The organism is Brevibacillus sp. NRS-1366, assembly GCF_050467985.1.
The window spans coordinates 1-46,570 of sequence record NZ_JBITPN010000027.1; the positions used below are offsets into that span (position 1 = coordinate 1).

Below are 46,570 nucleotides of genomic sequence, written 5' to 3' on the forward strand. Positions count from 1 at the left end.
ACCCGAAAGGGAGCATATCAGTTCTGGAGGTTTTCTTATGTTCATTTTTACGATAGACGGTATCCCAACTGAACGGACATTTCGCGGACAGTATCCAGTGTTTCTTGCAAAATCTCTTCTTTCTTCGGGAAGACGCGATCGGTTGGTCCGATGACACTAATCGATGCCGTCACGTGCCCCGTTGAATCAAAAATAGGGGCTGCGATTCCGGTTACTCCGTTATTGCGGCGATTCGAGCTGATTTCATAGCCTCGCTCTTTGATGGCAATGAGGTCCTTTTTTATTTCCTCGACGGAAGTGTACGAATGCGGTGTATAGCTTTTCAGCGGTTCTTCCAAAATCTCGTCTTGAAACGACTCTGGCTGATAGGCAAGCAGCACTCGTGCCGCTGTCGTCGAGTAAAGCGGAAAACGCCGGAACGACTCGACGGTAAAACGAATCGGATGAAGGGAATCTTCTTTGGCTACATAAATGGCGTCCTTGGAGTCTTGCACGCACAGTACAGCCAATTCATTGGTCCGGGAGACAAGCTCACTTAAGAATGGCTTGGAGAAATCGACAATATCGTGGTTTGTCAGTACTTTGGTGCCAAGCTCCAGCAGCGTATAGCCAAGCGTATATTGCTTGTTTTTTTCATTTTGACGAATAAAGCCTTCTGATTCCAGGGTGGAAAGCAGCTTGTGAACGGCTCCTTTTGACAATTGCAGCCGTTTACTTAGTTCGGTTACTCCGAGTTCTTTGGGAGAATCCAGAAATATTTTTAACAGCCGACAACTATTTCGAACAGAAGACAACACTTGATCCATGAAAACGTCTCCTTTTACACGCATTAAGGTTTTGCCTCGATAGAGGTTATTCTATCATAAGCTTGTCCCTTTAATTGAGGAAATGATGCTTTTAATATGACTACCTTGAATAGTCAGTTTCTTTATGATAGTATAACTCTATCGTTCTCGAATAGCAAACAGCGTTCTCTATTCGTGAACAAATTAGATAAATCGGGGGTCGAGTTTACGTGAAGAAAAAGGCATTAGCTGTACTGTCCATTTTTGCTTTAACTGGTTCCTTGTTAGCTGGTTGCGGCTCTTCCACACCGCAAGCTGCACCTGCTCCTACTGCTGACAATACAAGCAGCGGGGCACCACAGGTACAACTCGAAGACACTTTGGTTGTCGCAGGTAACGGCGCTACTGTTGAAAAGCTGATGAAGGATGAGGTCTTCAAAAAGTTTAACGAGAAGTACCCCAACGTGAAGCTGACGTATGTGTCCGGCGTATCAACAGAAATCGTAGCCAAAGTGAAAGCGCAGAAAAATTCTCCGCAAATCGACCTGACCATCGTAGAGGGTGGCGAGCAGGAAAAGGGACGTCAAGAAGGCTTGTGGGAAACGGTTTCCGCGGCAGACATCCCCAATATGAAGAATGTTCCAGACGACTTGCGTGTGAGCGAGGATAGCGGTGTCGTGGTGAACTTTACGCCGATGGGAATCTCTTACAACAGCGAGCTGGTGAAGGAAAAAGGATTGCCTGTCCCTGTGTCCTGGAATGACCTGACCAAGCCAGAGGTGAAAGGCAATATCACGATGACCGATGTGGCGAGCAACTTTGGCCGTTCCGCGATGATCATGCTTGCTTATTCGAACGGCGGTTCGGAGAGAGTGATTGAGCCGGGCTTTGAGAAAATGGCAACGATTGCAGGATACATGCCTACTTTTGCAAAGAGTGCCGCGCAGTTGCAGCAAAACCTGCAAAGTAAAAGCGCTGCCTATACGACATGGACGATGGCTCGCAGCCTGACACAAAAAGAAGCAGGTCTGCCATTGGAATTCGTTTTCCCGGCAGAGGGCGGTAATATTGTACCGAACGTAGCTACTTTGGTAAAAGGGGCAAAGCATCCGCAGGCAGCAAAAGCATTTGTCGACTTCTTGTTGACAGACGAAGTTCAGACCATGTATGCGACCAAGCTGTATTACAACCCGGCAACCGCTGTGAAATTGCCCGATGATGTAGCCAAAACACTGGAGTTTGACCGCAGCAAAGTCGTGAATTTTGACTATGACGTAATCAGTAGAGAAACATCGGCATGGCTGGATCGCTTCAATAAAGAAATTGCACCTAAAACAGGAAAGTAGGTATGCACGTGACCAAGGTGATTGACGTCGAACTACGCGGCATCATGAAAAAATTTCAAAGCAATGTCGTGGTTCAAGACTTCAACCTGCAGGTGGAGCAAGGGGAGTTCATCGCATTCCTAGGTCCATCTGGTTGCGGGAAGACCACGACACTGAATATGATCGCTGGATTTCTGGACCCGGATGGCGGTGATTTGCTGATCAAGGGGCAGCGGATGAACAGAGTGCCTCCTTATAAGCGGGAGCTGGGGATGGTGTTTCAGACGTACTCGCTGTTCCCACACATGACTGTTGCCGAAAACATCGCCTACGGCTTGAAGCTGCGAAAGGTAGGCAAAAAGGAGATGCAAGAGCGGGTAAAGCGTGTCCTGGACCTGGTCAAGCTGCCTAATGTCGCAGACCGTTATCCGAAGCAGCTCTCCGGTGGACAACGTCAACGAATTGCGATTGCACGTGCGCTGGTGATCGAGCCCTCGCTCTTGCTGCTGGATGAGCCGCTCAGTAACTTGGACGCGAAATTGCGCGATGAGCTGCGCGATGAGCTGAAACGGTTGCATCAGGAAATCGGGGTAACGACGATCTTCGTGACCCACGACCAAGAGGAAGCGCTGGCGCTCTCTGATCGCATCGTCGTTTTGAATCACGGATTTGTAGAGCAGATCGGCACGCCACTGGAAATCTACAATCAGCCTGCTTCTGAATTCGTACATACCTTTATCGGCAAAACGAATCGGATGGAGGGGGAAGTGATCGGAATGGACGACAATCAGATCACCGTACGGACCACAGGCGGTCTGCTCGTTCAGGCTGCCAAGCAACAACGGACGTTCTCTCCCCAGCAAAAAGTGATTGTCTTCGTGAGGCCGGAGAAGATTACGCTATCGGATACAGTAGCAGATACGGGCGCTAATCGGGTAGAAGGACATTTGCAGCTTGCCTCCTTCCTGGGCTCGTACACAGAATGCGAAGTTAGGGTGGGAGAGCATACGCTTTCTGTCAAAGTCCAAATGACCGATAAATCAGCAGAACGAGAAGCGGGAGAAGCAGTTTACTGTCAGTGGAATGCAGAAGACGTGCTGATCATGCCTGCAGAGAGGGGATGACGGATGAACAAACGTCTCTCGATCACACTTTTGACTGCACCTGCGATGATTGTGCTATTAGGTGTCTTTATCCTGCCGATGCTGCTCATGCTCATGCTCATGCTCAGCTTTCAGGATGACAATCAGGCATTTACTTTGAAAAACTATGCGCTTTTTGTCCAAGACTCGTTTTACCTGGAGATTCTCTGGCGGACGATCCGCGTCAGTCTCTGGACTGTGCTGGCTACATTGTTGCTCGGATTCCCGGTGGCGATGTACATGGCGCAGGCGACAGGAAAAATGCGCGGAATTGTTACGATGTTTATCCTTGCACCCCATCTGATCAGTGTCGTGATTCGCAACTTTGGCTGGGTGGTTGTGCTGGGAGAGAAGGGCTGGATCAATGAGACTTTGATCAAGCTCGGTCTCATTGATCAGCCACTTAGACTGTTGTACAACGAGCTCGGCGTAGTCATTGGTCTCACCGACTCGTTCGTTGCCTACATGGTTCTTGCCGTTGCCACTAGCTTATATGCGATTGATCCTTCGCTTTCCAAAGCAGCTTCTATTTTGGGAGCGTCGAGGGCGAGGACTTTTTTCACCGTGACCTTGCCTCTGAGCTTGCCGGGGATTATCGCGGGTACCACACTAGTCTTCAGCTTGTCGATGAGTGCATTTGTCACGCCAGCCCTCATGGGGGGAACGTCGGTGAAAGTAATGCCGGTCATCGCATATGAGCAAATCATGGCTACACTGAACTGGCCGCTGGGTGCCGCACTTGCCTTCCTGTTGCTCGGCAGCACCATTTTGCTAGTGACCCTCTATACGAGGCTGATTGAAACGAAGAGGTATAAAGAGGTGTTTGCGTCATGAAAAAGATCAACGTGCTCGGGCTCATCACATTCTTTGTGCTCATTCTCGTCAATCTGCCATTTCTGGTCATTATTCCGAGCTCGTTTACTGCGGCTGGCTATCTCGCCTTTCCACCGGAAGGCTTTTCCTTGCAGTGGTATTCGATGATTTTGGAGCGGCCGGAGTTTATCGAGTCACTTTGGACGAGTCTCAAATTGGCAACCGTTACTGCCATTTTGGCTACACTGCTAGGAACGCTGGCCGCCTTTGCGCTATCGAAGTACAAGTTTCGCGGGAGCGGAGTCATCAATGCGTTGATGCTCTCCCCGCTCACGGTTCCATCGCTGATTATCGGGATTTCGGCGCTGCTGTTTTTTACCCGAATCGGTATCGCGGGAACCTTTACCGGACTGCTTTTGGCCCATATCCTGATCTCCATCCCGTATGTCGTGCGGTTGGTCTTGACTGGTCTCAGCACATTCGACTACACACTGGAAAAAGCGGGTTACATGCTGGGCGCCCATCCGTTTCGGGTGTTCTGGGACATTACGCTGCCACTGTTGCGTCCTGCGATTGTGTCGGGAATGATTTTCTCATTTTTGACATCGTTTGATAATGTGACGGTTTCTCTCTTTTTGGTGGCACCGGACACAACGACACTGCCACTCGCGATCTTTACTTACATGCAGGAGACATTGGATCCGTTGGTTGCTTCCATCTCAGCGGTTGTCATCCTGTTGAGCCTGGTGTTTATCGTGCTCCTCGAAAAAGTGTACGGACTAGAGCGCCTGTTCGGACTCAATTCACAATCTCATTAAGGAAGAGGCACTATGTCAATTCACACTTATTTGCAAGACAACATGACTCACTATCTTCAGTTGCTCGAAGAGGCGGTCAACATGGACTCGCCTTCGCGTGACAAATCTTTAGGCGACCGGATGGCGGGTTGGTTCGCCCTTCAATTTCAACGACTGACTGGTGGAAAGGCAGAGCTGATCCCGAATGCTACTTATGGGGACCAGGTGCGTTGTACGCTTGGTGATGGAGACAAGCAGATCCTGATTATCGGTCATTATGATACGGTATGGCTGGAGGGAGAGGCGGCGCGCAGGCCATTTGCTATCCGTAATGAAAAAGCATACGGTCCTGGCGTTTACGACATGAAAGCGGGCGTACTGCAAGCGATGTTTGCTATGCGGGCTTTGGTCAAGCTGGATCGCTTGCCTGCGAACAAAAAAATTGTATTGCTATTGAACAGTGACGAGGAGATAGGCAGTCCCACCTCGAGGCAATTGGTGGAGGAGGAAGCGCCACGCTCCATTGCCAGCTTCGTACTGGAGCCTCCGACAGAGCCGATTGGCGCCTTGAAAACATGGCGTAAGGGCAGTGCTCATTTTACCATCACCGTACAAGGGGTCTCTGCTCATGCTGGAGTGGATCACCAAAAGGGTGTTTCTGCGATTGAAGAGCTCGCCCGGCAAGTTCAGTTTCTGCATTCCTTGACCGACTACACGAAGGGAACCACTGTGAATGTCGGAGTGATCAAGGGCGGAATAGGCTCCAACGTGGTGGCGGATTACGCAGAAGCGGGAGTCGATGTGCGAATTGTCTCTATGGAAGAAGCAGAACGGATCGAAAAGGTGATTAAGGGGCTCACACCTACGCTCACGGGAACAACGATCAGCGTAACTGGAGGGATTCGCCGTCCACCAATGGAGAGGACGGAGGAGACAGGGGCATTATTCTCGTTGGCGCAATCGATCAGCAGTAGCGAGCTAGGTTTGGAGCTGGAGGAGTCAGGTACAGGAGGAGTAAGCGACGGGAACTTCGCCGCTGCTTGCGGTATTCCAACGCTTGACGGACTCGGGACAAAGGGTGGCTACGCGCACTCGCCGGAAGAATGGATCGAACTGGGGGAAATACCGGTCCGCGCTGCGTTATTGGCGCGATTGATCGAAGAAGTATAAAGAGAAAAAGCACCTGTCAGATGCGTTTCATACTGCATCTGTGCAGGTGCTTTTGTTTGTGTTTTAGTTCACCTCAGATAAATGACGTCGTCCCATAGACAGAGCCAAGATGCTGATCAGGACGACGAATGCTCCGACATAAAAGGGAACGGTTGAGCCGTACCATTCCGACAGCTTTCCGGCTAGCCAAGGCGCGATAGCTCCGCCTACAAAGCGGACAAAGCTGTAAGCAGAGGAAGCAACCGCCCGTTCTACAGGCGCCACGTCCATCACGACGGTGGTCAAAATGGTATTGATCACGCCCAAAATGGCACCCGCAACAGCAATCGCGATGACGAGACTTGTTTGGGATGACACCGCAAAGCCCATATAAGCCAGATCGATGGCGAGCAAGAGCAGCATGACATAAAGGGTAGGAACGGACCCAAACCGATCTGTAAGTTTAGGCGCGACAATCACGGATGTAATCGCCAGGAGAACACCCCAGAAGAAGAAGACAAGGCCCAGACTGTGCTCATCCATATGCAAAACAAATGGGGAATAAGCAAGCAAAGTAAAGAAACCGAAATTATAAAGAAGAGCCGTAACGGCCATCGTAAAAAGTCCGGGAAATCGCAGTGCACGGAACGGGTCGAGAAGAGAAGTGCGCTTCTTTGGTTTGGGTATGTCGTTCAGTAAGACAAAAACAGCCAGAAAGGCAATGGCCATCAGCACGGAAACCCCGAAGAAAGGACCACGCCAGCTAATTCCGCCGAGCAAACCGCCCAAAAGCGGGCCAACAGACATCCCCAGTCCAATCGCGGCTTCGTACAAGACAATGGCAGAGGCTGTGCCGCCGCTCGCCACACTCACGATTACTGCAAGAGCAGTTGAAATAAAGAAGGCATTCCCAATCCCCCAGCCTGCGCGGAACCAAACGATTCCACTGACGGAATTAGCCATGCCGCCTAAAAAGGCAAAGAGAATGATGGCGAGCAAGCCGAACAGCATGGTCCGTTTTGGGCCGATGCGGCTGGACAGCCAACCGGTAATGAGCATGGTGACCCCGGTCATCAGCATGTAGCTGGTGAACAGAAGGGATACTTGACTCGGTGTTGCATTTAGTTTGGCAGCAATGGCTGGTAATATCGGGTCTACCAGACCAATCCCCATGAAGGCCACGACACAGGCAAAAGCCACAGCATAGGCCGACTTGGGTTGTTTTAGAATGGTGCGTAATGAATGTGAATCCGCAGACATTTAGTTGTTCCCTCCCTGGTGTTTTGATTCCAATTCATGTTTCTTGCCTACGATACGCTCTAATTTTTCATCGTAGCTTTTCAGAAGTTCCTCCATTCGCGCCATTTTCGTTTGGAGAAAAGTGCGCTGGGTTGTCAGCGTATCTTCCAATGTTTGCAGCATGTCGATGCGCCTCAGCAATTCCGGTCCCTCAAGCTCCCGGTCTTTGTAGTGCAGATTATAGTAATCACGTTGTTCCTCGTAAAAGCGGCCAAGCTCCACCATGTCCTTGATCTCCGCCAGCGAAGCACCTAGCAAATCACGGATGTCTTTTACGTGTAAAATTTGTTCGACGTCACTATCCGTATACATCCGGTATCCGCTGTCGGTCCTACCAGAAGGGGAAACCAAGCCCAGCTCTTCGTAATAGCGTAGGGCTCTTTTGGTCAATTTGGTTTTCTGTGCCACTTCCTCAATTCGATACATCACGTCTCTCCTTTCATTTTGTAAGTTCATCATCACGAATCGTTTATTCACAACTATAACCTTAACGTAAACGTTATTGTTTTGCAATCAGAAATATTTTCTTATAGGATGCCCCAAGCTAGTATCCCAAGAACCTGGAGCATTTTCTCCTTTTTCCTTTCCCTCACTACAGTTTGATTACTAATGAGGGTGCCAAACGCCACTATTTTGCGAGATAATGGAAAGGTCTGTATACGCCATTTCTCATAGAAAAGAGGTCGAATACGTATGAAGTACTATCGTTTAGGAAGTAGCGGGTTAAAAGTCTCGGCTTTGGGCTTGGGCACCAACTCATTTGGCGGGCGTGCCGACGAACAAACATCTACCGCGATTATTCACACGGCGATTGAGAACGGAATCACGTTTATTGATACGGCAAACATTTACACCAATACGGAATCGGAGCGGATCATTGGACAAGTATTGGAAGGGAAGCGGCACGAAGTTGTGCTCGCAACGAAGGCTGGCTTGGTGAAGGGAGAAGGACCGAATCAAAAGGGTTCGTCCCGCTACCATTTGATGCAGGAGCTGGAGAACAGCCTGAAACGACTGCGTACAGACTATGTAGATCTGTACCAAATTCACACCTTTGATCCGGAAACGCCTTTGGATGAGACACTGCGGACGTTGGATGACATGGTCCGATCCGGAAAAGTGCGCTATATCGGGGCATCCAACTACGCGGCTTGGGAATTGATGAAAGCGCTTGGTATTAGCGCACGCGAGGGGCTAAATCGCTATGTGTCCACGCAAGTCAGCTATTCCTTGGCAGACCGGACGCCAGAGCGTGAACTGGTACCGCTTTGTCTCGATCAGGGTGTGGGAATCATTCCGTACTTTCCGCTGGCAGGAGGTATTCTGACAGGCAAATATACATCTGTCGAGCAGGCACCAGAAGGCTCCAGAGCGGATAAGGAGCCTCGATTCGTCAAAATGCTGAGTCCCGAGAAGCTGGAGCTTGGGCAACAAGTCAGCAATTTGGCGGCTGAGCTGGGCGTATCCGCTAGTGTGCTCTCATTGAGTTGGCTGATGCACAAACCAGCCGTTTCCTCCGTCATTGTAGGGGCAACCAGCGCTAAGCAACTGACAGACAATCTGCAAAGCGCTTCGCTGAATCTGGACGAAGCGAGTTTCGCAGAGCTGGAACGCCTCAGTGATGCGTACCGTCATGTAGAGCCGTTCGCGGTTTATCGGTTATCGTAACTGACTGAAATAGGCGAAGCAAAAAGGACATGAAAAAACCAGCCTACACGAGGTAGACTGGTTTTTTTTTGCTTATTCTGCAGCCATGCTGCTTTCTTTCAATATTACATCGTGTGCGCCGCCTTCGACCAGGCTGGTAGCGGAAACGACAGTGATACGTGCTTTTTGCTGCAGCTCTGCAATAGAGAGCGAGCCAATATTGCACATGGTCGATTTGATTTTGCTGAGGGTACGATCCATATTTTCGCGCAGGCTTCCTGCGTATGGTACATAGGAGTCGACGCCTTCCTCAAATACGAGGCCGCTTTTTCCGCCGGTGTCGTAACGTTGCCAGTTGCGTGCACGATTGGAGCCTTCACCCCAGTATTCTTTTACGAAGTTGTTCCCGATTTTCACCTTTTTGGTTGGGCTTTCGTCGAAACGAGCGAAGTAGCGGCCCAGCATGACGAAATCTGCGCCCATGGCCAGAGCCAAAGTCACGTGGTAGTCATGCACGATGCCGCCATCCGAGCAGAGCGGAATGTAAATGCCGGTTTCTTTGAAATATTCGTCGCGCGCTTCGGCAACTTCGATCAGAGCCGATGCTTGTCCGCGTCCAATCCCTTTTTGCTCGCGGGTGATGCAGATGGAACCGCCGCCGATTCCTACTTTAATGAAGTCTGCTCCCGACTCAACCAGATAACGGAAGCCTTCCTTGTCGACTACGTTTCCGGCACCGATGTGTACATCGAAGTTTTCTTTTACATACTGGACTGTTTCGCGCTGCCATTCGCTAAATCCGTCAGAGGAGTCAATCACCAGGATATCAACGCCTGCTTCCACCAATGCAGGTACCCGTTCCTTGTAATCCTTGGTATTGATACCAGCCCCAACAATGTAGCTTTTCTTTGCATCCAAGAGGGACAGCGGGTTGTTTTTGCGAGAGTCATAGTCCTTGCGGAAAACGAGGAAGTCCAGGTTTTGATTTTCGTCCACGAGCGGGAGGCAATTCAGCTTATGCTCCCAGATCAGATCGTTTGCTTCGGAGAGAGTAATACCGGATTTTCCATAGATCAGGGAGGAGAAAGGTGTCATGATGTCGCTGACAGGCTTGTCCAACGAGTCGCGACTGATCCGGTAGTCGCGGCCAGTAACGATTCCGAGCAGCTTGCCCTTGGCGGAGCCATCTTCTGTAATCGCTACAGTGGAGTGGCCGGTCTGTTCTTTTAGCTCCAGGATGTCTTTGAGGGTATGGCCAGGTGTCAGATTGGAACGGCTGACTACGAAGCCGGCTTTGTATCCTTTTGCTTTGCGAACCATTGTTGCCTGACTTTCAATGGATTGGGAGCCGAAAATAAAGGAAATACCGCCACATCGAGCCAAAGCTACCGCCATATGATGGTCGGATACTGCTTGCATGACTGCGGATGAGAACGGTATGTTTAGAGAGATGGCAGGCTTTTCACCTTTTTTAAACTTGGTAATCGGGGTGGACAAGTCCACATTATTCGGCGTGCATTCTTTTGTGGTCAGGTTCGGAAGCAACAAAAACTCGTTAAACGTCCGGGATGGTTCTGTGTAATAGAAAGCCACAATTTTCTCCTCCTGTGTGATTTTTATTAGAGAAATTTTTATCATGTTAACCGCCATGAGAAGGAACGTCAATAGGGAATTGAAAGATGAGGTGTTTTTCTATGCTGAGTTTGCGAACAGGTGATGAACATATGAGATGGAAAGAACGGATTTCATTGGAGGAAGCGTTGCAATTTGTTACGAACTGATAGATGCAGGCAGAGCAGCTCGGAATGATTGCTTAAAAGGAGTGCCTCACTCCTAATCGTTTAGTAGAAAGAGGCACTCATTGATAAAATCGCCATCGTATTGTGGAGGTGTCTAGAGACTCTGCACGAGCTTTGGACAGCCTATCCTTTGAACTCAATCGGAATGGTCATGGTAAAGCAAGGGCCGTCGGGATCATTGCGCGCCACGATCGTTCCTTTATGCGCTTCGAACACCGCCCGGGCAATCGCAAGTCCCAGCCCGTGCTTGCCAGATTTCCCTTTGCGGAATCGCTGGAACAGGTGGGGGAGGAGTGCTTCTTCGATCGGAGGTCCGTCGTTGGCGATACTCACTACCACATTTCTTCCAATCTGTCTTCCTGTAATGGAGAGACGGCTTTTGGCGTAGCGCAGTTGATTTTCCATAATATTGACGAACGCGGTGCTGAGCTGCTCGCCGTCTCCTTCTAAAATCAGGGTGGGCGGTACATTCAGCTCCCATTCGATTTGGGGATTCAGCACAGAAAGCCTCTGTTTTAAGAGCTGCATCATTTCGGACAGGTCGACCCGTCCCATCTGCATCATTTGGGAGACGGATTCGATTTTGGTCAAATAGAGAAGCTGTCCGACTACCTTTTCGAGTCGCTTGCTCTCTTCCATGATAATGGTCAGACCCTTTTCTGCCTGTGGTCCCTGAAAGACCCCTTCGATCAGTCCTTGCGTATAGCCCTGGATCGCCATGATCGGTGTTTTCAGCTCATGGGAGATGTTTTGGACAAAGTGGCGCTGAGATTCATCGTATTCCTTCAACTGATTTTTCATCGTATCGAAAGACCGTGCCAACTGACCGATTTCGTCTCCTCTGTCCATAGTGAGCGGGATATCGAACTGGCGACGCGCAATCTTTTTGCACAGCTCGTCCAGACTGCGCAGCGGCTTGCTCAAATATCCGCTAAACCAGATTGCCAGCAGCCAGCTTGCCAAAAGAAGCAGGCTGAAGATGTACAAGAATTGTCTGGTCAAAATCGAATTGATCTGATTGAGCTCCTGCTCCTTGGAGAACAGAACCATATAGTAAGGAAAGCCATGATAGTCCATTTTTTTGCTGACAAACAAATAATTTTCATTGCCCCGATCCAATGTGCCGTGCTGTAGCTGCGAGGTTGGATGGGAGGCAGCTTTTACATATAAGTCCCGAATGTCTTCTAGCGGAATGCGTTCACTGCTTCGGCTGCCCAGCTCCCGCCCATTGTCCGCGTACACGATCATGTCAAACGAGTACTCGTAGCGAGACAGCAGCAGCTGTAAAAAGTAGGGGGCAGCTGCAGGAACAGGAAGGAGCTCGTTATGTTCATTAAATGAAATATGCTCTGACAAGGTGTAGAATTCATCTTCTAAAAGCGAGTAGGTGTTGGAAACCAGGTACTGCTTCACAGCCAGCGGATAGCCAATCCCGAGTCCGATGCCCAGAACCATGGTCAAAATCATGAACAAAATGAGAATTTGCCGGGAGAGTGGCAAGTTTTTCAAACGGAACTTGCTCATATGCGAGTCATCCGGTAGCCAAATCCATAGACAGTTTCCAGCGGGAATTTTGGCATTTTCTTGCGGATTCGCTTCACCAGGTCATCCACAGCCCGGTCCGAGCCGATGTAGTCTTCTCCCCAGATGGAGGTCAGAATTTGCTCGCGATTGAGGGCTAGCCCTTGGTTGTGGAGCAGGTACACGATCAGCTCGAATTCCTTTGTGGTCAGATCAATCAGCTCGTCTCCTTCTTTTACTTGCCGCCCTTTTTCTGAGATCATATAAGGACCCACATTTACCCAGTCCTGAAACGTTTGCGCGGGTGTGGCTGCTACACCTGGCTTTTCATAGGTGCGTTGCAGCAATTTTTTCGCACGGATGACCAACTCTCGCGGAAGGAAAGGCTTGGCCAGATAGTCGTCACTGCCCAATTCCAGGCCGATAATTTTATCGACGTCCTGATCACGAGCGGAGATGAAGATGATCGGCACATTGGATTTTTCGCGAATCAGTCTTAACAGCTCGTAGCCATCTATATCAGGCATCATGATGTCGAGGATCCACAGATGAGGCTGGTTTTGTTCATCGAGAAGCGACAGTACATCAATGCCGCTGGAAAATGCTTTTACTTGTAGCCCTGCGCTCTGCAGGTAGGATTGCAGCAGCTCTAAAAGGTTGGTTTCATCGTCCACCAGATAGACAAGGTAGGGAGTGTTCATAGGTGTTCGCCCTCGCTTTGCATCTGTTTTTCTACATTGTAGCACAGGAAAAAAAGGGATGTGTGGCAGGGGCGTAAGAGAATCGTGGAAAACATGTGAAAGCAGGAATCCTTTTTATCCTCTCGAAAAAGAAGTAAGGAAATACCAACGAGAAAAACATAGAAAGGAGCGATTCTATGCAACGACTCGTAAAATCGTCTCTCATCTTACTATCGGTGCTGCTGCTCGTCTCAGCGTGCAGCCCTAAGCCGGTTGATACCCAGCCAACCCCGGCACCGGAGCCAACCGCTCCGATTGTAGAAACGCCACCTGATACGAACCAACCCGTCCAGTATCCGTATCAGGCTCCTTTGACTGGTCTTGGCAGCCAGGAACGTCTGGATAGCAAGCGCCCGATCATGGTGATGATCAACAATGCACCGCAAGCACGTCCACAGACCGGTCTGAACAAGGCGGACATGATCTATGAAGTGATGGCAGAGGGGGAAATGACCCGTTTCCTTACCATTTTCCAAAGTCAAAAGCCGGAGGTAATCGGACCTGTACGCAGCATCCGACCTTATTTTATCCAGTTGGGTATCGGTTTTGATGCCGTGCTCGTCCATGCGGGGGGCAGTCAGGATGCGCTGGAGACCCTGGCACGTTCCGATTACAGCCATTTAGACGAAATCCCTAATGGTCGTTATTTTTGGCGCGAGAGCTTCCGCAAAAAGCCGCACAACCTGTATACAAAGCCAGAGCTTTTAGATCAGGCGATGAAGGATAAAGGGATGCGCAGCACAGCCCAGGTCCCTCATTTTGCTTTCTTGCCTGCAGATGCTGTCACTCAGGAAGGGGAGCCTGCTACTCAGGTAGATATTACCTTTCATTCCTTGAACAAAGCGGCGTTTACCTACGACGCTGAGCAAAAAAAGTACATGCGGTTCACGGCGGGTAAACCACACGTGGATTTGAGCGATAACAAACAGCTGGCTGCGACAAATTTGTTGGTCATATCCACCAAGCACCGTGTGCTCGACAAAGAAGGCAGGCTTCAAGTCGATGTCGTCGGTCCTGGTGACGGCTACTTGTTCCAGCAAGGCAAAGTACGCAAAATCAAATGGAAGCGCAGCAATGGCGTCATCCGCGCTTATGAGGATGCTACCTTGACCCAGGAAGCAGGGCTCCTGCCAGGAAATACATGGGTAGAAATACTGCCGAGCACCCCCGGATTGTCTCAATCCCTGAAGTTCCATTAGGGAATAGGGCTTGCGGATGAAGACGGTTTCTTCTAAGATAATTAGTAGGGCTTTAACGCTTAAAAATTTCACAGTGGGAAACCGGAGACGGATCATATAACGGGGTGACGGATATGCAATTGGAAAAATTGAAGGGTAAAGGGATTGAACAACTGTTTGAAGCAGTTCTCTCCTTGGAAACAATTGAAGAGTGCTATCAATTTTTTGACGATCTTTGCACAGTAAATGAAATGCAGTCGCTTGCTCAGCGTCTGGAAGTGGCGCGGATGCTCCGCAAGGGGTTCACCTACAACCAGATCGAGGCAGAAACAGGAGCCAGCACAGCGACGATTTCCCGTGTAAAACGCTGCCTGAATTACGGTAACGACGGGTACCAGATGGCGCTGGAGCGGATCGGTAAATAGGTAGGAGGCAGGCAACGTTGATTGACTATCGTGGCTGGCGCCATGTGTTTAAACTAGACCCGGACAAAGCCATTGATGATGACGCGCTGGAAGCGATTTGCGAATCGGGCACAGACGGGATCATCGTTGGCGGTACATATGGCGTGACGTACGACAACACATTGGACCTGATGTCCCGCATAAGGCGTTACGCTGTTCCAGCCGTACTGGAGATTTCGTCGCTCGATGCGGTGGTGCCGGGATTTGATTCTTATTTGATCCCGCTTGTTCTCAATGCGGGTGATCCGGATTGGATGTTTACCCCACATGTGTCGGGACTCAAAGCGTATGGAGCCTACATTCATTGGGACGACATTATTACGGAAGGCTATTTGATTGCCAACCCTGATGCGGGTGTAGCGGAGCTGACACGGGCACGTCCGATTACTGATGCGGCGGATGCCAAAGCGTACGCACAAGTGGCGACCCGGATTTGCCGATTGCCTATCGTCTATCTGGAGTATAGCGGGACATACGGCGATCCGGATGTCGTTCGTGCTTGCAAGGCGGGAGCGGATGAGGCGCACCTCTTTTACGGAGGCGGCATTCGAACACCGCAGCAGGCAAAAGAGATGGCAGCTATCGCGGATACCGTGGTGGTGGGCAATGTGGTTTATGATGACCTCGCGGCGGCATTGGCGACAGTTGCGGCCGTAAAGGGATAAACGAATAGAGCAGAGTAGAGGTCTGATTAAGGATGAGTAATGCAGAGGGGATACCCCCTCTATGTGTTACTCATTTTTTCGTTTTTTTCAGCCAAATGAATGTGGACTTGTGCTTGGGGAACTGCTGTCTATTACATAGGCATAAACTGCTGTGTGTGCCGATCAGATTGAATAAAGTCATGCAGCAGACGACAAAGCGTGGTAACGGATTGTTCGAGCAGATGAATATCCAGATAGGAAAAACAGATGCGGAAATGGTGGTATTGCTGTTGGGCAGGAAAACAAACATGGCCAGGTAAAAAGGAGATCCCCTCTTTTAGGGCGCATGCATGCAAGTCTTCTGCATTCAGAACATGTGGCAATGTCAGCCAAATATTTAACCCTCCATCAGGCTTGGTCCAATGAACGCCCTTTGGTGCTTGGCGATTCAAAATTTGCAGGACTAAGTTCCTCCGTTCTTTTAGTTTTTCCCGCAGTACAGGCAAGTGTTTCTTTAGTTGGTTTGATGAAAAGAAGGGTAAAATGGCCTTTTGCGTGATCAGCGGCGTTCCCAAGTCGCTAATTCCTTTGGAACCGACGAGGCGAGCGATGAATGTGCCGTCTGCAATCAAAAAACCAATGCGACAACCGGGTGAAATAAATTTACTGATGCCTTTGAGATAGATGACATGCCCGTGTGTATCCATACTTTTGATTGAGGGCGGGGGCTCTGTTCCAAAGTAAATATCGCTGGTCGCATCATCCTCGAGAATAATGGAATTGTAGCTTTGGGCGAGCTCCAGCAGCTGTGCTCTGCGCCTCGCGCTCATAACCGTGCCTGTAGGGTTCTGAAAGGTCGGATTGGTGTAGATCAGCTTGGGGGGACGAGAATCGCACAGCGTCGCCAAGCGGTCGACCTGCATTCCCTCCTCGTCAATCGGGACGGTATAAATGGTGGCCCCACGCTTTCTGAAAACATCGATCGTGCAGGGATAGACAGGTTCCTCGAGCACAACGCAATCACCAGGACCAATGAAGGTAGAGGCCACTAGATCGATGCCTTGCTGAGAGCCATTCAGAATCATGATCTCATTTGGACTCGTAATCATGTTTTTTTTCCGAAAGTAAGGGAGAACCGCCTCGCGTAGCTTGCTGTCTCCTTGGACAGGCCCATATTCGGTCAAGAGCGTGTTATCAGCCTGAGCAGATTGAAAAAATTGCTTGGAGATCCATTCGGTGGGGATAAGGGATGTGTGTAGTGCGGCCATTGATAATTTGGCGACATCCAAAAGAGGCGTCTGCATCATCCTCCAATATTGGGCACGGGGAAGGTAGTCGGCTACGGTGTTTTGCCAGTCCAGTGATGGTTTCTCCGATCGGTTTTGTGTCTGCTGAGCTTTGAATCGGATTGATTTTCCTTGAACAAATGTGCCCTTTCCCTGAATCCGATTGATGAGCCCTTCTTGCTCCAGTATTTCATAAGCATGGAAGACCGTCATCAGGCTCACGTCCAAGAGACGAGAAAGATTTCTTACAGACGGAAGCTTTTCCCCCTCCTGCAACAAGTCAGACTGAATGCGATCGGCAATCGATGATCTAATCTGTTCTGTAAGTGTTATGCCTGAGTGCCTATCTAAATCGATATGCATAGTAAACCTCCTTGTCTATCGATTTGTTTGGTTATCCCTTTTGTACTCCGAAAATGATTACAAACAGTGTAACGTAAGAGGATGCAAAAGGGTATGGTGATTTTTAATATTTTGAAAAGTGTTATAATGTGATGTTTACTGTTATGCTGGCAGCTTCGTATGCTTGCTCTAAAATATATGAGTAGGTAAGGAGTGGTCAAAGTGGTATATCCATTTGCAACGCGTGTTCAGTCAATAACCTCATCAGCGGTTCGAGATTTGCTCCGCATTATTCAATCAAGAGACGTGATTTCCTTTGCCGGAGGTCTTCCCGATGAAGGACTGTTTCCCGTACAGGAATTGGAGCTAGCCTATCAAAAGGTCTTCCTTTCAGGAGGAAAAAGTCTTCAATACGGCCCGACAGAAGGGGACAGTGAGCTGCGGCTGCTCATTTCGGAGAGATTAAAAGAAAAAGGGATTGCGGCGTCTCATGAAAACATTCTGGTTACGACAGGATCGCAACAAGCCATCGATTTGGTGGCAAAGGTGTTTCTTTCACCTGGGGATACTGTTCTGGTAGAAGATCCGGCATATCTGGCAGCATTGCAAGCTTTCAACATATACGAAGCCAACATCATTGCGGTCCAAAGCGATGCAGACGGGATGATTCCTGAAGATCTCGAAGAAAAGATCGTAACCCACCGTCCTAAATTCATCTACGTTATTCCCACCTTCTCAAATCCTCAGGGAAAAGTATGGAGCAAAAAGAGGCGGGAAGCCCTGTTGAATTTGGCAGTAAAACATAATGTGTTGATCGTAGAAGATGACCCGTACTCAGATCTGCGCTTTACGGACGAGGCGCCGATTCCGTTGGCAGCAATAGACACACTCGGAAAACATGTGCTCTACACCAGCACATTCTCCAAAACAGTAGCTCCCGGCGTTCGGATCGGCTGGTTGACAGGGCCGACAGAGGTCATTCGCATGAGTGCTTTAGCGAAACAATCGAGTGATCTTCATACCAGTACCATCGATCAGCGGGCAATGTGCTATTTCCTGCAGGATTTCCCGATGCAGCAGCATTTGTACAGACTGAGAGAGCAATACAAGCAGCGTTTAGACGTGATGCAGGCTTATTTGAAAAAGAGCGATCCGAATCTGTTTCAATGGGTGGAGCCAAAAGGCGGCATGTTCTTATGGGTGTCGATTAACAGAGAGATTGATACGGCTGATTTATTGAAGGTGGCTGTGGAGGAAGGGGTAGCCTTCGTGCCTGGCGCTCCCTTTTTTGCTAGCCAACCCCAAACGAATACACTCAGGCTCAACTATACTCACGCTTCACCTGAGGTGATAGAAATGGGGATGTGTCGTTTGATGGCAGCTCTCGACAAGGTATTGGCAAGCAGGGTGCATGATTGATGGTCGCGATCATTGCCGATGGAAGATGGGGCAAAAGAGTTGTCCATCATGTACGCAATCTCTTAGCAAACGAGGTGATCACATGGGGTGTTCGTTCGACAGCCTTTGCCAGAGAGCTGCTGATGGGGGAGAATGGCACGAGTGTCTCAAGTTATACGGAAGCGATTGAAGCCAATCAGCTGGTCATGGTGGCTATGCCTTATCTGGATCTGCTGCCCTGGGCAGACGTCTACGCTCCAGTGCTGAATGGAAAAATCGTGATTGATCTGTCCATACCACAAACAAGCGAAGATCGGCTGTTATTTGGCTGGCAAACATCCTGTTCAGAACAATTACAAAAAAAGCTGCCAAAGAGCAGGATTGTCGGGGCGAAAGCGGCCAGAATTCACAGGCTCACAGGAAAAGAGCAGGGCACTCCCTCAATGATTTACGTAACTAGTGATGATGAAGAGGCAAAGAGACAGGTCATCGAGCTTTTTCAGTGTGCTGCCTATTCGATCGTTGATGCAGGGGGATTGGAGGAAAACCGCGCAATTGACCGGATGATTAGTATGGGTTCGACCTAACAGGAATAAAAGGTCTGAGCCTATGCACAAACAAAGCTTCATGGGAATGGATGATATGTATAATAATGAAATATGATGATTAGACATGTTGTAAGGTTTTTAATCTCCTATTCTTTCATATGATATTGTTTATAGAATTGTCTAAATTATCAGATGAACGAGGGGGAAAACGTGTGAGCCTATTAAAAAAGAAAGTAGTGATCTTCTCCGCGTTACTGGCAATGGTGTCTCTTGCTGGCTGTAACACGCAGTCTGTCGATCAGAAAAATACGACAGGCTCCGAAGCATCCGGCACCGGCAAAATTCTGATTGCAACCCAAAGCCCACTTTCCGGTTCTCAGTCTGCGATTGGCGACTCGATTAAAACGGGAGCAGAATATGCGTTGAACCTGCAAAAAGAAGAGTTTAAAAAGCTGGGGTTTGATTTGCAGGTGTTCCCGCAGGATGACCAGGCTGACCCTAAAATTGGGGTATCCAATGCAGAGATGCTTTCTGCCAATCAAGATGTACTCGGAGTAGTCGGGCATTTCAATACGGGTGTTGCTATACCGTCATCCGTGAAGTATGAAGAAGCGAAGCTCGTCATGGTTTCGCCCGCCAACAGCGGTGTGAAGCTGACAGAGGAAGGGAAAAAGAGCGTACACCGCATCTGTGCACGGGATGATGCCCAAGGTCCAAAGGGTGCTAAATATGCGAAGGAAACTCTCGGCGTAAAAACTGTATTCTTAATTCACGATAAAACAGCGTATGGACAAGGGCTTGTCGATGAAGTAAAAGCGCAATTTGAAAAAGATGGCGTTCAAGTCATGGGCTATGAAGGAATTACACAGGGCGAGAAGGACTACAACTTTGTAGTCAACCAAGTGGTTCCGAAAAATCCAGACATGATTTATTTTGGCGGGATTTATCCTGAGGCTGGCATTTTAGTGAAACAGGCGAGAGAAAAAGGGTACAAAGGGTTGTTCATGGGTGGAGACGCTCTGGATTCATCCGACTTGATCAAGATCGCAGGGGCGGCTGCAGAAGGCATTTACTTTACGTCATTGGCTGGTGATGTCAAGCAAACGGATGAAGGCAAGAAATGGGCAGCAGAATACGAAAAGGCTATGGGCAAAAAAGCAGAGACCTATTCTGTCTATGCCTTTGACTCGATGAATGTCATCCTAAACGGAGTGAAGGAAGCGATTAAAACGAATGGCGGCAAGAAGCCGACCCGTGAACAAGTCCTCGACATTGTTCACAATACCAAAGATTATGAAGGTAAATTCGTTAAGGTTACCTTTGATGAAAAAGGTGACAACAAGTTCGCGGATGTATTTATTTATCAGTATGAAAAAGACGCAACCAAATTTTTGGGTAAAATCGAATAAGTTTGTATACATGAAAAAGCTGGTGTCGCATGTTGACACCAGCTTTTTTGAAATCTATTTTTGCTTGTTGCGAGGGACGTAATCGGGATAGTCGGTAATGATGTCGTCTACACCCGCATCAAGCAGCGGTTCCACCTCTTCGGGTTTACGCACGGTCCATACGGATATTTTCATGCCATGGTCGTGAATGCGATTGACCAGTTCTTTTGTCACCAGTTTTTGCGTTGGATTCACATAATCCGCATAGGTAGAGAACTCCTCCAGCATTTCGTCTGTTAAATGCTCCTGATTACTGGTCAGCAAGCCGACAGGGACACTAGGCAGCAGTTCATGGAATGTTTTGATAGAGTCAAAATTAAAGGATTGGACAATGATTTTTTCATTTTTAGGCTTGTCCATGTTCCGATCGGAGAGGGCAGCAGCCACTTGTTTCTCCACGCCTGGATAAAGCTCTGGGGCTTTCAATTCGATGAGGATGCCTGTTTTTCCACGAAATTCATCGAGAACCTCTTCAAAGGTGGGAATACGCTCCCCGGCAAAATCAGGTCCAAAGAAACTTCCAGCATCCAATTCCCGGATTTCATCCAATGTATAGTCGCCCACTTTGCCTGTTCCATCTGTAGTACGGTCAACGGTAGTGTCATGAATGACGACGAGTTTTCCATCTTTGGTTACCTGCACGTCGATCTCGATGTAGTCTGCCTTCATCTTCACCGCTTTATGGAAGGCAGCCATAGTGTTTTCCGGCGCATATCCGGATGCCCCCCTGTGAGCGATGGTGTCCACCCGCTCCACCTTTTCGCTAGGAGCTGCATAGACAGCGAGCGGTTGAAGCAAACCTGTCAAAAGAGTGGCGGCCATCAACGTTTTCTTCATTTGGATCATTTGGAATCTCCTCCTTTAAGGAATTGGATTTCCCTTTGAAGATAGTCAAGCAATGTAAAGGACGTATGTAGAACATGTAAATAATGGACTGGCTGTTCTTTTTTCGTTCGGAAGGCCCTCCCGAAAGCATAGCGGGCTGTTTCCGAGGAACTACAAAACCATCGAAACTAATTGGGACATTTTACCGTCTACAATACAGATAGGTAATAATTGGGCATCGGGGGATAGAGTATGAAACCAATCAGGCGGGGGCGCTGGCGACTGGCGGCTGGCGTCTGTTATTATCGTTGGAGGCGATATGGTGAATGGATATGGGGATCAAAGAAATTCGCAAACGAGAAACAGCAACAACTACTTCGCCACGTCCATTTTCGTCACCAGACCATTCTGCTGCGCGAACTAAAAGACGTGGAAATGTGGATGCAGCATAATAAAGTGACCAATCTGAGGCTCGCTATTTCGCAGCTAAACGGTATTGTCATCCACCCGGGTGAAACCTTTTCCTATTGGAAGCTGATCGGAAAGCCTACGCGAAGAAAAGGATATCTAGAGGGGATGCTGCTTGCACATGGACGTGTAACGTCTGCTGTTGGAGGGGGGCTTTGTCAGCTTTCCAATCTGGTATACTGGATGACGCTGCATACGCCGCTGACGGTCACTGAGCGGCATCGTCACAGCTATGATGTTTTTCCGGATGCGAATCGCACCCAGCCGTTCGGGAGCGGAGCTACTTGCTTTTACAACTATTTGGACTTGCAGATTACGAATCAGACGCAGCAGCAGTTTCAGCTTCACGTCTATGTAACGGATACCCATTTGGTAGGAGAATGGCGCAGCGACATGCCATCGACACGAACGTATGAAATAGTGGAAAAAGAACACGAGATCAAGCCGTCTATTTGGGGAGGCTATGAGCGGACCAACCAGCTTTACCGCAACGTGTTTTCGCTTGACGGAGAGTGGCAATGCGATGAGTGGCTGACACAAAATCGCGCCACGATGATGTATGAGCCTCTGCTGCCAAAAGGATGATCTTTCCTAATCCGTTTACGAACTGGAACTGGGCAGCGATCTGTGCGAAAATAAGAACATATGCACTCGTCTTGTGAACGTGGAAAGGTGGATTTATACATATGTCTTTTACAGATCGTATTACAGCCGGATTGAACCCCGAGCAACGGGAGGCCGTCCTGACAACAGAAGGTCCTGTCTTGATTTTAGCCGGAGCGGGTAGTGGAAAGACCAAGGTATTGACGCAGCGAATCGCGTATCTCATTAGTGCCAAACAAGTGGCGCCATGGAGCATTCTCGCCATTACATTTACGAACAAGGCAGCCCGGGAAATGCAAAACCGCGTCGCAGCTATTATTGGAGGGGCAGCAGCACAGGATGCTTGGCTCTCGACCTTCCACTCCTTGTGCGTGCGGATTTTGCGCAGGGATATCGACCGTCTGGGTATCAATCGCAGCTTTTCCATTTTGGATGCTGGCGATCAATTGTCCGTTGTAAAACAGTGCCTAAAGGAGCTAAATATTGATCCGAAGCAGTATGAACCACGGTCGATCCTGTCAGCAATCAGTTCGGCAAAGAACGAACTGACCGACCCGGAAACGTTTGCCCGACTCGCAGGGGACCCTTTTTCACAGGTGGCTGCCAAGGTATATGAGGCTTACCAGAAAAAGCTGAAAAACAACCAGTCCCTTGATTTTGACGACTTGATCATGACGACTGTCCGGTTATTTAAAGAAGTACCCGAGGTATTGGAGTTTTATCAGAAAAAATTCCGCTACATCCACGTCGATGAGTATCAGGATACCAACCGTGCACAGTACTTGTTGATCTCGATGTTGGCTGACAAATCTCGCAATGTTTGCTGCGTGGGGGATGCCGATCAAAGTATTTACAAATGGCGGGGTGCAGATATTTCCATCATTTTAAACTTTGAAAAAGACTATCCCGAGGCGAAAATGATTAAGCTTGAGCAGAACTATCGCTCCACCAAGACGATCCTGCAAGCGGCAAATCAGGTCATCGCCAACAACAAGCTTCGCAAGGAAAAGAAGCTGTGGACGGAAAATGATGGTGGAGAGAAAATCAACTGCTTTCAGGGCGATTCCGAGCATGACGAAGCGTACTTTATCGTCGATACTATCCGCAAGCAAATGGAGCAATACAAGCGTTATGACAAGTTCGCGGTTCTATACCGGACAAATGCGCAGTCCCGCGTGGTGGAGGAAGTGTTCATCAAGTCGAACATTCCTTACACGATTGTCGGCGGAACGAAGTTCTACGATCGCAAAGAGATCAAGGACATTTTGGCTTATTTGCGCCTCATCTCCAATCCGGATGATGATATCAGCCTCGGGCGCATTATCAATGTACCGAAGCGCAACATCGGGGACACGACTGTCGATAAGCTCCAAGCTTATGCCAATTCCCAAGGCCAGTCTCTTTATGCGGCGATTCAGGATACAGCTTACTTGGGGCTGCCATCGCGCACGACCAATGCGATTCTCTCTTTCAATGACCTGATTTCGAATCTGATGCAGATGACCGATTACCTGAGTGTGACAGAGCTGGTCGAAGAGGTACTAAAGCGCTCCGGCTATCGCGAATCCCTCAAAGAAGAAAAAACGCTGGAAGCACAAGCGCGCCTGGAGAATATCGAGGAGTTCCTCTCTGTAACACAGGAATTCGAGCGCAAAAACGAAGACAAGAGCTTGCTTGCTTTCCTGACTGATTTGGCACTTGTTGCAGACATCGACTCCTTGGGGAATGACGGTGCCGAGGAAGAGGTTTCCGCCGAAGGCCAGGTCGTGCTCATGACCTTGCACAGCGCCAAAGGGCTGGAGTTCCCCGTCGTATTCCTCGTTGGTCTAGAGGAAGGGGTTTTCCCGCATAGCCGCTCGTTGTTTGACGATGCCGAGATGGAAGAAGAGCGTCGCCTTGCTTATGTAGGAATTACACGTGCCGAGGAGCGTCTTTACATGACGTGCGCACGGATGCGGACTTTGTTTGGTCGGACGAATGTGAATGCGCCCTCGCGATTCCTGCAGGAAATTCCAGCAGAGCTGTTGGAGGGAAGTCCTGTAGCAGACGGCGGCTACGGAGGTGGACGCAGTTCGATTTTTGGACAACGGGATGCGGGTCGACCATTTGGTGCGCCTTCGTCACAAGCGGGAGCAGCTCCAAAAATGGGCATGGCGGGGCGTACAGCAGGAGCCGCAACCTCCTCGTTCTCACGTCCTGGCGCACAGGCTGGGGATAAATTGCCTGGACACGGCGCGGGAGCAGGAATTGATTGGAAAGTGGGCGAAAGAGTGCAGCACGGTAAGTGGGGAACAGGTACGGTTGTCAAGGTAAAGGGAACTGGCGACGACATGGAGCTGGACATCGCTTTCCCGAGTCCTACTGGCATTAAAAAGCTATTGGCGAAATTCGCCCCCATCCAAAGGGGATAATGTAAGAGGTAAGTTGAATCCGTTCTGCAAGGGAATCGCTCTAGTAAAGGATGAACGACATGGATCATTTGACGGCGGAAATAAAAATAAAAGAATTAGCGAAACGAATTGAGCACCACAACCGTCTTTATCATGAACAGGATCGACCTGAGATTTCTGACCAGGAATACGATCAATTGATGCGGGAACTAAAAGAGCTGGAAAATCGTTTTCCAGATCTGGTCTCGCCTGACTCCCCAACCCTTCGTGTAGGTGGGGAGCCGCTGCCTTTCTTTGAAAAAGTTGTACATAGGACTCCGATGCTGAGTCTGGGCAACGCTTTTAACGAAGAGGAGATTCGGGATTTTGACCGCCGAGTCCGTCAGGTTGTCGGCAGTCAGGCAGTACGCTATGTAGTTGAGCTGAAAATAGATGGTTTGGCTGTCTCCCTGCACTACGAAAACGGATTATTCGTCCGAGGGGCGACCCGCGGTGATGGCACGACGGGAGAAGACATTACGCAAAATTTAAAGACCATCCGCTCGATTCCCTTGCGATTGACCAGACCGTTAACGCTGGAAGTAAGAGGCGAGGCATACATGCCAAAGAGCGCCTTCGAAAAATTGAATAAAGAGCGGGAAGAGCGCGGTGAACAGCTGTTTGCCAATCCGCGCAATTCTGCAGCAGGCTCTCTCAGACAGCTTGACCCTAAAATTGCTGCTTTCCGCCAACTGGACACCTTTATCTATGCAATCGGTGATTTGCAGGGCGAGACGGTAGAATCTCACAGCGAGGGGCTTGCCTTGCTTGAGACGCTTGGCTTTAAAGTGAATCCGGAGCGGCGCGTCTTTGACAACATAGATGAGCTGATGGTGTTTGTAGAGAGTTGGACGGAGAAACGACCGCATCTGCCGTACGAGATCGACGGTCTGGTCATCAAGGTAGACAGCTACGCTCAGCAGCAGGAGCTAGGCTTTACAGCGAAAAGTCCACGGTGGGCCACCGCTTACAAGTTCCCTGCCGAGGAAGCTGTTACCGTGCTGGAAGGAATCGAGGTATCCGTAGGCAGAACAGGAAGTGTGACTCCAACCGCGCTGCTAAGGCCAGTAAGTCTTGCGGGGACGACTGTTAAACGTGCGTCCTTGCACAACGAAGATATCATCCGGGAAAAAGGCCTCTTGATTGGCGACCATGTGGTGGTTAAAAAAGCGGGCGATATTATTCCGGAGATTATTGCTGTTTTGCCAGAGCGGCGTACAGGTGACGAGGTTCCTTTTGCAATGCCGACCCATTGTCCAGAGTGTGGTAGTGAGCTCGTTCGCCTAGAAGAAGAAGTCGCTCTGAGATGCATCAATCCGATGTGTCCGGCGCTTATCCGCGAAGGCATGATCCACTTTGTTTCCCGTACGGCGATGAATATTGACGGCCTCGGAGAAAAAGTAGTGGCTCAGCTCTTTCACGATGGCATCATCCAAAGCGTGGCTGATCTCTATTACCTGCATCAGCAGCGCGAGGTCCTTTTGGGCATGGAACGCATGGGTGAAAAATCAGTCGATAATCTACTGGCAGCCATCGAAGCGAGCAAGGAAAATTCGCTTGAACGGGTATTGTTTGGCCTAGGAATTCGCCTGGTAGGAGCAAAGGCAGCGCGTGTACTCGCGGAGCATTTTGGTCATATCGACGCAATCATGCAGGCAAACGAAGAGGATTTAACGCAAATTGATGAAATCGGACCGAAAATGGCTGCGAGCTTGATAAACTACTTCAGTCTGCCACAGGCAGCAGCGGTTATCGAGCGCTTGAAAGCGGCTGGAGTCAATATGGAATACAAAGGCATCCGTATCGAAAGCGGCGCAGAGCTGCCGTTTTCAGGCAAGACGATTGTACTGACTGGTACACTGACACAGATGTCTCGCCAAGAAGCAGAGGAAGCTATTGCGCGTCTTGGCGGCAAGGTAACGGGCAGCGTCAGCAAAAAGACGGACCTGGTCATTGCCGGTGAAAAAGCGGGCTCCAAGCTGGAAAAGGCAGAAAAGCTGGGTGTGGCTGTAATGGATGAGGCAGGATTGCTGCAAGTCCTGGAAGGAAATAGCTAAAAGCCCGCGGTGGGCGACAGACGGTGAGTTACGTGAAGGGACGTGAAGAGCATGAAGGGCTTCCTACGATGGGGAATCGGCGCAATGGTGCTAACACTCTTGGTTGGCTGTACGGATGACAGCGAACGGAGCAAGCCGAGTCCTCCTTCGGTTACGGCAGCTGCTCTAAAGGGTGACTTGACTTATCAGGACGTGCTGGAGAAGGGCGAGATGGTTCACAATCTCAAAATGACGGCTGATTCAGAAAGGATCTGGGTCGGCACACACGCCGGTTTGTACGGCTCGGCCGGTGGCGGCTTGTGGGGGCTCGTTTCTTCGCAGTTAGAACGGCAGGCCATCGTCGGATGGTTTGTGGACCCGGACGATGCTCACCAAATCATCGTAGCGGGTAGTGAAGGTGTGCATCGCTCAACAGATGGTGGGAACAATTGGAGTGCCATCGGAGTGGGCTTGCCCGCCCCTGCTGAAATACGCAGCTTTACTGGAGTTCGTCAGGGAGAAAAAATTCGTCTCTTTGCTTTCATTTCTGGAGAGGGGATCTACCAGTCCGTAGACAAGGGAGAGACCTGGAGCTTATGGCAGCCGATGGATCAGGAAGTATATGCCATGGACTTCAACCCAGAGGAAAACCGACTCTATGTAGCGGCGCAATTCAGCTTGCTCTATAATGAAGACGGGCAGTGGAAGACAGAAGTCTTGCCCGAGGCTCAGCAGATCTATTCTCTTTCCGTTGAACGTCGCAGCGGAACATTGGCTGTCGCAACCGAACGTGGTGTTTTTGAAAAGGTAAAAGGGGAGTGGCGTTTGATTAATGCCCGCGCACCCGAAAAACTGATTTTGATTGCTTCCGGCGAGGGAAATACAAAGTGGATCGGGATTGGTGAATCCGCTCTGATTTACAAGCTCGCCGACAATCGCTGGACCAAGTGGAACTAAAAGGAGTAGCGTATGAAAGCGAAGTTTTTGTCAGGATGCAGGCTGGTGACGGCTGTACTTCTTATGATTGTAACAACTGGTTGTTCGCTTTTGCCCATTGGCAAGGACAAAACAGCTCCGGAGCCTGCTACGCCAACCTTGTCTGAGGTGGTCGAGGTATCCGAAGATTACTACGGTAGTATTACGCCATACAAACCCAATCAGACACGTGGTATGCTCAGCAGCACCAAATACCGTATTGACTTCAGTCATTTGGAGCTCGGATTGATGGAGTTTGCCAGAGATACGTTTCCGACTTCGGAATTTTTGTTCCAAGAAGGCCAGCAGGTGAAAAAGGAACAAGTGACCGAATGGATCGCCGAAGAGAAGGGCGGTACCGCAAATGGTCAGAAGAAGCCGGGAATTCTGGTACATGTGCTAGAGCATGATTACCTCAGCAAAAAGAACAAACAATTGGCAGGGATGGTTCTGGGGCTGTCGCTCACGCCGAACTATGTGGATGCGACAGGCCAAGAAAAGGTTTATACCACACAGGAATTGCAGGCAAAAGGTCAACAACTGGTGTCTCGGATCGTCCAGTCTGTACGCGTAAATACCCCACAGGTGCCAATTCTTGTCTTGATGTATCAAGTGCCAGAAGCCAACTCATCTTTGGTTCCCGGACACTTTATCATGTCTGGAACCGTGAGTGCCAATGAGATGGCTGTGTCCAAGTGGCAACCGATCGAGGAAGAGTTTTTCCTATTCCCGAGTAGGGATGTCGAGAAAAAGTACGCCCAGCAATCGCTGCAATACGACAAGATACAGCGAGAAGCCCAAAAATATTTTGGGGAGTACATCGGCCTTACCGGGGTAGGGCGTTTTATGGATGGCAGACTGACGGAGCTGACGATTACTGCTACGGCAGAGTATGATTCGCGTACAGAGGTTCTGCAGTTTACGCAATTTGCGGCCGGCAGTATCAACCAACTGATTGACAAGAGTGTTCATGTCAATTTGTATGTGCAGACGATGAGTAAGCCGTTGTCGATTTATATTCGACCAACTGTTGGCGAACCGTATATGCATCTTTATCGCAGCTAAACAGTTACAAAAAGCCGATTTCTTCATCAAGCTGGTGAGGGAATCGGTTTTTTACACACTTGACGGATTTGTTCAAACAAAAGTGTGTAATGGTGAGCGACGATTGAACACAAGTGTTTTGAAGTGTTCCCTGATACAGGCAGATGTTTTTCGTGCAAAATGCAAACACTAATGGAGTCGGAGTAGGTTCAGTTTTAGTTGGTATGATCCTTGCATAAAATTAAGAGTGATCCGCACATGGAAGAAATTTATAAGGAGGCGTCACAGATGCAAGTGGAATTCAAAAACGAGGCGTTTACTAATTTTAGTCTGCCAGAAAATAAAAAGGCATTTGAAGAAGCACTCGCTAAAGTAGAAAGTGAACTCGGTCGTGAGTATGAACTCATCATCGGCGGCGAGCGCATTACAACTGAAAAGAAATCCAAATCCATCAACCCTTCTAATAAAGAACAGGTAGTGGGTGTGGTTTCCCAAGCTGACCAAGCACTGGCTGAAAAAGCGATCCAAACCGCTGCCAGCACTTTTGAAACTTGGAAAAAGGTACCAGCAGGTGCGCGTTCCCGTTACCTTTATAAAGCTGCAGCAATTCTTCGTCGTCGTAAGCATGAGTTCTCTGCTTGGTTGGTAAAAGAAGCAGGGAAAAGCTGGGCAGAAGCAGATGCTGACACAGCAGAAGCAATCGACTTCATGGAATACTATGGCCGTCAAATGGATAAGCTTTCCCAGCGCCATGACCTTCCTCGCATCCCTGATGAGGACAATGAATTGTACTATGTTCCACTCGGCGTAGGGGTAGTTATTCCACCGTGGAACTTCCCTCTCGCAATCATGGTAGGGATGACTACAGCAGCTCTCGTAGCTGGTAACACAGTTGTGTTGAAGCCAGCTTCCACAACACCAGTAATCGCTGCGAAATTCATGGAAATCCTCGAAGACGCTGGCGTTCCAGCAGGTGTTGTTAACTTCGTGCCAGGTTCCGGTGGCGAAATCGGGGACTACCTCGTAGAACATACACTGACTCGTTTCATCAGCTTCACAGGTTCCCGCGACGTAGGTCTGCGCATCAATGAGCTGGCTGCTAAACATCGTCCAGGACAAAAATGGATGAAGCGTCTGGTTGCAGAAATGGGCGGTAAAGACTCCATCGTGGTTGACAGCGACTGCGATATCGAGTTGGCTGCACAATCCATCGTAGCTTCTGCATTCGGTTTCTCCGGTCAAAAATGTTCCGCTTGCTCCCGTGCGATTGTACACCAAGACGTTTACGATCAAGTACTGGGTCGCGTAGTAGAAATCACTAAAAACCTGACTGTAGGCGATATCAGAACAAACGATTTCTACACAGGTCCAGTGGTTGACGAGAAAGCATACAACAAAATCCTGGAATACATCGAAATCGGTAAACAAGAAGGCAAACTGGTTGCAGGTGGCGAAAAAGGTCCAGAATCCGGCTACTTCATCCAGCCAACTGTATTTGCTGACCTGGATCCACAAGCTCGCCTCATGCAAGAAGAAATCTTTGGCCCAGTAGTAGCATTCTGCAAAGCTAACGATTTCGACCATGCTATGGAAATCGCGAACAACACCGAGTACGGCTTGACTGGCGCTGTAATCAGCCGCAACCGTGCACACCTGGAGCGCGCACGTGAAGAGTTCCACGTGGGTAACCTGTACTTCAACCGTAAGTGCACAGGCGCTTTGGTAGGCGTACATCCATTCGGCGGATTCAACATGTCCGGTACAGACTCCAAAGCGGGTGGACCAGACTATCTGCTGCTCTTCACTCAAGCGAAAATGGTTTCTGAAAAACTGTAAAAAACTTCAGTATACACAAGCTGCCTCTTCACAGGGGCGGCTTTTTTGTACAGATAGGAATCTATACAATCCCTATCCAGTAAAAGAATAACCTTCCACTAAAACGCGGTCGCTCCTCCTTGAGGAGGCCTCGATAGAGGTTTTCTTATACTCATTTTGTCCACACTAAGAAAAATGCTGTGCGGGGCAGGTGAGGGTAGCTGTTTACTTATATTGTGTCAGGGCTCTCGACGTTTTTTCTTGTCTATTTGCTAATGCCTGCAGCGAATTGGCTGGCATGGAAAACAAAACTGCTGGATATACCCAGAGGGAGAAAGGGACACAACAGGCCGATGCCATTATCTGGTGGATTGGCGATGTTCGTCGGCCTCTTACTAGTGACAACTTTTTTTGCAGGGGCGCAAAAAACGGTTGCAGTTTTGGCAGTTGGAGGAGCAATGCTTGTGGCAATCGGATGGATGGATGATACCTACAAAGCAAAGCAAAAAGAGTTTCCTGTATTACCCAAGCTACTCGTTCAATTTCTGGTGGCGGTCTTCGCTTTTTTATTGGAGATCCGGTTTCGCGGAATCAGCTTGTCCTGGATAGGCGGAGAAGAAGGCGCGTACATCTCTTTTCCCATCCTCATTTCCTTGCTGGCAACAGTGCTTTGGATTGTCGGGTTGATCAACATGGTCAATTTTTTGGATGGCGTAGACGGATTGGCGGCAGGGGCGACGGTATTCTCTGCTGTGACCTTGTTTTTCCTGTCGATGGTGAGAGGGCAAGATTTGACGGCATTACTGGCTGTGGCTCTGGCAGGAGCAGCATTGGCGTTTCTGCGCTTTAATTTTTATCCCGCGAAAATGTTTATGGGGGATGCAGGTTCGATGTTCCTGGGGTTTGCTTTAGGCGTCATTTCACTGGAAGGAACGATGAAGGGGGCCACACTCATCTCATTGGTAGTCACTGTATTGGCGCTGGGTCTGCCAGTGATAGACACAATTCAGGTCATGGTCAGCAGGATTTTGGCGGGCTCCCCGATGTATCAGGCGGATCGGCGACATGTTCATCATCGGCTGATGTCACACGGGTTTTCAGTGAAACAGACGGTGGTAGTCCTGTATTTGGTAAGTCTTTTGTTTTCTGTCTTGTCCATCTTTCTGTTTTTCTTTCAGTAAATCTAAATAACAGATCGCACATTAACGCTTTAAAGTTGGGAAGTATATGTACAAAAGGGCTCACGCCAAACGGCTTGGCGCAGCCAAATCATTCGTTCATCCTTGATTGGAGTCGAAGAATAGAAACTGATTGCGACCTGTTGCCTTTGCCTGATAAAGCGCCTTGTCTGCATGAGTCAGAAGCTCATCGGCTTCGACAGAAGAAACCGGATATAGAGCAATGCCAATGCTGGTCGTAAAGGAAAATTCTTGGTCCTCGTTGACCCATGGCTGCTGAAGGGCATTCAAAATGCGTTCAGCCACTTTTTCTACCTGATGGTGCGTGAGGATGCCAGTGAGCAGCACGACAAATTCATCTCCACCCAGACGAGCCACTGTATCCCCGTCACGGACGCAGGATTTCAAGCGCTTGGCCAATTCCTGTAGAAAAATGTCTCCGGCGTTGTGTCCCCAGGTGTCATTAATCTCTTTAAAATGATCGCAGTCGAGAAAAAGAACAGCGACCATTTCTTCTCTTACCTTGGCTACTGCCAGGGCTTGGTGCAGGTTTACATGGAGCAGACGCCTGTTTGGCAAACCTGTTAGTACGTCATGGTACGCCATGTATTCCAGCCGGGATTCCAGCTTCTTACGCTCAGTAATGTCTCTCGTCACGGAAAATACATGTGTACATATCCCATCGCTGTTGTAGACGGGAGAAAGAATCGACTCGCCAATCACTTCACCATTGGTCGTATAGTGAATAGGGTCCCCGCTTTGTACCGCTTTTTTGTACATTCTGTTCAACAAGACTGCTTTTTCTTCCGGATAAACATCCTCGATCAGCTTCCCGTATGCTTCCTCGGATAGATCTGCAACTTGCATAGCGGCTGGATTCATTAGGACATAGCGAAATTGGTACTCTTTCTCCGTAGATTCTTCCACAGACATGAGGAAGAACATGTCCGACATATGATGAAATAAGCTGGTCAGGATATCCCCGTGTTCACTAATGAGTGTTGCGATGTCGAGCTTTGCCATATCTGTCTTCTCCTGAGTGTAGGCTTGTCTCCATTATTATAGTATAGCAGAGGAGGGGAAGAAAACGATGAGCAGTTGGTAATAAAGGGAAGCAGGGTTTACTGCCTGTAAGTGGAAGTGGTAAAGTAAGGGTATTCGAAATCCAGGTTGTCTAATCGAAAGTGAACAAGGAGTTTGTTTATGCGCAAAAAGCTGCTACCGGGTCTCATTCATCGTCTACCGCAAAATGCGATGTCTCGGACCATGGGGAAAATTACCGCTTCTCGCTTTAGTCGATTAGCCATTCAACGATACATACGGCACTATGACATTGATCCTTCAATCATAGAAAAACCGGTAAAGGAATACCGCACGCTCAAGGAGTTTTTTACGCGCCGCCTGAAGCCAGAAGCTAGGCCGATTGCTCCAGGTGCAGATACGATCACAAGTCCTGTGGATGGTACCGTTTCCCAGCTGGGTGATATTTGCGAAGGTACGATGATTCAGGCAAAAGGAAAAGGGTACAGTGTCGCCGAGCTGTTGGGTGGGTCTGCCGAAGAGGCCAAACGCTATTACGGCGGCAAATTCATTACGATCTATCTGAGCCCGCGCGATTACCATCGGATTCACATGCCGGTCGAGGGAGACCTCGTTCGCTACAGTTATTTGCCGGGAAGGTTGTATCCGGTGAACCAGCTGGGAATTCAGCATGTGGATCGGTTGTTTGCCCGCAACGAACGGCTGGTTTCCTACATCAAGACCGAGGGGCTGGGTGATGTCGCTCTGGTCAAGGTGGGGGCCCTGTTCGTCGGCAGCGTCAAAGTCCGCTACAATACGGCTACCACCAATGTCAAACACGGCAGGGAGACGAACGAAGCGATCGTGGGCGCACCCCATTATGCAAAAGGGGAAGAGCTCGGCTGGTTTGAGTTTGGTTCCACAGTGATTCTGCTGTTTGAATCGAGCCAGCTGCATTGGGCGGAAGGAATCGAGAAAGGGAGTCCGCTGCTCATGGGGCAAGTGCTGGCGCGGGTCGGAAAATCCCAATAGGTACGAAGAACGCCTAAATAACAGAGCTCAGCTGGGCTCTGTTTTTCTTGTTGTGTGTTCGTACAAACGAAAAAAGGTGACCCTGCGGAAAGGGTCACCTCCATTTTTTTGCTGATTATTCGGTTGGCATATCGCCGAAGATGGAATTGAACAACACGGTTGCTACTTCTGCACGGCTCGCGTTCTTTTGCGGCGCGAAACGGTTGCTCGCATCTCCTTTTACCAAACCGTTAGCAGATGCCGTTTTGACGTAAGGAACGGCCCAGGCCGGAATTTGTTTCGTATCGGCGTAGTTCAATTTGTATCCATTTTCTGTCGGCATTTTCAGGCCGCGTACCAAAATGGTGATCATTTCGGCACGGGAAATCTTTTGATCTGGACGGATTGTGCCGTCTGCATAACCCTTGACCAGTCCGGATTGGACGGCTGTCTGCCAGGATTCTTTGGACCAAGCGGGAATCTGGTTGTTGTCTTTGAAAGAAAGCTTCTTCGCGGATGGCTCCAGTCCCAACGCTTTTACGGCCATCGTGATGAATTCGGAGCGGGTAACAGGGCGGTTCGGCTTGAATTCCCCGTCCGCATACCCGTTTACGACACCCATGTCCTTCAGGAGCCCGATCTGGTGGTAAGCCCAGTGGGTTTCCGGCACATCAACAAACGCAGGTTCCTCGGGTCCGGCGCCCATGGAGGCGAATTGACCGATGAGACTCTCTTCTCCGAACTCTTTTGCCAGTTCGGGATTTTTCTCCAATTCTTCCGCCATGATGACTTGATCCGCCTGCGGAACGGAATAGGTCACATCTTTGTTGATGTTCCACATCTGATCTTTAAGTTTCAGGGTAAAGGTAACGGATTTCATGCCGGTACCGGCAGCCACGCCGCTTTCTGAGAGCGTGGAGGCAGGCAGACTGCCTGTCACTGTGAATTGGTTTTGCACAAACTCTTTGTCAGCGTTGATCCAGGCGTCAAGTACGATGTGGAAGTCCCAGCCTTCCGCTTGCAACTTTTTCACGTCTGCGGACTTCAGTTCTTTCACCATCTCGGACAGGCTGTCTTTGAGATTGTCGGAGCCCGACTCAGCGCCAGGTACGGGAATGAGCGGATTGTTCTCAAACGCCTTTGTCAGTTCCGGATGCTTGCTTGCATAGTCGAGAGCAAACGCGATGAAGTCAACCGCTTCCTGGAAATCGACGGAGATGCGGACATGCGTTGCGGTCTGGACCTTGCCATCCGGCAGCTGAACGGTTTCCTCGCCGACTGTCTGCACGTCTTTTAAGGAAAACTCCTGTTGCTTCAAGAAAGCTTCGAAAAGTTTCTTTTCAGACGCGCCGAGTTGTGCAGCAGCCTGGCTGTCTGCGTCGTTCGTTATACCGAGGAACTTATTGTCCGCTGTGGATTTCACATATGTCTTATCGCCTTCCACATACAGATCCAGAGCAGGTTCTTTTTCACTTGGCCATACCCCGGAATCCATGAGCGGCCCCGGATCTTGCAAAGAGATCGTGACATGGCCGTTTTGTTGGTCTTTTTGCTCTACCTGCATGGTTACGCCGCTTTTTAATGTCGCAAGCAGCGTTTTTGCCGTCTCATCCTCTACTGGCAGGTTGGTGTCAAGCGTAATCGTGCTTTTGGACTCGAATGATTTCGTGTCCATTCCCTTTACCAACGCTTCCGTGAACAGAGGAGTGTTTGGGGTACAAGCGGAAAGCAGAAGGAAACAGAGTGCAAGCAAGAAAAATCTTTTCAAAAGTCTCTCCCTCTCTTGGTAGAAGTTATCATAACGGAACTATTGTACAGAATGGAATATCAATATTACAGCGTAAAAAAATGGCATAAAAAGAAAGGTTATCGAAATATTTGGCGTTTTCGGATGGGGTTGGTATCGCAAAAATTGACTGAACCCGCTCTTTTCAAGTAAGATCAAAGTTATGTGATACGATTCGGAGGTGGAAAGATGAGTGCCATTACTCGCAAGGAAGTAGAGCATGTAGCAAACCTGGCCCGCTTGCAGCTGACTGAAGAGGAAGCTGAGCGATACACAAAAGATCTGAATGCTATTTTGGATTTTGCAGCCAAGCTAAACGAGCTGGATACAACCAATATTGAACCAACCAGTCATGCGACTGATGTGAAAAACGTCATGCGTGAAGACGTCAACCGACCATCCCTGCCACGTGAGGAAGTGCTGAAAAACGCGCCGGACCACGAAGACGGGCAGTTCAAAGTGCCAGCAGTATTTGAATAAGAAAAAAGGATTACAAGAAGGGAGGAACCCACTGTGTCGCTGTTTGACAAGCGATTGTCGGAGATACATAGCGCCCTGCGCGCAAAAGAACTGTCTGTAACCGATCTGGTGCAGGCTTCCATCACTAGCATCAAGGAGCATGATGGAGAAATCCAGTCCGTATTGAACGTGGATGAAGAGGGCGCGCTTGCTCATGCTCGTCAATTGGACGAGCGTCTGGTCAAAGAAAACGAGGAATTGGGTCTTCTCTTTGGCTTGCCTGCCGGACTCAAGGACAACCTGATTACAAAAGGCGTACGTACGACCTGCGCCAGTAAGTTTTTGGCGAACTATGATCCTGTCCATGACGGAACCGTTTCGCAAAAGGTGAAGGAAGCAGATGCCGTAATCGTAGCGAAGCTGAACATGGACGAGTTTGCCATGGGTGGCTCCAACGAAAACTCCGGCTTTTACAAGGCGAAAAACCCGTGGAACACCGATTATGTTCCGGGCGGCTCCAGCGGCGGGTCGGCGGCGGCTATGGCTGCGCGTCATTTTTACTTTACGCTTGGTTCCGATACTGGCGGCTCGATTCGTCAGCCGGCAGCATTTTGCGGCGTAGTAGGCTTGAAGCCGACCTATGGCCGTGTGTCCCGTTTTGGACTGGTGGCGTTCGCATCTTCGTTGGATCAGATCGGACCTGTTACGAAAACCGTCGAGGATTCCGCTTATGTGCTGCAGGCGATTGCGGGTCATGATGGGTTTGACTCGACTTCTGCCAATGTAGAAGTACCGGATTACCTTTCCGCTTTGACAGGAGATGTAAAAGGACTGCGTATCGGTGTACCGAAGGAATTGATCGGCGAAGGTATCGATGCCGAAGTTCGTGATGCTGTTCTGGCAGCACTGAAGCAGTTGGAGAGCATGGGCGCGACTTGGAGCGAGGTCTCCATGCCGCATACCGAATATGCCGTGCCAGCTTATTACTTGCTGTCTTCTTCGGAAGCGTCCTCCAACCTGGCTCGTTTTGACGGCGTTCGCTACGGCGTGCGTGCTGACAATGCAGAGAACCTGATTGAGCTGTATAAAGAATCCCGCAGCCAAGGCTTTGGACCAGAGGTAAAACGCCGCATCATGCTGGGGACGTATGCACTATCATCCGGCTATTACGATGCGTATTACAAGAAAGCGCAGCAAGTGCGCACCTTGATTATTCAAGACTTCAACAGCATTTTTGCTGATTACGATGTGATTTTGCATCCGACTACGCCGTCTACGGCATTTAAAATCGGAGAAAACGTGGATGATCCAGTGAAAATGTACCTGGAAGATATCTGCACCGTGCCTGTCAACTTGGCTGGCTTGCCAGCAATCAGTGTGCCATGCGGCTTCGCCAAGAGCGGTCTGCCGATCGGCTTGCAGATTGTCGGCCGTGCGTTTGACGAATCCACTGTGCTGCGCGTAGCACATGCCTATGAGCAATCTGCGGGCTTTCACCAGCGCAAGCCGGAATGGGTGAGGGGGTAAGAGTTATGAGCAAGTACGAAACCGTCATCGGCCTGGAGGTCCATGCCGAGCTATCGACCAACAGTAAAATCTTCTGCGGTTGCAAGACCGAGTTTGGTGCACCGCCGAATACTCATACCTGCCCGATCTGCTTGGGGCATCCGGGTGTGCTTCCGGTAACCAACAAGCAAGCTGTGGAATTTGCCATGAAGGCAGCTCTCGCGCTCAACTGCGAGATTTCCCGCGAAACCAAGTTTGACCGTAAAAATTACTTTTACCCAGACTCTCCCAAAGCGTACCAAATCTCTCAGTTTGACCAGCCGATCGGCTACAATGGCTGGATCGACATCGAGGTAAACGGAGAGACAAAGCGCATCGGGATCACTCGTCTGCACCTGGAAGAAGATGCGGGCAAGCTGACACACAGCGACTTTGGCGGAGAATCACTGGTTGACTTCAACCGTGTGGGTGTACCTCTGGTCGAGATCGTTTCCGAGCCAGACATTCGTACACCGGAAGAAGCCAGAGCGTATTTGGAAAAGCTGAAAGCAATCATCCAGTATACCGAGGTATCCGACGTCCGCATGGAGCAGGGTTCCTTGCGTTGCGATGCCAACGTTTCGATCCGTCCGTATGGTCAAGAGGAATTCGGAACCAAGGCTGAGCTGAAAAATATGAACTCCTTCCGCAACGTACAAATGGGATTGGAGTATGAGGTTTTGCGTCAAACAGAAGTACTCTCCTCTGGCGGCAAGGTCGTGCAGGAAACCCGTCGTTGGGACGAAGCCAACAAGAAAACACTGACGATGCGCTCCAAAGAAGAAGCGCACGATTACCGCTACTTCCCAGATCCTGATCTGGTGCGCATGCAGATCTCCGAGGAGTGGATTGAAGCGGTTCGCGCCACCATTCCAGAACTGCCGGATGCCCGTCAGGCTCGCTATGTAAACGAGTTTGGTCTGTCACAGGCGGATGCTGGGGTTATCACCATTTCCAAGGAGACCGCAGACTTCTTTGATGAAACCGTGAAAACGGGTGCAGATCCGAAATCCGTCGCCAACTGGCTGATGGTAGACCTCTTGGCTCACCTCAATGCCAACAATATGGAGTTTGCCGATGTGAAGATGACACCGCAAGGCTTGGGTGAAATGATCAAACTGATCGGGGATGGAACGATCTCCTCCAAAATCGCCAAAACCGTCTTCAAGGAGATGGTGGAGACCGGCAAGGAGCCGAAGAAGATCGTCGAAGAAAAAGGTCTGGTGCAAATCAGCGACGAGGGCGCTCTGCGTCAAATCGTTGTCGATGCGGTCAATTCCAACCCGCAAGCGGTAGCTGACTTCAAAGCTGGAAACGAGAAAGCAGTAGCTTTCTTCGTAGGACAGGTCATGAAGCAAACCAAGGGTAAAGCAAACCCGCCGATGGTCAATAAATTGATTCAGGAAGTATTGAACAGTTTGTAAGAAAGCACACAAACAGCACTTTCCAAAACGGGGAGTGCTGTTTCTTTTGTCCTGCATCATTTGTCATGTGCCAAAATGTCCCAATACAGGTAAGATAGACGTAAGAAACCAACGTTAAATGAGAAGGAGAAACCGTCGATGAAACGTAAAATGCAAGGTACAGCAGCCGTTTTAACAGTCGCGACGCTGTTGTCTGGTACAGCGAATTCAGCTCTGGCAGCAACAGCTCTCCAACCGATCGTGCAAAATGCAGCGTCCACAGCAATAGCAACGGAAACGATCAAGCTTCCCGAGGAGCAGAAAAAATACTGGCTGCACTCGAAAAGCTGGAGCCGGGGCTAAAGGCACTGACTCAGCGTACGGTTGAGCAAAGCAGTGCGGATGAAAATCTGGTGTACATCGATATGGTTGATCCAAAAAATGAATATGATAGCGCAGCCTACATCGCGTTCGACCTGAAGACAGGTCAATTAATCGCCTACGAGGCTTCGCTGGGCAATTGGGAAGTCGGCAAAAAAGCAACAGACGAATACATTTTGCAGCGGGCAGAGCAAGCTGTCCAGGAAGTATTCGGTACCGAAAAAAGAAAAATGACTGGCGAGCCACAATTGGCACCACTCACGGAGAGCCAAGAATCGGAGCTGCCCGATGATCCGTATTCTGTTTACAGGAGTGTCTATTATCCCGGTCTGTTGAATGGCTTGGAGGTCCGGGGAAGCGATCATGGGATTTTGGTGAATATGGATTTGGCTGGACATCTCATCGGGATTACATACAGGCAGCTGGAATTGGATGGAGCCAAGGTACCGGATCCGAAAACGGCGCTGACCCCCGAGGCTGCCAAGAAAAAATATTTTACTCCTGAGCGTTTGGATCTTGGCTATGTCCAAGGTGGAGCAGATAGCAAGCCGGGAATTCAGTATGTGCTAAGAAATTCCCCTATGCTTGATGCGACGACAGGCAAAGAGATTGACCCTTGGCGAGCTACAGAAGTAGAGGAGAGCAAGCGAGACCTAGCTAAGATCAAAAATATTACGATCAAGCCTAAAGCGAAGTCGCTCATCGCCAAGAGCGAAGAGGAGGCGCGCAAAATCGCATCAGGTATGTTTGGGGTCGATACAGAGAAAGATTACACCTACCATTCAGAGCAGGCTGACGGCAACTACGTGACCCATACCTGGACCAATGACTATTCGGATTATGTATCGCTTGCAATAGATACGACAACGAATCAGGTGATTGATGGAGAGCTTTGGGAAGAGTGGAGTGAGGACGAGGCTAATTTGACCACCGAGGAGGCTTTGAAAAAAGCGATTGCCTTCATTGAGCCTTATGCCTTGTCTTCGTCTGCAGCGCTGCAGGTAGAAACCTTTGAGCCGAGAAAGCTTGCCCCGTTGGCTGACTGGATGAAGGAACTTGACAAGTCGTTGGGGTATGGAGAAGAAAAGCCAAGTCAGGTTTACGCGTTCAATTTCAATGAGCTGCATGGCGATATGCCTGTGCTCGATCGCTACTATTGGGTAGTCGTCGATGGAAAAAGCGGCAAGGTCGTACAATTCTCTACAACCTTGCCAATGAAAGAAGCCGCATTCCCGGAAGCAAAGCTCGCTGTGACAGAAGAGCAAGCCGCTGAGCTTTTTGCGGAAAAATTGCCGCTTCGCCTGTCTTACATCTGGCCTGCCTACTATGGAGCGAAAGCCCCATCGCTGGTACTGGTTTATACGATAGACGGAAGCGAAGGCTGGCCTTATGTCGATGCAGTAAACCGCACATTTAACTGGGATAAATAGGGCGCATGGAGGATCATGCAGAAAGTTTTTCCAGCATATGCCTAAGCAAAGCAATGGCTTTGCGTTCCTGACTCTCAATTCCTTGTAAGAGAGCAATAGCCTGCTTACTTTGTTCAGGTTCATTCGGCTCACCGCCGGCAGGAAATGGGAAGAGCTTGCTTAGCTTGGCGTACTCATCTGCCATCTGCCCGTATAGTGTAGATGCTTCCTGTAGAACAGGACGTATGTCGTCAAAAGTAGCGTCAGTCCACGTCGCAGCGATCTCACTCCAAAAAAGGGAGGCGTTGCGGCGTGCATTTTGTACGACCACTGATGTATAGGCATTGCCGTTTGGCTCGATGCTGCCTTGATGGAAGGCCTCCTGCCAGGCTGCATAGGCCAAGAGACCGTTGGCGCAGCTTTTATCCGATCCTTCCTCCAGGTAATGGGTCAAAGCCGTCTGGATGGCGCCCTTGAGCATCTTGCGCTGATCGATCTCCACTATATTTTCAATTGCCAGAACGAACAGCTCCTCGATCAACCCGCGCCCCAGATGTTCAAAAGCGATCGTCTTGTCGTGCCCGCAATTGTCGCCAGCGTGAAGTTGCTTCCTGTCGTCGTCATATCCGTAAATTAACCCAAACTCGGGAATGAACAAGTCCCAGGCCAGAACCGGATAGCCGCGATCGATCGTACGGTGAATGAGCTCCAGTGCTTCTGGCAAAAGGGGCGCAAGCGGCCGCTTCTCGCGTGCATCAGGAGTCAAAAGAGCAGGACTTACCTGAGTCGCATTAGGGCCAGGTGCGCATTCCGCTTCCCCGCCGCCAACAACCTTTGAAGTAAAGCCCATATTACGGAGTCCCTGCTGCAATACTTTCGCAAATGGAAACATGGTTGGGCCAGCGATATGAATCTCTCCCGGTACCACTGTCAGCCGGAATGCATGCCCGCTCAGACCGAGCACCATAGGCAGCGACATTTTGCGATCCGTGTATTCTACTAATCCATGCAAGGCGGCAGCACATGTAATCCAGGTTTGAAGAGTAAATGCCTCCGGTTTTCTGAGTACGACTTGTTTCATTATTCCCGCATCCTTTCGTGTTTTCACGTATTGGTCAACCACGACCCGAGTTTTTTCCTGGATCAGTTTTTTGCGGGATCGGGACAGAACCTGATAAACATTGGCCTGGGACATGGAGAACAAGCGAGCAATTTCCATCGGGGACAGATGGTCGAAAAAGTGGGATTCCACTACGCGTCGCTCCCGTGGATTGAGGCAATGCAGCATACCTGTGATGGTCTGCAATAGCTCCCGGCGCATGATTACCTCAGCGGGATCGCCCGCGTGCTCCAAAGACGATGACCATGTGCGTCCCAGCCGGTGAAGTATACTGTTAAGGTCCTCCCAGTCTGTTGGTGAAGGATCGCTACTATCGCTCTTATGGTTGATCAGCCCAGAAAAAACCCGCTCCCGTCTGTGCGGTCCTTTTTGCAAGCGAGTGTACGCCTGATTGCGCACGATGCGGTGCAGCCAGGGAAGAAAACGGCGGCTATCCACCAGCGTGCCCAAGTGCAAAAAGGCCCGAATAAGTGCATCCTGAACGATATCCTCTGCCTGAAAGGCTTCATGTGTATACGAGCGTGCATACCCGTATACTTTGGAACGATGACGTCTGACCAGCTCCCCAAAGGCTTCTTGATCGCCGGCTTTTGCCCGTTCTACGAGAATCTCGTCCTCCTCATGCAATTCTTCCTGCAGCAGCTCTGACTTATATCCCACATGATCCATCGAAAAAACCCCTCGTTGTTAGTTGACTTATAGCATAGACTTCGGATGCGCTGAATTTCTGACAGATTTGTAAGAAAATCCTCTCTCCCCTATAATGAACATACATGATGAAAAAGGGGGAAGGAAGTACATGAAGCTGATTTCCATCGCAGGAGAAAGCGTGCCACCAGGCAAGGGTGGGTCACCATCCGATACATTTGATCGCTCGATCGCCACATGGGAAGAAAACGGCCAGCAAAAAACAGTGACCGTCACGTATGTCCGCTATTTTGGCAAAGTGCTGGCGGAGCGGGGAATTTACGATCAGGAAGCGGAAGGTGTTCCTGTCCATCATTTGGTTGCGGCATTGTTCGAGGAAAAGTATGCCGAGATCAAAGAAAACCGCCACTACATCAACGATACAGAGCAATTTGTAGGATTGTTTGATGACTTTTCGTTGTCAAAATGGAAGGAACGTTATCCAGGCGTGATGGTGATCCCTCAAACCTAGCACATGCAAAGAGGGAAGAGTGAGCGCATAACTGTCGAAAGATTCTGAGCGATGGGCAAAAAGACGATGCCTTGCGATTGGATGGGGCATGCTAAAGGCAACTATTTACTGGAGTTGATCAGCATGTTCTCCGTTTGGCTCACTTGTTTACTGACGTTCTCTGCCGTTTTACCCGGCGCGTCGTTTCACGATCAGAACATAGCGGCTCCGCAAATACTGGCGGTGCAGGAGTTCGATGCCTTTTTGCAGGACTGGAGAAGGGGGCAGGCACTGGATCTTCGTCATCCGCTATTTGACCTTACACGGGTGGCAGCGGGGACAGGCGGCATGGAGACCATTTCGTTTTCTGGCGAGGCGCATGGTCAGCCTGGAGTGATTACGTTTGTCTTTTACACCTTGGAAGGTGATCAAGTCTTTTCGCCACCTGGAACTGTTTCTGTGGCCCGTGTGGATGAGAAGCGGCGAGAGTTTCATGTAGGAGGGGCTATCCCACGCTATCTTCGTGGACGTACAGGGGCTGTACAGGTGACGTTTCAAGGGGAAAAGAGAGCTTCGTATTTGATCAAGGTACAGTTTTAATGTTGGGTAAAGAGCAAGTAGACAGGAGGACTGCTGTTGATTGAGGTGAAGCAGGTCAGCAAACGATTCGGGACGATCACAGCGGTCGATGATGTGTCGTTTCGCGTGGAGGCTGGTGAAGTCTACGGCCTTCTGGGTGAAAACGGCGCGGGAAAAACAACGACGATGCGCATGATGGCAACCATTTTGCAACCGACAGAGGGAGATATCGAGATAAGCGGGTTCTCCGTTCAAAAGGAGCCTGTAGAAGTCCGTCGGCGTATTGGCATTTTGTTTGGGGGCGATGTGGGACTCTACAATCGCTTGACGGCCAGAGAGAACATCGCTTATTTTGGCAGCTTGTACGGTCTGGACCCGGCAAGGCTCACGAAGCGGATAGACAGCTTGAGCCGAATGCTTGATATGGAGGCATTTATCGACAGGCGTGTAGGTGCTTTTTCCAGAGGAATGAAACAAAAGGTAGCCATTGCTCGCACACTGGTTCACGACCCTGATGTTATTTTATTGGATGAACCGACGACAGGACTGGATGTGACCGCAGCCAATATTTTTCGCCGCATGGTTGGAAAACTGCAGGAGGAAGGAAAGACGATCCTGTTTTCCAGTCACAATATGGGGGAGATCAACAAGCTGTGTAAGCGGATTGCCCTGATACATAAGGGAAAGCTTCATTTTGCCGGTGGGCTCAGCACCTTGCGGGAGCGGTATGGCATAGCGGACTTGGACGACATCTTCATGGCCGTCGTGGAAGGGAGCCTGAACTGATGGGCAGACGCGTCATCTGGACTGTTTTTCAAAAAGAGATGCTCGATCTGTTTCGCGATCGAAAGGCATTGCTAGGGACTTTTTTGGTACCGTTGGTCATTATTCCGTTCGTCTTCTTTTTATTGGGAATGTCCTACAGCAACGTAGAAAAGGAAGCACGCGCCTATGTACCGATTGCCGTCAACGGGACGTCCGGACTGGTTGCCTCACTCGAAAAAGTTCCGGGCGTAAGCATTGTCCAGCCAGCCAATCAGGAGCAAGCACTGCAAGCGGGGCAGCTACGGGCAATCGTTACGATCGCACCTGCATTTGAAGAGCGGGTCAAGGCGGGAGGTACCGGAGAGGTGCACGTCGCATTCGATTCCACCAATCAAAAATCGGTGTATGCGCGAAACGTAATCGAGGAAACGGTAGAAGCATACAGCAAGGAGATTACCGCGAAGCGTTTAAAGCAGGCAGGATTGTCCGAACAGACGATCAAGCCGATTTCGCCTACATACCAGAATGTTGCGACGGACGAGAGGCTATCAGGCGGAATGCTGGCTGGAATTATTCCATTGATGCTTGTAGTCTCGCTCGCTTCAGGGGGAATTGCCTCAGCCAATGATCTTGTCGCTGGGGAAAAAGAGCGAGGAACGCTGGAATCGCTGATGACAGCCCCGATCGCCGCAAATCACATCCTGACAGCAAAGCTCATGGCAGTGATGGTGATGAGCTGCATGAGTGCAGCAGCTTCGCTGGTGTCGCTCTCTCTCGTTCTCGGCCTCGGGCCGCTGGAGATGGATGGAGGCTTTTCACTTCGTTTCTTTTCGCCGGCTACGCTCTTTGTTTTGGTCTTGACGATTCTTTTGCTCGCAGCTACTTTTGCTGCCCTGGAGCTGGTCTTGAGTACAATCGCGAAGTCATTTAAAGAGGGACAGACATACATGAGCGGAGTCATTTTTGTAGCGATGGTTCCGTCCTACATGATGATGCCGCTAAATCCTGTGGACATTCCAGAGTATTACTATGTATTGCCCGTATTTAATGGAGTGGCGCTTTGCAAGGAAGTGTTCTATGGCAGGGTGGAGCCGCTGCATGCGTTAATTGGTCTTTCGAGCTCATTGGTTTACGTGGCCATCATTACGATTGTATCTTCTCGGTTGTTCCGCAGGGAAGGGGCCGTCGTGAAAAACTGAAAAGCTCATGACCACACGTCGCTGTCATTATGAGAAAGCTGGTGAATTGTCGTGAATCCGCCGTACTTGGGTGTCTTGTTCGTTTTTATTTCTGCAGCTGGTTTCGGGGTCATGTCCATCTTCGCGGTTTATGCGTACGGGGCGGGCGTCACGGTGTCGACTCTATTATTTTTGCGGTTTCTTTTTGCGGCGCTTCTCTTTTTTGGTTTGCTGGCTTTACGCCGGGAATCTCTGCGTCTGATGAAGAAGCAGGTACTGGCTTTGCTTTTACTGGGCGGTGTTTTGTATACGCTGCAATCGCTCAGCTTCTTCTCTGCAGTTCAGTATATTCCGACATCGATGGCTGCTTTGCTGCTGTACACGTTTCCGGTTTTTGTGGCAGTGCTCACCTATTTTGTGGAAAAGGAGCCTTTGCGGCGTAAAACGATCCTGGCTATGCTCATATCGCTCATCGGCCTAGGGTTGGTGCTTGGTCTGTCATTCGGTGGCATTCAGCCGATAGGGGTGGCACTGGCACTTGCTGCTGCCCTGATTTACTCCGTCTATATCGTCGTGGGGAATCGGGTGGTTAAAGGTCTCTCTTCGTATGTAACAGCCGCATATATCTCCTTGTTCGCGGCGATCTCCACTTTTTTCGTTGCGCAAAATGAGGGGGGACTTGCGCTTTCTTTTGGTGCGTCAGGTTGGTGGGCGTTGGCGGGCATCGTCGTCTTTTCGACCGTGATGGCGATCGGCTTTTTCTTTCGCGGGCTCCAGTTGATCGGATCGACCAAGGCGTCTGTCCTCAGTACTGTGGAGCCAGTCGTGACCATCGTCTTTTCAGCTTTGCTTTTTGGTGAGTCGTTCACCTTGCTGCAACTGCTGGGTGGATGCGCTGTCCTCGTAGGTGCTGTCTTGATTGTTTCGGGGCCGGGGCAGGAGGCAGCATCAGCGAAGACCGCCGAGGAGACTGCGCCCACTACTACGAAGGCTCTGTGACCATACAACCTAACCGTCCAGCAAAAACACACGGGAGTATTTCCCGTGTGTTTCTTAACGTGTAAGAAAGCATTCCTGT

At 49.7% G+C, this 46,570-nt stretch carries 41 protein-coding genes; 30 read left to right on the forward strand and 11 right to left on the reverse strand.

Going from position 1 to position 46,570, the window contains the following annotated elements; genetic code table 11:
* Positions 1-47: 47 nt before the first annotated feature.
* A complete protein-coding gene (locus ACIFQN_RS23270) occupies positions 48-806 on the reverse strand; it encodes an IclR family transcriptional regulator (RefSeq protein WP_429835415.1) in 759 nt (252 codons plus the stop codon).
* A gap of 209 nt (positions 807-1,015) precedes the next feature.
* On the opposite strand from ACIFQN_RS23270, the gene ACIFQN_RS23275 reads away from it, so the two are divergent.
* Genes ACIFQN_RS23275 through ACIFQN_RS23295 form a run of 5 tightly spaced genes read left to right on the forward strand, consistent with a single transcriptional unit; the run spans position 1,016 to position 6,032 of the window.
* Positions 1,016-2,131, forward strand: coding sequence for an extracellular solute-binding protein (locus ACIFQN_RS23275; protein ID WP_429835416.1), 1,116 nt, complete (start codon positions 1,016-1,018; stop codon positions 2,129-2,131).
* Positions 2,132-2,139: 8 nt separating this feature from the next.
* A complete protein-coding gene (locus tag ACIFQN_RS23280) occupies positions 2,140-3,234 on the forward strand; it encodes an ABC transporter ATP-binding protein (protein ID WP_429835454.1) in 1,095 nt (364 codons plus the stop codon).
* 3 nt (positions 3,235-3,237) lie between these two features.
* On the forward strand, positions 3,238-4,086 hold the full coding sequence (locus tag ACIFQN_RS23285) for an ABC transporter permease (protein ID WP_429835417.1): 849 nt from the start codon (positions 3,238-3,240) through the stop codon (positions 4,084-4,086).
* On the forward strand, positions 4,083-4,883 hold the full coding sequence (locus tag ACIFQN_RS23290) for an ABC transporter permease (protein ID WP_429835418.1): 801 nt from the start codon (positions 4,083-4,085) through the stop codon (positions 4,881-4,883). The genes ACIFQN_RS23285 and ACIFQN_RS23290 overlap by 4 nt, the downstream gene beginning before the upstream one ends.
* 12 nt (positions 4,884-4,895) lie before the next feature.
* Complete coding sequence (locus tag ACIFQN_RS23295; protein ID WP_429835419.1) at positions 4,896-6,032, forward strand: M20 family metallopeptidase; 1,137 nt, start codon at positions 4,896-4,898, stop codon at positions 6,030-6,032.
* 63 nt (positions 6,033-6,095) lie between these two features.
* On the opposite strand, the gene ACIFQN_RS23300 is transcribed toward ACIFQN_RS23295, so the two are convergent.
* Positions 6,096-7,271: an MFS transporter gene (locus ACIFQN_RS23300; RefSeq protein WP_429835420.1), complete on the reverse strand. Its 1,176-nt coding sequence runs from the start codon at positions 7,269-7,271 to the stop codon at positions 6,096-6,098.
* Positions 7,272-7,736, reverse strand: coding sequence for a MerR family transcriptional regulator (locus ACIFQN_RS23305; protein ID WP_429835421.1), 465 nt, complete (start codon positions 7,734-7,736; stop codon positions 7,272-7,274).
* 267 nt (positions 7,737-8,003) lie between these two features.
* On the opposite strand from ACIFQN_RS23305, the gene ACIFQN_RS23310 reads away from it, so the two are divergent.
* The gene (locus ACIFQN_RS23310; protein WP_429835422.1) at positions 8,004-8,978 is read left to right on the forward strand and encodes an aldo/keto reductase; all 975 of its coding nucleotides are present in this window, start codon (positions 8,004-8,006) and stop codon (positions 8,976-8,978) included.
* A 72-nt stretch (positions 8,979-9,050) separates the two neighbouring features.
* Here the strand turns inward: ACIFQN_RS23310 and ACIFQN_RS23315 are convergent, their stop codons facing one another.
* The 3 genes from ACIFQN_RS23315 to ACIFQN_RS23325 form a co-directional block, all read right to left on the reverse strand.
* Positions 9,051-10,550, reverse strand: coding sequence for an IMP dehydrogenase (locus ACIFQN_RS23315; RefSeq protein ID WP_429835423.1), 1,500 nt, complete (start codon positions 10,548-10,550; stop codon positions 9,051-9,053).
* A gap of 329 nt (positions 10,551-10,879) precedes the next feature.
* On the reverse strand, positions 10,880-12,280 hold the full coding sequence (locus tag ACIFQN_RS23320) for a HAMP domain-containing sensor histidine kinase (protein WP_429835424.1): 1,401 nt from the start codon (positions 12,278-12,280) through the stop codon (positions 10,880-10,882).
* The gene (locus tag ACIFQN_RS23325) at positions 12,277-12,978 is read right to left on the reverse strand and encodes a response regulator transcription factor (RefSeq protein ID WP_429835425.1); all 702 of its coding nucleotides are present in this window, start codon (positions 12,976-12,978) and stop codon (positions 12,277-12,279) included. Before ACIFQN_RS23325 ends, ACIFQN_RS23320 begins: the two co-directional genes overlap by 4 nt.
* Positions 12,979-13,154: 176 nt before the next feature.
* On the opposite strand from ACIFQN_RS23325, the gene ACIFQN_RS23330 reads away from it, so the two are divergent.
* The 3 genes from ACIFQN_RS23330 (at position 13,155) to ACIFQN_RS23340 (ending at position 15,324) form a co-directional block, all read left to right on the forward strand.
* Positions 13,155-14,216: a DUF3048 domain-containing protein gene (locus ACIFQN_RS23330; RefSeq protein ID WP_429835426.1), complete on the forward strand. Its 1,062-nt coding sequence runs from the start codon at positions 13,155-13,157 to the stop codon at positions 14,214-14,216.
* 113 nt (positions 14,217-14,329) lie between these two features.
* The gene (locus ACIFQN_RS23335; protein WP_023556537.1) at positions 14,330-14,620 is read left to right on the forward strand and encodes a YerC/YecD family TrpR-related protein; all 291 of its coding nucleotides are present in this window, start codon (positions 14,330-14,332) and stop codon (positions 14,618-14,620) included.
* Between the two features lie 17 nt (positions 14,621-14,637).
* On the forward strand, positions 14,638-15,324 hold the full coding sequence (locus ACIFQN_RS23340) for a heptaprenylglyceryl phosphate synthase (RefSeq protein WP_429835427.1): 687 nt from the start codon (positions 14,638-14,640) through the stop codon (positions 15,322-15,324).
* 131 nt (positions 15,325-15,455) lie between these two features.
* On the opposite strand, the gene ACIFQN_RS23345 is transcribed toward ACIFQN_RS23340, so the two are convergent.
* Positions 15,456-16,952 (reverse strand): PLP-dependent aminotransferase family protein, encoded by a 1,497-nt coding sequence (locus ACIFQN_RS23345; protein WP_429835428.1) that lies wholly within the window; start codon positions 16,950-16,952, stop codon positions 15,456-15,458.
* Positions 16,953-17,153: 201 nt separating this feature from the next.
* Here ACIFQN_RS23345 and ACIFQN_RS23350 point away from each other — a divergent pair, with 201 nt between their 5' ends.
* The 3 genes from ACIFQN_RS23350 to ACIFQN_RS23360 all read left to right on the forward strand — a co-directional run bounded on the left by ACIFQN_RS23350 (position 17,154) and on the right by ACIFQN_RS23360 (position 20,286).
* The gene (locus ACIFQN_RS23350) at positions 17,154-18,350 is read left to right on the forward strand and encodes a PLP-dependent aminotransferase family protein (protein WP_429835429.1); all 1,197 of its coding nucleotides are present in this window, start codon (positions 17,154-17,156) and stop codon (positions 18,348-18,350) included.
* The gene (locus ACIFQN_RS23355) at positions 18,350-18,916 is read left to right on the forward strand and encodes an NADPH-dependent F420 reductase (protein ID WP_429835430.1); all 567 of its coding nucleotides are present in this window, start codon (positions 18,350-18,352) and stop codon (positions 18,914-18,916) included. Before ACIFQN_RS23350 ends, ACIFQN_RS23355 begins: the two co-directional genes overlap by 1 nt.
* Positions 18,917-19,137: 221 nt before the next feature.
* Complete coding sequence (locus ACIFQN_RS23360) at positions 19,138-20,286, forward strand: branched-chain amino acid ABC transporter substrate-binding protein (protein WP_429835455.1); 1,149 nt, start codon at positions 19,138-19,140, stop codon at positions 20,284-20,286.
* Positions 20,287-20,340: 54 nt separating this feature from the next.
* Here the strand turns inward: ACIFQN_RS23360 and ACIFQN_RS23365 are convergent, their stop codons facing one another.
* Positions 20,341-21,171, reverse strand: a complete 831-nt coding sequence (locus ACIFQN_RS23365) for a glycerophosphodiester phosphodiesterase (RefSeq protein ID WP_429835431.1) — start codon at positions 21,169-21,171, stop codon at positions 20,341-20,343.
* Positions 21,172-21,402: 231 nt separating this feature from the next.
* Between ACIFQN_RS23365 and ACIFQN_RS23370 the strand changes: the two genes are divergently transcribed.
* The 7 genes from ACIFQN_RS23370 to ACIFQN_RS23400 all read left to right on the forward strand — a co-directional run bounded on the left by ACIFQN_RS23370 (position 21,403) and on the right by ACIFQN_RS23400 (position 31,701).
* Positions 21,403-22,203, forward strand: a complete 801-nt coding sequence (locus tag ACIFQN_RS23370) for a VanW family protein (RefSeq protein ID WP_429835432.1) — start codon at positions 21,403-21,405, stop codon at positions 22,201-22,203.
* Between the two features lie 101 nt (positions 22,204-22,304).
* Positions 22,305-24,632 (forward strand): DNA helicase PcrA, encoded by a 2,328-nt coding sequence (pcrA, locus tag ACIFQN_RS23375; protein WP_429835433.1) that lies wholly within the window; start codon positions 22,305-22,307, stop codon positions 24,630-24,632.
* 59 nt (positions 24,633-24,691) lie between these two features.
* Entirely contained in the window at positions 24,692-26,707 is a 2,016-nt protein-coding gene (gene ligA, locus ACIFQN_RS23380) for an NAD-dependent DNA ligase LigA (RefSeq protein ID WP_429835434.1), read from the forward strand.
* A gap of 51 nt (positions 26,708-26,758) precedes the next feature.
* Positions 26,759-27,643: a WD40/YVTN/BNR-like repeat-containing protein gene (locus ACIFQN_RS23385; RefSeq protein WP_429835435.1), complete on the forward strand. Its 885-nt coding sequence runs from the start codon at positions 26,759-26,761 to the stop codon at positions 27,641-27,643.
* 12 nt (positions 27,644-27,655) lie between these two features.
* Complete coding sequence (locus ACIFQN_RS23390) at positions 27,656-28,726, forward strand: CamS family sex pheromone protein (RefSeq protein WP_429835436.1); 1,071 nt, start codon at positions 27,656-27,658, stop codon at positions 28,724-28,726.
* A 267-nt stretch (positions 28,727-28,993) separates the two neighbouring features.
* On the forward strand, positions 28,994-30,541 hold the full coding sequence (pruA, locus tag ACIFQN_RS23395) for an L-glutamate gamma-semialdehyde dehydrogenase (RefSeq protein WP_429835437.1): 1,548 nt from the start codon (positions 28,994-28,996) through the stop codon (positions 30,539-30,541).
* A gap of 332 nt (positions 30,542-30,873) precedes the next feature.
* A complete protein-coding gene (locus ACIFQN_RS23400; RefSeq protein WP_429835438.1) occupies positions 30,874-31,701 on the forward strand; it encodes an MraY family glycosyltransferase in 828 nt (275 codons plus the stop codon).
* A 96-nt stretch (positions 31,702-31,797) separates the two neighbouring features.
* Here ACIFQN_RS23400 and ACIFQN_RS23405 read toward each other — a convergent pair whose 3' ends face one another.
* A complete protein-coding gene (locus ACIFQN_RS23405) occupies positions 31,798-32,721 on the reverse strand; it encodes a diguanylate cyclase domain-containing protein (protein ID WP_429835439.1) in 924 nt (307 codons plus the stop codon).
* Between the two features lie 180 nt (positions 32,722-32,901).
* Between ACIFQN_RS23405 and asd the strand changes: the two genes are divergently transcribed.
* Positions 32,902-33,750, forward strand: coding sequence for an archaetidylserine decarboxylase (gene asd, locus ACIFQN_RS23410; RefSeq protein ID WP_429835440.1), 849 nt, complete (start codon positions 32,902-32,904; stop codon positions 33,748-33,750).
* Positions 33,751-33,865: 115 nt separating this feature from the next.
* Here asd and ACIFQN_RS23415 read toward each other — a convergent pair whose 3' ends face one another.
* Positions 33,866-35,497, reverse strand: a complete 1,632-nt coding sequence (locus tag ACIFQN_RS23415; RefSeq protein ID WP_429835442.1) for an S-layer homology domain-containing protein — start codon at positions 35,495-35,497, stop codon at positions 33,866-33,868.
* A 207-nt stretch (positions 35,498-35,704) separates the two neighbouring features.
* Here ACIFQN_RS23415 and gatC point away from each other — a divergent pair, with 207 nt between their 5' ends.
* The 5 genes from gatC to ACIFQN_RS23440 all read left to right on the forward strand — a co-directional run bounded on the left by gatC (position 35,705) and on the right by ACIFQN_RS23440 (position 40,733).
* On the forward strand, positions 35,705-35,995 hold the full coding sequence (gene gatC / locus ACIFQN_RS23420) for an Asp-tRNA(Asn)/Glu-tRNA(Gln) amidotransferase subunit GatC (RefSeq protein WP_429835443.1): 291 nt from the start codon (positions 35,705-35,707) through the stop codon (positions 35,993-35,995).
* 33 nt (positions 35,996-36,028) lie between these two features.
* Entirely contained in the window at positions 36,029-37,501 is a 1,473-nt protein-coding gene (gene gatA, locus ACIFQN_RS23425) for an Asp-tRNA(Asn)/Glu-tRNA(Gln) amidotransferase subunit GatA (RefSeq protein WP_429835444.1), read from the forward strand.
* A 5-nt stretch (positions 37,502-37,506) separates the two neighbouring features.
* Positions 37,507-38,943 carry an Asp-tRNA(Asn)/Glu-tRNA(Gln) amidotransferase subunit GatB gene (gatB, locus tag ACIFQN_RS23430; protein ID WP_429835445.1) on the forward strand — a complete coding sequence of 479 codons (1,437 nt, stop codon included), beginning with the start codon at positions 37,507-37,509 and terminating at the stop codon, positions 38,941-38,943.
* Between the two features lie 138 nt (positions 38,944-39,081).
* Entirely contained in the window at positions 39,082-39,285 is a 204-nt protein-coding gene (locus tag ACIFQN_RS23435; RefSeq protein WP_429835446.1) for a hypothetical protein, read from the forward strand.
* A 62-nt stretch (positions 39,286-39,347) separates the two neighbouring features.
* Complete coding sequence (locus ACIFQN_RS23440) at positions 39,348-40,733, forward strand: YcdB/YcdC domain-containing protein (RefSeq protein ID WP_429835447.1); 1,386 nt, start codon at positions 39,348-39,350, stop codon at positions 40,731-40,733.
* A 13-nt stretch (positions 40,734-40,746) separates the two neighbouring features.
* Here the strand turns inward: ACIFQN_RS23440 and ACIFQN_RS23445 are convergent, their stop codons facing one another.
* Entirely contained in the window at positions 40,747-42,501 is a 1,755-nt protein-coding gene (locus ACIFQN_RS23445) for an RNA polymerase sigma factor (protein WP_429835448.1), read from the reverse strand.
* 130 nt (positions 42,502-42,631) lie between these two features.
* On the opposite strand from ACIFQN_RS23445, the gene ACIFQN_RS23450 reads away from it, so the two are divergent.
* Genes ACIFQN_RS23450 through ACIFQN_RS23470 form a run of 5 tightly spaced genes read left to right on the forward strand, consistent with a single transcriptional unit; the run spans position 42,632 to position 46,491 of the window.
* Positions 42,632-42,991, forward strand: coding sequence for a hypothetical protein (locus ACIFQN_RS23450; RefSeq protein ID WP_429835449.1), 360 nt, complete (start codon positions 42,632-42,634; stop codon positions 42,989-42,991).
* Between the two features lie 51 nt (positions 42,992-43,042).
* Positions 43,043-43,570: a hypothetical protein gene (locus tag ACIFQN_RS23455; protein ID WP_429835450.1), complete on the forward strand. Its 528-nt coding sequence runs from the start codon at positions 43,043-43,045 to the stop codon at positions 43,568-43,570.
* Between the two features lie 36 nt (positions 43,571-43,606).
* Positions 43,607-44,335: an ABC transporter ATP-binding protein gene (locus ACIFQN_RS23460; RefSeq protein ID WP_429835451.1), complete on the forward strand. Its 729-nt coding sequence runs from the start codon at positions 43,607-43,609 to the stop codon at positions 44,333-44,335.
* A complete protein-coding gene (locus ACIFQN_RS23465) occupies positions 44,335-45,513 on the forward strand; it encodes an ABC transporter permease (protein ID WP_429835452.1) in 1,179 nt (392 codons plus the stop codon). Before ACIFQN_RS23460 ends, ACIFQN_RS23465 begins: the two co-directional genes overlap by 1 nt.
* Positions 45,514-45,564: 51 nt before the next feature.
* A complete protein-coding gene (locus tag ACIFQN_RS23470) occupies positions 45,565-46,491 on the forward strand; it encodes a DMT family transporter (RefSeq protein ID WP_429835453.1) in 927 nt (308 codons plus the stop codon).
* Positions 46,492-46,570: the final 79 nt, after the last annotated feature.

Coding starts and splice junctions, on each gene's coding strand:
- gatB (WP_429835445.1), top strand. CDS start 37,507: ATGAGCAAGTACGAAACCGTCATCGGCCTGGAGGTCCATGCCGAGCTA.
- ACIFQN_RS23365 (WP_429835431.1), bottom strand. CDS start 21,171: ATGATCCAAATGAAGAAAACGTTGATGGCCGCCACTCTTTTGACAGGT.
- ACIFQN_RS23285 (WP_429835417.1), top strand. CDS start 3,238: ATGAACAAACGTCTCTCGATCACACTTTTGACTGCACCTGCGATGATT.
- ACIFQN_RS23310 (WP_429835422.1), top strand. CDS start 8,004: ATGAAGTACTATCGTTTAGGAAGTAGCGGGTTAAAAGTCTCGGCTTTG.
- ACIFQN_RS23360 (WP_429835455.1), top strand. CDS start 19,138: ATGGTGTCTCTTGCTGGCTGTAACACGCAGTCTGTCGATCAGAAAAAT.
- ACIFQN_RS23465 (WP_429835452.1), top strand. CDS start 44,335: ATGGGCAGACGCGTCATCTGGACTGTTTTTCAAAAAGAGATGCTCGAT.
- ACIFQN_RS23300 (WP_429835420.1), bottom strand. CDS start 7,271: ATGTCTGCGGATTCACATTCATTACGCACCATTCTAAAACAACCCAAG.
- ACIFQN_RS23445 (WP_429835448.1), bottom strand. CDS start 42,501: ATGGATCATGTGGGATATAAGTCAGAGCTGCTGCAGGAAGAATTGCAT.
- ACIFQN_RS23440 (WP_429835447.1), top strand. CDS start 39,348: ATGGTTGATCCAAAAAATGAATATGATAGCGCAGCCTACATCGCGTTC.
- ACIFQN_RS23270 (WP_429835415.1), bottom strand. CDS start 806: ATGGATCAAGTGTTGTCTTCTGTTCGAAATAGTTGTCGGCTGTTAAAA.
- ACIFQN_RS23325 (WP_429835425.1), bottom strand. CDS start 12,978: ATGAACACTCCCTACCTTGTCTATCTGGTGGACGATGAAACCAACCTT.
- ACIFQN_RS23320 (WP_429835424.1), bottom strand. CDS start 12,280: ATGAGCAAGTTCCGTTTGAAAAACTTGCCACTCTCCCGGCAAATTCTC.
- ACIFQN_RS23405 (WP_429835439.1), bottom strand. CDS start 32,721: ATGGCAAAGCTCGACATCGCAACACTCATTAGTGAACACGGGGATATC.
- ACIFQN_RS23455 (WP_429835450.1), top strand. CDS start 43,043: ATGGGCAAAAAGACGATGCCTTGCGATTGGATGGGGCATGCTAAAGGC.
- ACIFQN_RS23400 (WP_429835438.1), top strand. CDS start 30,874: ATGCCATTATCTGGTGGATTGGCGATGTTCGTCGGCCTCTTACTAGTG.
- asd (WP_429835440.1), top strand. CDS start 32,902: ATGCGCAAAAAGCTGCTACCGGGTCTCATTCATCGTCTACCGCAAAAT.
- ACIFQN_RS23355 (WP_429835430.1), top strand. CDS start 18,350: ATGGTCGCGATCATTGCCGATGGAAGATGGGGCAAAAGAGTTGTCCAT.
- gatC (WP_429835443.1), top strand. CDS start 35,705: ATGAGTGCCATTACTCGCAAGGAAGTAGAGCATGTAGCAAACCTGGCC.
- ACIFQN_RS23305 (WP_429835421.1), bottom strand. CDS start 7,736: ATGTATCGAATTGAGGAAGTGGCACAGAAAACCAAATTGACCAAAAGA.
- ACIFQN_RS23290 (WP_429835418.1), top strand. CDS start 4,083: ATGAAAAAGATCAACGTGCTCGGGCTCATCACATTCTTTGTGCTCATT.
- ACIFQN_RS23390 (WP_429835436.1), top strand. CDS start 27,656: ATGAAAGCGAAGTTTTTGTCAGGATGCAGGCTGGTGACGGCTGTACTT.
- ACIFQN_RS23370 (WP_429835432.1), top strand. CDS start 21,403: ATGAAACCAATCAGGCGGGGGCGCTGGCGACTGGCGGCTGGCGTCTGT.
- ACIFQN_RS23345 (WP_429835428.1), bottom strand. CDS start 16,952: ATGCATATCGATTTAGATAGGCACTCAGGCATAACACTTACAGAACAG.
- ACIFQN_RS23330 (WP_429835426.1), top strand. CDS start 13,155: ATGCAACGACTCGTAAAATCGTCTCTCATCTTACTATCGGTGCTGCTG.
- ACIFQN_RS23385 (WP_429835435.1), top strand. CDS start 26,759: ATGAAGGGCTTCCTACGATGGGGAATCGGCGCAATGGTGCTAACACTC.
- ACIFQN_RS23450 (WP_429835449.1), top strand. CDS start 42,632: ATGAAGCTGATTTCCATCGCAGGAGAAAGCGTGCCACCAGGCAAGGGT.
- ACIFQN_RS23335 (WP_023556537.1), top strand. CDS start 14,330: ATGCAATTGGAAAAATTGAAGGGTAAAGGGATTGAACAACTGTTTGAA.
- pcrA (WP_429835433.1), top strand. CDS start 22,305: ATGTCTTTTACAGATCGTATTACAGCCGGATTGAACCCCGAGCAACGG.
- pruA (WP_429835437.1), top strand. CDS start 28,994: ATGCAAGTGGAATTCAAAAACGAGGCGTTTACTAATTTTAGTCTGCCA.
- ACIFQN_RS23295 (WP_429835419.1), top strand. CDS start 4,896: ATGTCAATTCACACTTATTTGCAAGACAACATGACTCACTATCTTCAG.
- ACIFQN_RS23435 (WP_429835446.1), top strand. CDS start 39,082: ATGAAACGTAAAATGCAAGGTACAGCAGCCGTTTTAACAGTCGCGACG.
- ligA (WP_429835434.1), top strand. CDS start 24,692: ATGGATCATTTGACGGCGGAAATAAAAATAAAAGAATTAGCGAAACGA.